Annotated in this window: 54 protein-coding genes (1 of these 54 running past the window's edge); 10 read left to right on the forward strand and 44 right to left on the reverse strand. The window is 51.3% G+C overall.

The window, feature by feature from the left end:
* Positions 1-144 precede the first annotated feature (144 nt).
* From WG68_RS13915 to WG68_RS13965, 11 genes are all read right to left on the reverse strand, one after another.
* Positions 145-423: a hypothetical protein gene (locus WG68_RS13915; RefSeq protein ID WP_152663119.1), complete on the reverse strand. Its 279-nt coding sequence runs from the start codon at positions 421-423 to the stop codon at positions 145-147.
* 234 nt (positions 424-657) lie between these two features.
* On the reverse strand, positions 658-1,059 hold the full coding sequence (locus WG68_RS13920; RefSeq protein ID WP_046558325.1) for a hypothetical protein: 402 nt from the start codon (positions 1,057-1,059) through the stop codon (positions 658-660).
* Positions 1,060-1,086: 27 nt separating this feature from the next.
* Positions 1,087-1,794, reverse strand: coding sequence for a DUF3379 family protein (locus tag WG68_RS13925; protein WP_046558326.1), 708 nt, complete (start codon positions 1,792-1,794; stop codon positions 1,087-1,089).
* A 4-nt stretch (positions 1,795-1,798) separates the two neighbouring features.
* Entirely contained in the window at positions 1,799-2,413 is a 615-nt protein-coding gene (locus WG68_RS13930) for a sigma-70 family RNA polymerase sigma factor (protein ID WP_200897602.1), read from the reverse strand.
* A 29-nt stretch (positions 2,414-2,442) separates the two neighbouring features.
* Positions 2,443-3,093, reverse strand: a complete 651-nt coding sequence (locus WG68_RS13935; RefSeq protein ID WP_046558327.1) for an HvfX family Cu-binding RiPP maturation protein — start codon at positions 3,091-3,093, stop codon at positions 2,443-2,445.
* A 115-nt stretch (positions 3,094-3,208) separates the two neighbouring features.
* The gene (locus tag WG68_RS19185) at positions 3,209-4,105 is read right to left on the reverse strand and encodes a GNAT family N-acetyltransferase (RefSeq protein WP_083981897.1); all 897 of its coding nucleotides are present in this window, start codon (positions 4,103-4,105) and stop codon (positions 3,209-3,211) included.
* Positions 4,062-5,672, reverse strand: a complete 1,611-nt coding sequence (locus WG68_RS19190; protein ID WP_052749108.1) for an NRDE family protein — start codon at positions 5,670-5,672, stop codon at positions 4,062-4,064. The genes WG68_RS19185 and WG68_RS19190 overlap by 44 nt, the downstream gene beginning before the upstream one ends.
* Complete coding sequence (locus tag WG68_RS19195; protein ID WP_052749109.1) at positions 5,660-6,151, reverse strand: DinB family protein; 492 nt, start codon at positions 6,149-6,151, stop codon at positions 5,660-5,662. Before WG68_RS19195 ends, WG68_RS19190 begins: the two co-directional genes overlap by 13 nt.
* Positions 6,138-6,386, reverse strand: a complete 249-nt coding sequence (gene nrtS, locus WG68_RS13955; RefSeq protein WP_046558328.1) for a nitrate/nitrite transporter NrtS — start codon at positions 6,384-6,386, stop codon at positions 6,138-6,140. Before nrtS ends, WG68_RS19195 begins: the two co-directional genes overlap by 14 nt.
* The gene (locus tag WG68_RS13960) at positions 6,383-7,306 is read right to left on the reverse strand and encodes an HD-GYP domain-containing protein (RefSeq protein ID WP_083981899.1); all 924 of its coding nucleotides are present in this window, start codon (positions 7,304-7,306) and stop codon (positions 6,383-6,385) included. The genes nrtS and WG68_RS13960 overlap by 4 nt, the downstream gene beginning before the upstream one ends.
* A gap of 18 nt (positions 7,307-7,324) precedes the next feature.
* Positions 7,325-7,777 (reverse strand): hypothetical protein, encoded by a 453-nt coding sequence (locus WG68_RS13965; protein ID WP_046558329.1) that lies wholly within the window; start codon positions 7,775-7,777, stop codon positions 7,325-7,327.
* Positions 7,778-7,871: 94 nt separating this feature from the next.
* Between WG68_RS13965 and WG68_RS13970 the strand changes: the two genes are divergently transcribed.
* Entirely contained in the window at positions 7,872-8,792 is a 921-nt protein-coding gene (locus WG68_RS13970) for an AraC family transcriptional regulator (protein WP_046558330.1), read from the forward strand.
* Between the two features lie 226 nt (positions 8,793-9,018).
* On the opposite strand, the gene WG68_RS13975 is transcribed toward WG68_RS13970, so the two are convergent.
* The 13 genes from WG68_RS13975 to WG68_RS19585 all read right to left on the reverse strand — a co-directional run bounded on the left by WG68_RS13975 (position 9,019) and on the right by WG68_RS19585 (position 21,377).
* A complete protein-coding gene (locus WG68_RS13975) occupies positions 9,019-9,873 on the reverse strand; it encodes a sterol desaturase family protein (RefSeq protein WP_046558331.1) in 855 nt (284 codons plus the stop codon).
* 76 nt (positions 9,874-9,949) lie between these two features.
* Entirely contained in the window at positions 9,950-10,702 is a 753-nt protein-coding gene (locus tag WG68_RS13980) for a helix-turn-helix domain-containing protein (protein WP_046558332.1), read from the reverse strand.
* A gap of 114 nt (positions 10,703-10,816) precedes the next feature.
* The gene (locus WG68_RS13985) at positions 10,817-11,089 is read right to left on the reverse strand and encodes a DUF2933 domain-containing protein (RefSeq protein ID WP_046558333.1); all 273 of its coding nucleotides are present in this window, start codon (positions 11,087-11,089) and stop codon (positions 10,817-10,819) included.
* 36 nt (positions 11,090-11,125) lie between these two features.
* Positions 11,126-13,417 (reverse strand): heavy metal translocating P-type ATPase, encoded by a 2,292-nt coding sequence (locus WG68_RS13990; RefSeq protein WP_046558334.1) that lies wholly within the window; start codon positions 13,415-13,417, stop codon positions 11,126-11,128.
* Between the two features lie 20 nt (positions 13,418-13,437).
* On the reverse strand, positions 13,438-13,989 hold the full coding sequence (locus WG68_RS13995) for a DUF2231 domain-containing protein (protein ID WP_046558335.1): 552 nt from the start codon (positions 13,987-13,989) through the stop codon (positions 13,438-13,440).
* Entirely contained in the window at positions 13,989-15,416 is a 1,428-nt protein-coding gene (locus tag WG68_RS14000) for an ethylbenzene dehydrogenase-related protein (RefSeq protein WP_052749110.1), read from the reverse strand. Before WG68_RS14000 ends, WG68_RS13995 begins: the two co-directional genes overlap by 1 nt.
* A gap of 236 nt (positions 15,417-15,652) precedes the next feature.
* Positions 15,653-16,516: a CopD family protein gene (locus WG68_RS14005; RefSeq protein ID WP_046558336.1), complete on the reverse strand. Its 864-nt coding sequence runs from the start codon at positions 16,514-16,516 to the stop codon at positions 15,653-15,655.
* Between the two features lie 47 nt (positions 16,517-16,563).
* Positions 16,564-17,358, reverse strand: a complete 795-nt coding sequence (locus tag WG68_RS19200; RefSeq protein ID WP_052749111.1) for a copper resistance protein CopC — start codon at positions 17,356-17,358, stop codon at positions 16,564-16,566.
* A 33-nt stretch (positions 17,359-17,391) separates the two neighbouring features.
* Positions 17,392-17,739, reverse strand: a complete 348-nt coding sequence (locus WG68_RS14015; RefSeq protein WP_046558337.1) for a copper-binding protein — start codon at positions 17,737-17,739, stop codon at positions 17,392-17,394.
* 14 nt (positions 17,740-17,753) lie between these two features.
* Positions 17,754-19,169, reverse strand: a complete 1,416-nt coding sequence (locus tag WG68_RS14020) for a multicopper oxidase family protein (RefSeq protein ID WP_046558338.1) — start codon at positions 19,167-19,169, stop codon at positions 17,754-17,756.
* 10 nt (positions 19,170-19,179) lie between these two features.
* Positions 19,180-20,604 carry a TolC family protein gene (locus WG68_RS14025; RefSeq protein WP_046558339.1) on the reverse strand — a complete coding sequence of 475 codons (1,425 nt, stop codon included), beginning with the start codon at positions 20,602-20,604 and terminating at the stop codon, positions 19,180-19,182.
* On the reverse strand, positions 20,604-20,945 hold the full coding sequence (locus WG68_RS14030; RefSeq protein WP_046558340.1) for a hypothetical protein: 342 nt from the start codon (positions 20,943-20,945) through the stop codon (positions 20,604-20,606). Before WG68_RS14030 ends, WG68_RS14025 begins: the two co-directional genes overlap by 1 nt.
* Before the next feature lie 102 nt (positions 20,946-21,047).
* Entirely contained in the window at positions 21,048-21,377 is a 330-nt protein-coding gene (locus tag WG68_RS19585) for a hypothetical protein (protein WP_152663120.1), read from the reverse strand.
* Between the two features lie 346 nt (positions 21,378-21,723).
* On the opposite strand from WG68_RS19585, the gene WG68_RS14035 reads away from it, so the two are divergent.
* Both WG68_RS14035 and WG68_RS14040 read left to right on the forward strand, forming a co-directional pair.
* On the forward strand, positions 21,724-22,155 hold the full coding sequence (locus WG68_RS14035) for a thioredoxin family protein (protein ID WP_046558341.1): 432 nt from the start codon (positions 21,724-21,726) through the stop codon (positions 22,153-22,155).
* 2 nt (positions 22,156-22,157) lie between these two features.
* Positions 22,158-22,859, forward strand: coding sequence for a cytochrome c biogenesis CcdA family protein (locus WG68_RS14040; RefSeq protein ID WP_046558342.1), 702 nt, complete (start codon positions 22,158-22,160; stop codon positions 22,857-22,859).
* An 83-nt stretch (positions 22,860-22,942) separates the two neighbouring features.
* Here the strand turns inward: WG68_RS14040 and WG68_RS14045 are convergent, their stop codons facing one another.
* From WG68_RS14045 to WG68_RS14060, 4 genes are all read right to left on the reverse strand, one after another.
* Entirely contained in the window at positions 22,943-23,719 is a 777-nt protein-coding gene (locus WG68_RS14045; protein ID WP_046558343.1) for an HvfC family RiPP maturation protein, read from the reverse strand.
* Entirely contained in the window at positions 23,716-24,558 is an 843-nt protein-coding gene (locus WG68_RS14050) for an HvfB family MNIO-type RiPP peptide maturase (protein ID WP_046558344.1), read from the reverse strand. The genes WG68_RS14045 and WG68_RS14050 overlap by 4 nt, the downstream gene beginning before the upstream one ends.
* A 15-nt stretch (positions 24,559-24,573) precedes the next feature.
* Positions 24,574-24,987, reverse strand: a complete 414-nt coding sequence (locus WG68_RS14055; RefSeq protein ID WP_046558345.1) for an HvfA family oxazolone/thioamide-modified RiPP metallophore — start codon at positions 24,985-24,987, stop codon at positions 24,574-24,576.
* A gap of 78 nt (positions 24,988-25,065) precedes the next feature.
* Entirely contained in the window at positions 25,066-25,341 is a 276-nt protein-coding gene (locus WG68_RS14060) for a hypothetical protein (protein WP_046558346.1), read from the reverse strand.
* A gap of 168 nt (positions 25,342-25,509) precedes the next feature.
* Here WG68_RS14060 and WG68_RS14065 point away from each other — a divergent pair, with 168 nt between their 5' ends.
* Positions 25,510-27,900: a Lon protease family protein gene (locus WG68_RS14065; protein ID WP_046558430.1), complete on the forward strand. Its 2,391-nt coding sequence runs from the start codon at positions 25,510-25,512 to the stop codon at positions 27,898-27,900.
* A complete protein-coding gene (locus tag WG68_RS14070; RefSeq protein WP_046558347.1) occupies positions 27,893-29,806 on the forward strand; it encodes a TIGR00341 family protein in 1,914 nt (637 codons plus the stop codon). The genes WG68_RS14065 and WG68_RS14070 overlap by 8 nt, the downstream gene beginning before the upstream one ends.
* Before the next feature lie 52 nt (positions 29,807-29,858).
* On the opposite strand, the gene WG68_RS14075 is transcribed toward WG68_RS14070, so the two are convergent.
* From WG68_RS14075 to WG68_RS14135, 13 genes are all read right to left on the reverse strand, one after another.
* A complete protein-coding gene (locus WG68_RS14075) occupies positions 29,859-31,523 on the reverse strand; it encodes a S8 family serine peptidase (RefSeq protein ID WP_046558348.1) in 1,665 nt (554 codons plus the stop codon).
* A gap of 235 nt (positions 31,524-31,758) precedes the next feature.
* A complete protein-coding gene (locus WG68_RS19205; RefSeq protein WP_052749114.1) occupies positions 31,759-33,375 on the reverse strand; it encodes a GGDEF domain-containing protein in 1,617 nt (538 codons plus the stop codon).
* A complete protein-coding gene (locus WG68_RS14085) occupies positions 33,372-34,862 on the reverse strand; it encodes a bifunctional metallophosphatase/5'-nucleotidase (protein ID WP_052749115.1) in 1,491 nt (496 codons plus the stop codon). Before WG68_RS14085 ends, WG68_RS19205 begins: the two co-directional genes overlap by 4 nt.
* Before the next feature lie 77 nt (positions 34,863-34,939).
* Positions 34,940-36,463, reverse strand: coding sequence for an apolipoprotein N-acyltransferase (gene lnt / locus WG68_RS14090; protein ID WP_046558349.1), 1,524 nt, complete (start codon positions 36,461-36,463; stop codon positions 34,940-34,942).
* 23 nt (positions 36,464-36,486) lie between these two features.
* Entirely contained in the window at positions 36,487-37,365 is an 879-nt protein-coding gene (locus tag WG68_RS14095) for an HlyC/CorC family transporter (protein WP_046558350.1), read from the reverse strand.
* 32 nt (positions 37,366-37,397) lie between these two features.
* Entirely contained in the window at positions 37,398-37,859 is a 462-nt protein-coding gene (ybeY, locus tag WG68_RS14100) for an rRNA maturation RNase YbeY (protein ID WP_046558351.1), read from the reverse strand.
* Entirely contained in the window at positions 37,859-38,863 is a 1,005-nt protein-coding gene (locus WG68_RS14105; protein ID WP_046558352.1) for a PhoH family protein, read from the reverse strand. Before WG68_RS14105 ends, ybeY begins: the two co-directional genes overlap by 1 nt.
* A 25-nt stretch (positions 38,864-38,888) precedes the next feature.
* Positions 38,889-40,313, reverse strand: coding sequence for a tRNA (N6-isopentenyl adenosine(37)-C2)-methylthiotransferase MiaB (gene miaB / locus WG68_RS14110; protein ID WP_046558353.1), 1,425 nt, complete (start codon positions 40,311-40,313; stop codon positions 38,889-38,891).
* 110 nt (positions 40,314-40,423) lie between these two features.
* The gene (locus tag WG68_RS14115; RefSeq protein ID WP_046558354.1) at positions 40,424-41,272 is read right to left on the reverse strand and encodes a DMT family transporter; all 849 of its coding nucleotides are present in this window, start codon (positions 41,270-41,272) and stop codon (positions 40,424-40,426) included.
* A gap of 104 nt (positions 41,273-41,376) precedes the next feature.
* Positions 41,377-45,942, reverse strand: a complete 4,566-nt coding sequence (locus WG68_RS14120; RefSeq protein ID WP_235357742.1) for an EAL domain-containing protein — start codon at positions 45,940-45,942, stop codon at positions 41,377-41,379.
* Between the two features lie 107 nt (positions 45,943-46,049).
* Positions 46,050-47,012, reverse strand: coding sequence for a cobalamin biosynthesis protein CobD/CbiB (locus WG68_RS14125; RefSeq protein ID WP_046558355.1), 963 nt, complete (start codon positions 47,010-47,012; stop codon positions 46,050-46,052).
* Positions 47,013-47,014: 2 nt separating this feature from the next.
* Positions 47,015-47,725, reverse strand: coding sequence for a 5'-methylthioadenosine/S-adenosylhomocysteine nucleosidase (mtnN, locus tag WG68_RS14130; RefSeq protein ID WP_046558356.1), 711 nt, complete (start codon positions 47,723-47,725; stop codon positions 47,015-47,017).
* A gap of 68 nt (positions 47,726-47,793) precedes the next feature.
* A complete protein-coding gene (locus tag WG68_RS14135) occupies positions 47,794-48,690 on the reverse strand; it encodes a pirin family protein (protein ID WP_046558357.1) in 897 nt (298 codons plus the stop codon).
* A gap of 204 nt (positions 48,691-48,894) precedes the next feature.
* Between WG68_RS14135 and WG68_RS14140 the strand changes: the two genes are divergently transcribed.
* Positions 48,895-49,431: a membrane protein gene (locus WG68_RS14140; RefSeq protein WP_046558358.1), complete on the forward strand. Its 537-nt coding sequence runs from the start codon at positions 48,895-48,897 to the stop codon at positions 49,429-49,431.
* A 69-nt stretch (positions 49,432-49,500) separates the two neighbouring features.
* On the opposite strand, the gene WG68_RS14145 is transcribed toward WG68_RS14140, so the two are convergent.
* Together WG68_RS14145 and WG68_RS14150 are read right to left on the reverse strand one after the other, a co-directional pair.
* Positions 49,501-49,965 carry a methylated-DNA--[protein]-cysteine S-methyltransferase gene (locus WG68_RS14145; RefSeq protein ID WP_046558359.1) on the reverse strand — a complete coding sequence of 155 codons (465 nt, stop codon included), beginning with the start codon at positions 49,963-49,965 and terminating at the stop codon, positions 49,501-49,503.
* 1 nt (position 49,966) lies between these two features.
* Positions 49,967-51,340, reverse strand: a complete 1,374-nt coding sequence (locus WG68_RS14150) for an AlkA N-terminal domain-containing protein (RefSeq protein WP_052749117.1) — start codon at positions 51,338-51,340, stop codon at positions 49,967-49,969.
* A gap of 201 nt (positions 51,341-51,541) precedes the next feature.
* Between WG68_RS14150 and WG68_RS14155 the strand changes: the two genes are divergently transcribed.
* Positions 51,542-51,883, forward strand: coding sequence for a HopJ type III effector protein (locus WG68_RS14155; RefSeq protein WP_046558361.1), 342 nt, complete (start codon positions 51,542-51,544; stop codon positions 51,881-51,883).
* Positions 51,884-51,937: 54 nt separating this feature from the next.
* Here WG68_RS14155 and WG68_RS14160 read toward each other — a convergent pair whose 3' ends face one another.
* A complete protein-coding gene (locus WG68_RS14160) occupies positions 51,938-54,043 on the reverse strand; it encodes a S9 family peptidase (protein WP_200897603.1) in 2,106 nt (701 codons plus the stop codon).
* 253 nt (positions 54,044-54,296) lie between these two features.
* On the opposite strand from WG68_RS14160, the gene WG68_RS14165 reads away from it, so the two are divergent.
* The 3 genes in view from WG68_RS14165 to WG68_RS14175 are tightly spaced (at most 56 nt apart) and all read left to right on the forward strand, a layout consistent with a single transcriptional unit that may run on beyond the window.
* Entirely contained in the window at positions 54,297-55,535 is a 1,239-nt protein-coding gene (locus WG68_RS14165; RefSeq protein WP_046558362.1) for a DUF819 family protein, read from the forward strand.
* 41 nt (positions 55,536-55,576) lie between these two features.
* A complete protein-coding gene (locus WG68_RS14170; protein WP_046558363.1) occupies positions 55,577-56,662 on the forward strand; it encodes an AI-2E family transporter in 1,086 nt (361 codons plus the stop codon).
* 56 nt (positions 56,663-56,718) lie between these two features.
* A protein-coding gene (locus WG68_RS14175) for an efflux RND transporter periplasmic adaptor subunit (RefSeq protein ID WP_052749118.1) crosses the window boundary here: on the forward strand, positions 56,719-57,671 show its 5' portion. The gene runs 91 nt beyond the window's last position; the window shows 953 of its 1,044 coding nt (coding positions 1-953); it begins with the start codon at positions 56,719-56,721; its stop codon lies beyond the right edge, outside the window.

Below are 57,671 nucleotides of genomic sequence, written 5' to 3' on the forward strand. Positions count from 1 at the left end.
TGGAATGTGTGGTTGGGGTTACGCTTACGCTACTCGTAACTAGAATACGACATGATTTTAGCGCTAACGCCCGCCACAAACACGAGCAACGTGTTGCGAGTCGAGCGCCCAAAGGGCGCGTTTGTGCTGGCGATTGCTATACATTTAGATTAATGCACCAAAAATTAATGTCCAAATGCCAAACAACACTGCGATAACAACAAGAATCTTCTTCGCCCAATCATTTACGATTGGGCTAATATAATTGAGTTCTGTTTTATATAAACCAAAGATCAAAAACATTGCCGCATAAATCAAAAACACTATTTCACTTAGTGGCACTTTATTCAATACTGGAATGAAGGCAGCTAATACTAAGAAAAAAGATATAGCAAAAAACAATATCGCTGACGGATTATTTTTAGACGCAGACTCTGTGTTCAAACTTTACGCTCCGAATGCATAACACTTATTGGGCGGAAAAATTCGTATTGAAACACGGACTCTTCTGCCTTTGTAAATTTTATGTTGATGACATTACATCGGATTTAGCTTATTTACAATAACTTATGGGCACAGCTAAGTTTACCAGAGGATAGAATCTCTTTAGAGGGAGTCGGGGAGTGTCACTCGCTTTCGCTCGCTCAGACACTCTGTGTCGACCAGAACGGGGTTCTGCTACCACCAAAGCCGTAGCAGGCTGGCGGCAATTAATGCCAGGTAGGTTATCGCGACAGTGGGTTTTAGCGCTTGTTTGGCGTAGCTCAGTATTAGCTGCAGCGGATTCTGGCGCTGGTAACGCCACTGGCTATGCCACTGACAGCCGATATCCTGCGCTTGCAATATAGCCTGCTCAAGTTGCAGCAGGCGGTTGGCGGCGCGCTGCTGCCAGGTTTTAAGTAGGGCTTCGTGCAGCCAGAATAAGCCAATAACACCCACTTGCAGCTCAATACCGGCGGCGTTTTTTAATAGCCACAGCCACACCAGAATGGTCACCACTTTCAGCCATAGCGCTTGCTGTTCTTGTTTGTCGTAACTTTGTTGCACTAGTAGCCATTCGGCCTGATTTCTGTCGGTCATGATGCGTCCCTGCTGATTGACGGTAGCTTAAATAAACTTAAGTTGCTGCTTCAGTTTAGCCGGTAATTGCTGTAAGTCAGCATCATTTTCACTTACTACCACTATATCGGCGGTTTTTAACGCCAGGCTGCGGCCGCGATAGGTTTCATCTGCAAAATGGTGTTCAAATTTTAGCTTGTTGCCCGCCGGCACAATAAATACCGTGGCCAGACCATGCTCGGTTTGCAGCACCAGATGTAATGATCGTGTGCCACGAAAGTCACAGAAATTGGCAAACAGAATACTGTGCTGCCAGTCGCTCAGCTCAGCGCCTAAGCTGGCAAGTTTAAGATTAACCTGATGCAGCGGTTGTGGCGCCAGCATCTGCTCCATATAAGGTGCTTCATGGTAAACATGGGCCAATGCGTGTTGGCCCAGGGTCATTTGTGGGTAACCATAGTTAAACCAGTTCAGGGTCAGGCCTGCCACAAACGCGATTGATGCTGCCAGGGCAATAGCGCCGGCAAAGCGTTTTTGCTGGGTTTGTTGGCTTAATACCATTTGCTGGCGCAATAATTTCAGCGGCAGCGTTTCTGGCACCTTAAATTCCAGTGCTTGCTTAATGCTTAGTTGATCCAGCAATAGCTGGCGCTGCAGCTGCTGCAGTTCATGATCTGCGGCAAGGGCCCGGGCCAATTCAGGGTTACGTGCCTGCGGATCGGCAATCAGCGCCTGTTTTAATGTTAAATCAGCCATCTGCTTACCCCTTATCCTGCGCGTTCTGCTGCGCGACCAGACGTTGTTTCAATAGTTGGCGGGCCCGGAATAAACGGGTATTCACGGTATTCACATTTAAACTTAATAGTTTACCAATTTCTTCACTGTTAAAACCGGCCAATGCCTGTAACAACAAAGGTTCGCCATACTCCGGTGGCAGCAGCAGTAGCTGACGCTGCAGCAGCGCGTTGTCGTATTGCTGCTCCAGTGCCGGGTTAATCTCATCGGTCAGGCTGTCTTGTTCAATATCGCTGTAATCAAATTGTTTGCGCTCAAACCGCCGGGCATTTTCCCGGCGTAAAATGGTAATAAGCCAGCTTTTGGCGGCGTTATCATCCAATAAAGCATCCAGCGCTTTCCAGGCTCGTAAAAAGGTGTCTTGCACTATATCTTCTGCAATATGCTGGTCGCGACACAACCAGAAGGCATAACGATACAAATCAGCATGATATAGCCGCACCAGCTGCTCATAGCGCTGGCTGTTACTCTGAGCTTTGCGTTTAAATAAAGAGACCGGCAAACTGAACAGGCTATTTCGTGATTGCGGCATGGCGGCAGGCTTTTGTGCAGTGGCAAGAGTGCTAAGACTAATAGACATCGTCTGATCCTGTAAAGGGGGCATTTAACTTAAACCCGCTGCTTAGGTGCATCGCTTTGTGTCGCTGCGCTGCTGAGACAATGCTGCAGCCAGTAATCCGCACTGACATAACGACCCGCGCCACTAAATAGCAGGCTTAGCAGCATGGCAAAATAAAGTGCCGCAAACTCAATACCATTGTTTAAGATCACCAGCCTGCCACTGGCGCTTAGCCAGTCGTAGTTACCATGTTGCTGCAACAGGCCGCGGGCAGCTGCAATTTTATCGCTGCTGGCCATTACCCGTTCATTGAGCAAAATGGTGCCATCAGCCAGCCAGCTGCTGCTATCGGAAATGGCGGGCCAGCCATTAGGTAGATGCACCGCAAAAATGGCAACCAGCATGGTAACCAGCAAGGGTATTGCCACCAGCCGGGTAAATAAGCCCAGTAACAGCAAAACACCGCCCAGCAACTCTGCTGCAATGGCCAGGCTGGCTAACAATGCCGGCAGCGGCAAACCCAGGCCCCAGTCGCTGTTACCAAACCAGGCGACAGTATCGCTAAAGTGACTGAACTTATTCCAGCCAGCCTGAATAAGCACCGGCGCCAGGATCAGTCGCAGTAGCAGTGGTGCCAGGCCATCTAATGGCGTCAGGAGTTGAAGTGACTTTACATAACTTTGCTGGATGGATTGAAACATTGCGCTAACCTGCCTAAATGAGTGTATTAGTTATAAGACAGAATCAGGAGCAGAAATCTTTCGGAAACCTTTATAAATAAAAATGAAAGTGCAGGGTGTGCAACATTACTAATAGTTAATCAATAAAACGCTGACGTATGCCACCACTGACAGCGGTCAGCGGCACTATAATGCTCAGTTCATAAGCCTGGCCAAAGTCAGCATCCAGTGCTACATCGTCAAACCAGATGGCGTTGCCGACACTGAGATAAGACTGCAAAACTGGTGGTAGGCGGCAGTCAAGCGGTTTAAGGTGTTGCTGCAATTGCCGGATACGGCTGCTTGCGTCGAGCTGTTGCCAGCTAGTAAAGTCGGGCGCGAATGACGCCTGATATTCTAAACCGGCTTTTGCCATTAGCATGGGCTTGGGTGGGCGGTAAAGTTGCTGACAGTATTGCACCATGCCAGCTATCGCCTCATCACCAAGGCTTTGATACAACGACACATTACCAAAAAAATACTGCAACCCCGGATACAACTGCGACAATGCTCCTAAGCCGGCCCACAGTGCGTAAAAACCGAGTAATGCTGCTTTGGCATTGGGGTTTACCACCGAGCGGCCTAACTCAATGCTGTAGGGCAACACTTGCTGTTTAAAGGTTGTGCTGTAGTCAAACAGCTGGCTGGTACGCAAAATGGCATTACCAAAATGGGCAGCTTGCCAGCCTAACTGATAGCGATACATCGCCACCAGCTCTGTTCTTTTTGGGTCCCACACCAGCAACTGGTAATAGGCGGCTTCACCATAGTCTAACGCATCCAGATCGCGCTCCAGGTTACGCCCGGCACCAGCCTGGCGAAATATCAGCTCGCGCAGCCGACCTATTTCCAGCATGGTGACTGGTATAGCAGCGGCCTGCGCACTGAAAACCTGTAAGCCTCTTACGCTGGCAATAGGTGTGAGGGTGGCTAGCTCTTGCGCAATAAGCTCAGCCGGCTCGGCGGCTGCAACTGGGTTTAACAGCGGCATCATGCTCCTCCCGGTAAATAGTCGGTAATTGATAGCAACGGCGTTTCAGCCAGGCCATGCGCTGCCGGTCGTTATCGGCCAGAGCATCAAGCTCAACGGCATGCATAGGGATGTCCACATAAAGCCTTGGTACACGCAGGGCTGGGTTGAGCATTTGCCGCACCAGCAATAGCATCTCCAGATTGGCGCTGATGCCAAACTTCTGACGTAGCCAGGCCAGCGCATAAAACCCGCGGGAGTTATAACTGTGTAAATGCAGTACGGTAAGACTGCGCTGCTCGCGCCGGGCCAGGGTGACGGCCAGCTTAGACCAGTCACCATCATCCAGGGCACCGTTGGCGGTTTTTCTGGCGGTGCGGCCAGCCGGAAAAATCACTAACGGGCTATTACCGGCAAAAGCGGCCTGCACTGCAGCCAGCGCTGCTTGCGGCCGGCCAAACACCGGTATTGGCACTATGCGCCCGGCCAGTTGCTGCACCTCAGCCAGCGCCTCGTTGGCCAGCACCTGGATATCGGGGTAACGTTTTTGCAGCACACTCAGTAGCAACAAGCCATCAATACCGCCGGTAGGATGATTACAGACAAACACCGGTCTGCTGGCAGCACTGGGCCAGCGACAGGCGATAATCTCAGGCGTAAGCTGCAAGCGCTGCAGCGCGGCATCACAAAAGAGATCTGCCGGCAGCCGGTTTAGTGGCTGCAGCTTCTGATTAAATGCTTTTTCTGCTAACAACCAGCGCAATAAGCGCCACTGCCAGCCGGTTAGCCGGTTAGCCAGCGTAGGGTTGTAACGGCGAAATAATGCCTGCCCCTCCAAGCGGCTGCTAAAATCACCTGCTGTCACTACAGTGTGTTGCAGCGGTAACGCCAAACGGTCAGTGGCATCCTGTTGCTGCGATGACGGGTAACCATCCCAGTACTGCATGTCAATACGGTCAGTGTCGATAGTCAATTGGGTGATGCTGACGGTTTGCACCTGACTGCGCTGCATGGCAATACCGCTAAAGGCGCAGAATGGCTTAGCCTGACGATGTAATTGCTGCAGAGTACTCAGTGACGGCGAGCGGGCCATGGCCCGTTGCCAGTGCCAGACTCTTAGTGTCGGAATAAGCCGCGGCCAGGCGCTGGAGCTGGATACCGGCGAGGTCAGCGCCAGCTGCTGGCGCAGCTTGCTGCCATCCCAATGCCACAGTAGCGGCTGTTGCAAGCCGACAAAGACTAGCAGGCGAAATGGTGCATAGCAGCGCAGTTGCTCTGGCTGCAACAGGGTATCCACTGCCTGCCAATCGGGGCTTAATGCCAGCGCCCGCAGCAGCAGGCCCCGACTGCGCCGGATGGCAGCGTCAGGCTGATAGGCCGCGGTATAGTCGTTTAACAGACACAACACCAGGCCTTTACTATTGGCCGCGACCCAGCTGCCACCACCTGCCGGGTCTATCGGCATAATGGCATCCACGCCCTGCTGACTAAGCCGTACCGGTAGTTGCGCGCTGGCGCGGCCTTTTTGCTCATCCCGGTTAAAGACAATGTGCATTTGTTCATCTTGATACCACCAGCTTAAGGTGCACATTGTTGCTGATACTCCTGCGTTGAACTGTGCACACCGGCGCTGTCTGGCCAGGCATAATCCCATTGCTCCAGCATCGCATGAATAAGCGCAAGATGATGCACACTATGGCTGGCCACAAAGTCCAGCTCACGTTCCACGCTGGTATAGGTTTGCCCTTCGGCAAACTGATAGGTTAACTGGCTATCCAGATCAGCAGCGTTCAAACTGGCAAGCCACGGCTTCAGTTGGCCAATCCAAAACAACGCTTTTGCCTGGTCCGTTTCTGCCCCTTCATCGCGCAGACGCAGCCGGTAATCGAGCCGACCGCTGGCAACGGCCAGCCGCAGCTGCTGATAGTGGTCCAGCACATGGCGCACATGTTTACCGACCGAAGGTTGGCCGGGCCAGTCTTTAATGCAACGATAATGCTCAGGCTGCAGCTGAAGCAATACAGTGCTCAGTAATTGAAGTTGCTGCAGGTTGTGTTCAATTACCGTCATGCCGCTCTGCCCTATTTTTGGTTAAATCATTCAGTCGCTGTTTTGCAGCACTGTAACTGGCGACCGAGAAAGGTACCAGGTAATTAAGCAGCGCCATGCCCCAGCGCCACTCTTGCTGACCGAGCAAGGCATACCACTGATTGATCAGGTTTAGTAAAGTCCCCACCACCAGCGCCACCTTTAAGGCATTGCTGATAAGCGATGGCTGACGCAGTTGTCGTAACAAGGCTTTCATCCGCGGGCAAACCTTATCAACTGCTCCAGCGGAATATGCGTAATAGACTCTTCGATCATGCGCTTAATTAACAGATTATCGGCTTTGGGTTGCCATGCCGCCACAGGGGCTTTTTTGCCGGTGGGTTTTACCCGCAACTGATGATCTTCTTCACATAACCTCATTTCACTATGACACACACTACAAGCCAACAGGTCGCCTGGTTTGTCATCGCTTTGCTGCAACACAGTGGGGCCACAATGCGGGCAAGTATGCAAGGGAATACCATTATCGCTGTGTCCCATAATGGCATCCAGCACACCCTCTTCCGCCAGCGCCAATAAATGATTGCACCAAAACTGGCTGAACTGCCGGCCTGATTCAGCGCGCAGGATGTTCAAGACCTTATCCAGTGGCATCGGCTTGCGGTAAGCCCGAAGACTGGTCATGGCGTCAAAGGCATCACAAACACCGATAATGGCAGCATCGGTTGGGATCATGCTGGCGGTAAGTCCATAAGGATAACCGCGCCCATCCGGCCGCTCATGGTGCAATTCGACAGCTGCAGCCACCAGATGCCCCAGCGGATGCCCTGCCAGCATGCGGCCACCCGCTGCAGGGTGCGTTTGGATCAGGGTAAACTCGTTGTCATCCAGCTTGCCGGCTTTATTTAGAATAGCATCGGGAATGGCCACTTTACCCAGATCATGCAGAAAACCACCGAGCGTCACCCGGGCAATATCAGCATCTGGCAAACCACCAGCCCGGGCCACTAAATTGGCATAGCGCGATACTCGCCACAAATGCCCGCCGGTATAAGGATCTTTGGCTTCAACAAACCAGGCCATTACCATCAGGCTGGCAAGCAAGTCTTTGCTCAGCTGGCCAGCATCGGCAGGCAAAGCCTGATCTTTGTGGAACTGCTGAAACCACCTGAACATAAAAACCTCTAATTTTAGTTAATGTTTTGCATGCAACTTCAATAGCTTAGAAAAAGCATCTCGTTTGATAGCATCTGCCAGATCATCTTTGCAAAAATACAATGCGGTGGCTGGCTGGCCAGGATGCGCTGCACCTACCATTTGTCCTGCTGCAGCAATGGCTGCCTGCTGATGATGCGCCTGCATTAAGCGCAGAATACTATTTTGTACCCGTTCAAGTGGCAGTAAACTGGCAAAAACGATTGGCATGGACGGTTTTATATGGCGAATTGCGGCCAATAACTCCTCTGCAGATTGCGGCAGGGGGGATGTTATGGCAAGGGAAATGACTGCAGCATCGGCCTTAGCCAATTCATCATTTAGGGCATCCAGATTTAGCAAACGGTTAAATCTAAAGCCTTGCTCTTGTAGAAAAGGCGCCATTTCACTGACGATAAAAGGGTGCGGTCTGGCTAATAATATATGTGGCATGCTTTTTCCTAACGTTGATTTCTAGTTGCAATGTGCCGCAAACTGCTTAGACTAAATTATTCATTAAGCTTAGGAAGTTCCGCTACTTATCACAATGACCAAAACACCGGCCCTATCCACCGAAACACCCGAACCGCTGGAACAGCTATTAGCCCAGCTGGCATTTGGCTCAGAACTGCATTTCGAATCTGGTTTTTGTGATCATTGGAACTTGCTGACCAGCAAATCGAATAAGGCGGCGTTGCATGTAGTAACGGCAGGTACCTTATGGATGGCAATACCCGGTCGTTTGCATGAGCAGCTGCAGTTGCAAGCCGGTGATGCGATTTTCTTCAGCCACAGTTTCCGGCATTGGCTTAGCGATAAGCCGGTGGATGAACACACCACTGAAGTCGATTTTGCTAATTTTTGTGTACCCGACCACTTAGAGCGCGGGCTGGTGTGTTACGACATTGCGGTCGAATCGCCGTTAACGGCTAATTTGTTTCAGGTGATGCCCGACTACATTCATTTGCCGGCCAGCCAGCAGTCCGGCCGGTTAAGCCCGTTAATTCAGCTGATCCGCGAAGAGGCGCAGGCGCGCCAGCCAGGTTATCAGGCGGCCATTAGCCGCTTAAGCGACGTGGTAGTGTTGCACTTATTACGTCAGGTGCTGAGTGACGACAGCATGCAACAGGGTTTGTTGGCCGCGCTGAAAGAGCCGGCACTGCGCCGGGTAGTGTTGGCTATTATGGATGAACCGGGCGCGGACTGGACAGTAGACAACATGGCGGCACTGGCGTTTTTATCAAAAAGCGCCTTTGCCGAGCGCTGCCATAAAATAATGGATATGACGGCCAAATCGCTGCTGGACGAACTGCGACTGCAACGCGCCCGTTTCTTACTTATCCACTCCGAACTGAGCCTGGAGCTGATTGCCGAACAAGTCGGTTACCAATCCGCCACGGCCTTTATCCGCTTTTTTAAACAACGCGAGCAGTTATCGCCCGGTGAGTTCAGAAGTTTGCACGCCTGAATCCAGACGGTCCCCGCTCAGCAAAGCGGCGGGGCCATGAACATTGCCGCCTTGGTGCCAACAAAGGAACAACCTGTCTATCAAGCACACGGGACAAATACGCCTTTGTCTACTGCAGTGAGCACGGTTTTGTGATAATCGGCTCCAACAGTCCATTGCCTGGCGTTTAGCGGACGGTTAGAGATACCCTGGAGTCCAGCTATGCAGACATTCACAGGTTACATTGTTATATCCTCCGAAATGGATGCAGTAGTTGAGATAAGTAGCGAGTAGGATAATCGGGCTCTGTCGCAATACCCAGGTCATCAACCCCTATCACCCGCTCAAAATCAAAATAGGCGGTACCCAGCACACGATCTGTCAAGGTTGTAAATAATCCAAAATTTACATTACCTTCAGCAGATGTACGAAGGTGATGAAAGCGGTGCACTGAATTTATGGCGAGTATATATTTAAAGGGTCCTGCAAAATAGGCAACATTCGAGTGCTGTAGCAACAACTGTATGATTACGGCTGTGGTCAGCAAAATTAACACATCCTGAGGGATACCGACAATGAGCAGCGGCGTTATACCTGCGATCGTTTCCAGCAATTGATGTAGCGGGTGTTTCATAAGACCATTGAATCCGTACATACGCTTCACACTGTGATGAACAGCATGTAGTTTCCAGAGAAGCGTCAGCCGGTGGCTGGCGTAATGAGCCAGAGTAATGCCGATGTCTGCTACTATCACCGCTAGCAGTAGCTGAACAGCGAGTGGCCACTCCAGCGGCCACCAGTTAACCACGGTCAGAGCACCAGCGATAAACGGCAGCAAGCTTAAACCTATCAGATTCATAAGCTCGTTGTTCAGCGCATGCAGTACGTCACGTGCAGTGTCCTGTTGCGGGATGTTAAAGGTCTGATTATATGCCACCCATCTTTCGGCAAGAAATGACACTCCGATCAACAATAATAATAATGGGATCAGCCAAATTTTGGGATAGCCGGCTGCGACGATATAGATCGCAATACCATTACCGCCAATCAACAAGGCTGGTAAGTATAAAACTTTCACTGCTACAGTGGTCAGATGCTTCATAAACTGAAACTCCTCAATGGTTTGAAGGAGTCAGTTTGCCTTTGAAAGGTTGCTCAGAATTGAACATAAGTGCTATCTATGCAGAAAGAAGTTGTTTAATGGTAGCTGGACTGACACCAAATCCCTGCTTAACCGCACGGCAGAAATGTGCCTGATCTGAAAAGCCCGCTGCTAAGGCTGCATCAGTCAGTGACATTGTTCTTGATAATTCAAAACCGACAATTAGCTTCAGCCATTTTTTGTAGCTGCGTAGGGGTAAGCCTGTTTGTTTCGAGAACCAGTGCGAAAATCGGCTGGGAGAGAGATGCACCTGTTTTGCTAATGTAGCACGCGATGTATCCATGCCACAGGCAATGTCGTGTTTTAGGGTGTCCAAAATGTACTGCAGTCTGTTATGCATCTGTGACTGGTCAAGGTTGCCGTATATCTGGCAAAACCGCTGAACCGAAACGTGTAAGTCGCCAATTCCGTTAAAAATTGTCATGCAACCCTCGACAAGTTGGTCACTCAAAGGGGAAAGCCTATCCTTTGGGGAGGCAAAATCTTGCAGCAACCCCGGACAACCAATGTGGAGTGGATCGATGTATATACATAGAACGTCAGCAGGATCTAACTGATGTGCCACCCCCGCAGGGATCAGAACGCCTTTATGATGAGCAGAGTAATCGCCTGAGCGTACACAGATGTCGTTATAAAAGCCAATGACGAGTTGATGTGCCCAATGCTTATGGGGCGTGTTATCACCTGAAAGACCAACGAACACACCTATGCCAGCAGTTATCGCAGCAGAACCATGCCAACGTCTATTCAGTTGCGGTGTCTTATACACTGTTATAACTCCCTGGCTCCCATGATTTGCGTTTCCTTTTATATTTAGAGTGACTTACTAGTAAATATAGTTAACGCGAGGCTGGCTCTTGCTTACGGCGGTGTAGCTCAAAAACTAAGGACGTTTAGTGGATTCTTTACGCCCCTCTTCCAATCCCCGGCGATAAGCTTCCTCTTCACCAGGATGCTTGTCTGCGTCGTGACTGTGCCCGCCATGCCCCTTATGCATAAAGATGTGCATCAGTGGGCACAACAGAATAATCAAAAAGGGCAGATACGGCAGGACGTGTTCAGCGTGCTCCACAAAAATGAAATAGAGCGCGGCGCCGATAAGTGTAAGCGTGGCCAGTCCGTGCAGGCTGGTCCAGTATCCGGATTTATTTACCATGATGACTTCTCCTTCTTCAACTCTGCGAATCGATGTTTAATTGCTGGGGGGCTTGCTTGCATTCAGCTTTACCCGCTTAAGTAACAGTGAATTACCAATCACTGACAGTGAGCTTGCGGTCATCGCCACCACACCGATCATCGGGTGCAGCAAACCGATAGCGGCGATGGGTATGGCGGCCATGTTGTAGGCGCTGGCCCAGATCAGGTTTTGCACAATTTTGCTGAAGGTGGCGCGAGAGAGGTACATGGCTTCCACCACACCGGTCAGTTCGCCGCGAACCAGCGTCACATCGGCCGCCTCAATGGCGACATCGGCACCAGCGCCGATAGCAATGCCGACATTAGCCTGTTTCAGCGCTGGCGCATCATTGATGCCATCGCCCACCATGGCCACATGGTTACCGTGCTTTTTCTGCAGTGCACGGATTGCATCCACCTTGCCTTCCGGCAGCACACCGGCCTGCACTTCGTCGATGCCCACTTCCTCGGCAACGGCGCGCGCCGCGCGTTCGTTGTCGCCGGTAATCATCACCACATGCAGGCCCAACTCGTGCATGCCGCGAATGGCTGCGACCGATCCTGCCTTGATGGTATCGGCCACTGCGACAATGCCACATGCTTTGCCATCTACAGCGACCAATACGGCGGTGCGACCACGTCCCTCCAGATCATCCAGCTCCTTGTCCAGGGCCTCCAGCGCTGTTACCCCTTCTTCGCTCAGTAACTTGCGGTTGCCAATCAGTACCAACGCTCCATCGACCTTGCCGGACACACCACGCGCGCCGGTAGAGCGAAATTCAGTTACCTCACCAGGTGTCACATTGCGCTCGCCGGCACCCTCAACAATGGCGCGGGCAATCGGGTGCTCGGAGGCATTTTCCACCGTGGCGGCCCATTGCAATAATTGTTGTTCGGTCACGCCGTCAGCCGTGACCACTTCGGTCAGTTTTGGCTCGCCGCGGGTAATGGTGCCGGTTTTATCGAGCACCATTACCTTGATGTCTTTAAAGGTTTGAATGGCCTCGCCGGAGCGGATCAATATGCCTCGCTCGGCACCGATACCCGATCCCACCATCAGTGCGGTTGGCGTCGCCAGGCCCAGGGCACAGGGGCAGGCGATAACCAGCACCGCGATAGCGGCGAGAATGGCCAGCACCGGGGTGCTTGCTGTGGGGTTGACCCAGGGTAGGGTTCCTGCGGCCCATTCCAATATTGGACGCAGACTGTCGGCGGCGACAAACCATACCACAAAGCTCGCCAGAGCAATCAGGATGACGATAGGCACAAAACGTCCGGTCATGCGATCGGCGAACTCCTGAATGGGTACCCGTGATCCTTGCGCCTGTTCAACCAGCTTGATCACCTGCGACAAAAAGGTATCGCCACCCACCTTAGTGGCCCTCACCCGCAATCGCCCCTCTTTATTGATGGTTGCGCCAATGACGGTATCGCCCGACGATTTATACACCGGCACCGATTCGCCGGTGGCAATGGATTCATCCAGATGGCTTTCACCTTCGACCACCTCGCCGTCTGTGGGCACCTTGTCACCAGGGCGGATCACCATAATGTCGCCTGGCTGCAGTTCCTTGACGGCAACGTCCTGCTCCTGACCATCGCGTTCGACCCGGGCGGTTTTAGCACCCAGCGTCAGCAACTTGCGGATGGCCTGGGAAGCTCGGCCCTTGGCCTTGGTCTCAAGATAGCGCCCCAATAGATGGAAGGTCATGATGGTGGCGGCCATTTCCATAAACGACGTCATGCTGACAAAAAAGCCTGCCAGTCCAATCAAATAGGGTGGAATACTGCCCATGGAGATCAGCACATCCATATTGAAGGTGCGGTTGGTCAGCGAGCGCCAGGTGGACTTGTGAGTGGCTGCGCCGCCGTAAAGAAAAACCACGGGAAACGCCAGCAGTGTTACGATCAACAGATAGCCGGGAATGGGCTGCCAGAACATGTGGGGGATCATCAATAACATGATCAGGGTGGTGGGTATGCCGGCTATCCAGAGGCGCTGCAGGGCCTGGCTCAGGTAGGCGCTTTCAATATCAGCATCCTTTTCGGCAGCGTTATCGTCTGAGTCGGAACAGATCTGAGCGACATCGTAACCGGCTTTTTCTACGGCAGCGCGGATCTCAGCCAGGTTTAACTTGCCGGGATCATAGCTAGCCTCAACACGGTGAGCTGCGATATTGGTTGTGATCTCACCCATGCCATCCAAGCGCTTTAGCGAGGTTTTTACAATACCCGCGCAGTGGTCTGATCCCATTCCTGGCAAAGTCAGTCTTGCCAGGGCTGTGATATGTTTTGTTTCAGCGCTCATTTTTTCTCCCAGATGTCTAATCAGCCAGGCTGTCGACGGCCGTGAATCGCGATTGCCAGCAAAGCAAGCACCGCCGCACCAATAATGACCAGCATTGTCGTCGGTAAATAAAAGGTGGTATACACTTCCCAGCCCAGCAAACGCAGCACGTCTGAAACCATCGTAGGGTTGCCGATCAGATGGCCGCCCAGTGCGCCGGTGATGGCAAGTAAGTCGGCGCCCAGGATACCTAAACCAAGTATGATCCAGCGCGATACCCCGTGCCATAGCGTCTCGCCGTGCCGCCATGCAATAAACAGCAACATCGTCCAATAGCCCAGCGACCAGCTTGCCATCAGCAAGTGATTACGACCCAGTGGTGAGGCTGATAGCGCTTCGTACGGCCATACCAGAAAACCCAGCGCAAAGGTGATAGCGCCTGTCACAGCACCCAGTGCCAGTAGCGGCACCAAAACTCGGCCTAAATTGCGCGCCAACTGGCGATCTGAAAAAACACGGATAACAATAACCAGCGTTGCCGTCAGCCACAGCGCCACCGGAAAGTGCGACATTACAGCATGATAAGGCCCCATTACCGCTCCCCTTGTTTGGATAACAGATTATTGAGAGCGAGTGCAAATGCAGCGATTAGCAGCAAGCCGGCGAACAGGGTCAGCAACCACTGCAATTTAATTTCTGCCAGAAACTCGGCTTCGACGCCGTAATAAGCCAGTTGTTTTGCACTGTGGCGAACCCGTACCGGTACGCCCGCCCGCATATGCGCTGCACCAGCATGTTGCTTGCTTAATAAAGTAGTCCAGTTCACCTGGCCCGGATAAAACAATTCCAGGGTATGGCTGTCGACCTGCGTCCAGTCGGGTTGGCTGCCACTGAATTTGTGGGCGCGGATTTCAGCATCGCGGCCAAGCCCCATTTCCAGTGGTATGGACACATAATGCCAGCGGCTGCCCATTGCATTGCGGTGCACGGCGATGGCGATGTCATACAGTCCTTGTTCTTTAAAAACTTTGTCCTGCAATGGATCCCCGGTGTCTTTAGCGCGAACCAGCGTCACGCGCCAATAGCCGTCCTGCCAGCGGGCCTGGCCATCTACCCGGATGTCGCCACGGGATCCTGAGGGCAAGCGCAGCACCCGGCGGGGCAGGGTGTCACCTTCCTGCCAAGCAAGGCTATTGTCAAATGGCAGCGCCATCGATTCACTTAAATAGTAGATCGCATCGAAGTCTGGGCGTCCGGTAGTCACCTCAGTCCAGTTCAGGGCGTGAAAGCCGGTTTTTGCCGGGTTGAACATCAGGCTGGGATGGTTGGCGCCACTGTCCCAGTTGGTATAGAAGGGGCCGATGCCACTATCACTGTGCCGGAACTCGGCCACAAACTCATCGTCTGACACATTAAGCGGGTTGGAACGATGGGCCCGCCAATGCCACAGATCAAGAAAATAGCCAACCTGACGTTGCTGAGTCAGAGCTGCATCGTCTACCACTGTGCGCCAGTCATTGATATCAGTACGGGTGGCCGGCAGGCTCTTGCGTACGTCAGTGGCGCCAAGTTGTTGCCCCAGGTAAGCATGCTCCCTCACCTCAGTGGCGCTGGCCTCCCGGCTCATAAAACGGTGGTTTTCGCCAACCGTAATGTAGCCACCATAGCGCTTAAATTCCGGTACGCCACCATCGTCTACCAGCATGCTGACGCGATCTTCATAGACGCCATCAGGCTGCTCACCAACGGGGCTGCTGCCATGCCGGATCCATTCGCCGCCGGTATAGCGCAGCATGTCCAGGTAGACGTGCGGCCGCTCGGTTGGCCATTGGTAGCGGAAGTAGATGTCATGCTCGTTGTAAGCCACCTGCAGTTGCAGTGGCATGATGAGCGTTTTGGGAATAAAAATATTGCGCGCGGTATCGTTATGAATAACCCCCCGGCCATGCATCAACCAAGAGGCTGTCAATACGCTGATAAAAATAGCAATAGCAATGTACAGCAGGTGAGCCCGGGACATGAAATTTGATTTCCTTATTTATAAGGTCTGCACTTTGGATTTTCCTCAGTTGAGTTTTTAGTGCCTGATCGTCAGGCCCCTGTGGTGAGGAATGGGTATCTATCGAAAACAGAATAAGGGAGCTAAGCTAGCATACTCTGTTTAGTCTCCCGGAAGTGAACTACGTATAGGTATAGGACAAATACTCCAATATGTATAGATAGTGGCTTGATGCCACCCTGCTAGTGCTTTGCCGCTTAAGACAGAGTTAAGCCAATCACCACCGTGGCCCAGGCCGTTAGCCCCAGCACCAACGCAGCAGCTATCATCTCAATACAAATAACGGTTCTGAGCCGCTTGATCACACCGGGCATGGCCACCCTTGGTACCAGCAACAACTTATTGGTCGCGCCAAGCCCCAGTAGTAATAACACCAGGCATAACTTAGCTAACAACGTCAGGCCATAAGCCGTTTGCCACAGCAGGCTTACATCGCCCAGCAACACTTGCAGCATTAGCACACCCATCAGCAGCAACAGGCTGACAAAAATCAAGGCTGCTTTGCCAAAATCCGTCATTACCCGGGCGACTAGCTCAGGGTTGTCTATATGGCTGATCCGCCACAGCGGCAGCAAGGAGCCGATCCAGCAAGATACCCCAAGCAGGTGCAACATTAATGCCAGCTGGCCATACCAGGGCGTGCGGATCAAGTGACCGGTAAAAATATAAGACAACAGAATACAGGCAGCCACTATTAGCATAAGCACAGGCAAACACTTACCGCGCCAGTAAAATGTAGCGGCAAGCCAGCAACTGACAAAACCTGCTACTGCCAGGCCCCAGCTTAACCCCATATTGCCGTCCAGCAACATAAGGTACATTTCCCAGTCATAAAAACTGGCAAGGCCCTGGCCACTGAACAGCAGCAACTGCACCCCAAATGCCAGTACCACACTTACAACGCCGAGCAGGGCTGAGCCGATACAATAAGCACCTAACCAGGGCAGTATTGATTCATCCCGGGCGCTGAGCCAGCGGATAAAATAGCCGCCTATCACGCCTGTGGTGGCAAGGTATAGCAGCACTTTTGCCAGCCAGGTCAGTAGCAAGTACAGGTCCATGCGTTATTCCTTTGTTGCAGGGAGAGCAAGCCTCCCCCTTGAGTATATTATTTTGACCAATGAATATGGGTGATCTGCCAATTACCGCCGCGCAGTTGCAGGGTCATGGTTTCCATGCCGGTGTGATCTATTGATTTGTCCTTGAACTGGCCGCTAACCTTCGAGCGAGCCAGCGACACTGCGCTATCGCCTTGTACCCGCACGTGGTGCTCTATGGTTGCCACAGACAGGTCTTTTAGAAACGCCATATCGGCGGCCATATGATGGCTTTCATATTCCGCTCTGGAGCGTTCAACACTACCGCCTTCAAAAATGATCACATCCTCGGCCAGCAGGCGCTTGACTGCTGAGGCGTCTGCGGCTTTAAGGGCGGCATGAAACTCCGTCACCGCCTTGGCCGCAGGGTGTTCCAGACCGCTAAAGTGCAGCGCTGTCTTTGCAGAGTGCGCTTTGGCGTCAGTGGCTGCTGCATTGGGGTCAACGACAAAACTAAAGGCCCCTTCCATTCGGTGGCCATCTTCTCCCATCCCCATCCATGCTGCCTGATACGCGCCCGCCGGCAGCGGCACAGCAATCAACACCTCAAACCGGCTTTGCGCGGCACTGCTACGTTTAAAGTTCAGGGCAATGTCCTTGCCGGACGCATCGGTTAGTGTCAGGCTCATCAAGCGCAGTGGCCCGCTAAACTGCAGGCTTAACTGGCTGGCAGCCACTACCGTCTGCTTATCTGCCGGAACAGAAGAGCTTAAGCTGGTATGGGCCAGAACAGTAAGCGGGCTCAATACTAGCAGCAGCAAAGCTAACCGCTTTGCCGCTGCGTGAAGCCGTAGGGTATTTTTCATCAGTTGCATTCCTTAGTGTCAGTTGTGTGCACGTTAAAGGTGCGGTATTTTTTCAATGGCGGTAACGACCAGTGCGCTGCCGACTTTCTCAACTTTAACGCGCACACTATCGCCCGGCGCTAAACCGTCAAATAAGGCTTTGTCCTGTATCTGAAATACCATAGTCATTGCTGGCATACCGAGACTGGCTATGGGTTCATGCTTCAGGGTGATTTTGCCGTACTCTACATCGAGTTTGCGCACTACTGCTGCGGTCATATCATCAGTAACGGCTGCGGTATCACTTTGAGGGTGATGTTGGGCATGATCCTGCTGTGCCAGCGCAGACGGCAGCGCTAAAGCTACCGATAACGCTAATAAACTCATTGCTATTGATTTCATAAATTCACCTGTTACTAGTTATGCCCACTATGGGCTTTGGGTTTACGTACTGTGACTTCCACTTCTGCTGCCACCGGCTGTTCTGTCGCCATTAGTTGGCCGCCGTGTTGTGCTGAGCGTTTTGCCGCCGGCATGTCGCCGGTCCATTCGCTGGCCACTGTGCCTGCGGGATGCTTAAACCAACCCGGATCGGTATAGTCATTCGGCGCTTGATCTGCTCTGACTTTAAGCACACTAAACATGCCGCCCATTTCTACCGAGCCAAAAGGTCCTTCGCCGGTCATCATCGGCAGGGTGTTATCTGGTAGTGGCATGGGCATTTCCGCCATATCGGCCATGCCGCGCTCGCCCATCACCATATAGTCAGGTACTAAGGTTTGAATTTTTTTCGTCATACCACTGTGATCCACCCCGATCATGGTTGGAATATCATGGCCCATCGCATTCATTGTGTGATGTGATTTATGGCAGTGAAACGCCCAGTCACCTTCCTCATCTGCGATAAACTCAAGCTGACGCATCTGGCCCACCGCAATATCAGTAGTCACTTCAGGCCAGCGACTGCCCGGAGGCGTTGGGCCACCATCTGTGCCGGTAACGGTAAATTCATGGCCATGCAGGTGAATGGGATGGTTGGTCATGGTTAGGTTGCCGACGCGTATGCGTACCTTGTCATTTTTACGCACCACCAGCGGATCAATTCCGGGAAAAGCGCGGCTGTTAAAGGTCCAGAGGTTAAAATCCAGCATGGTCATAATTTTCGGTGTATAAGCACCAGGTTCAATGTCGTAAGCATTCAACAGAAACACAAAATCACGGTCTACTTGCTCAATATAAGGGTGTGCATCTTTTGGATGAGTTACCCAAAAACCCATCATGCCCATGGCCATTTGCACCATTTCATCCGCATGCGGATGGTACATAAAGGTACCCGGGCGCCTGGCAACAAACTCATAAACATAGGTTTTACCCACCGGAATAGCAGGTTGATTCAGCCCCGCCACGCCATCCATGCCATTAGGTAAACGCTGGCCGTGCCAGTGAATGGAAGTATGCTCAGGCAGCTTATTGGTGACAAAAATCCTCACTCTATCACCTTCGACCACTTCAATAGTTGGCCCCGGTGACTGGCCGTTATAGCCCCATAGGTGCGCTTTCATCCCCGGCGCAATTTCTCTGATCACCGGTTCTGCTACCAGGTGAAACTCCTTTACACCCTGGTTCATCCGCCAGGGCAGCGTCCAGCCATTTAACGTCACTACCGGATTATAGGGCCGGCCAGATGTCGGCAGTAAAGGGGCCATAGTGTCAGCAGAGGTTTGACTCACCACTTCCGGCAGCCCCGCCATGGCTACACGGCTGACCGCCGTTACCCCAACCCCGGCGGTAATGGCGCCGATCCCTTTTAGTAAATCACGACGTGAAAACATAACATGCTCCTTAATGGCCGGCTGCCGTATTGGTGTTAATTAATGGCGTTTCGCTGGTATTGGCTGCCGTTACAGGCACGCCCATCATGGCGAAATCCAGCTGCGACCTGGCCAGCCAGAAATCACGGTTGGCATTAACATAACCGGTTACGGCATTAATTTGGTTACGAGCGTCGGCAATAAGCTCAAACACGCTGATAAACATACCGTTGTAACGCAGCTGATTCTCTTCTGCAATTTGCTGCTGTATTGGCAGCATGGCATTTTTGTAGTGCTGTGCTAATTCATACCTGGACTGGTAGTTAAAGTAACTTTGCCTTAACTCAGAGCGTGCCGACACCCCTATGGCAAAAGCGTGATTAAAAGCTTGTTGATATTGATATTCAGCTTTTTTAAGCCGATAGCTGCCCCAGTCAAATAGCGGCAACTCCAACACGGCTTTGTAGCTGCGTTCTGAGCGGTCTTGCATATTGGCGCCCACTTCTACTTCAAAAGCATTGATAAAACGAGTGGCCCGCGTTAAGCCTGCGCCTTGGGCAATGTGCTCCAGCTTTAGTTTTGCCAGCTTTACGTCCAGCCGCTGCTCAAGCCCACCTTGCACGACGTAGCTCCAGTCTGTCAGTTGTGTTGGGATCTCCGGTAAGCGATCCGGCAATATTAACTGCTCGGAATCCTGCCATAACCCCAACTGGCGTTGTAGCGCTTGTTGGCTGCTGTAGGCTGACTGCCTGGCTTTGACTAAATTAAGCGTAACCTCGGTGAGCAGGCTCTGCTCGCGCAAGAATTCTAATTTGCTGAAGTTACCGGCCTGCAACATCCGTTTCGCCAGCTCGGCACCGGCGGCGGTGGTGGCGTAAACCTGCTCGGTGTAATGCAATAACTCCTGCGCCGCCACGGCATTCCAGTATGCATGATGCGTGTCAGCAATGATGCCGGCAATCCGCTGCGCGACCTGCAGTTTCACTTGCTCAAACTGATTGATTTCCAGCTGACGGACTTTAGGCAAGGTCAGTAATGACAGCAGATTAAAGCCAAATTCCAGCTCAGTAGTATAATGGCCATCAGATACCTTGCGAGTCAGGCTGATAGACGGGTTAGGCAGTTGTGATGCTTGCTGCAACTGGGCAGCCGATATACCCAGTGTCAGCAGCTCGCCTTGGACTGCCCTGTTATTCAGTACCGCTATTGCCACAGCGTTATCCAGCGTTAAAGGTGTCTTTAATAGCTGTTGAATACGCTGATCAGCCTGTTGCTGTTGCTGCTCAGTGTCAATTTGCTGTAATGGCGTCGGGTTAATCGCGGCAATTTCAGCCTGTACCTCACTCAGTGGCTGGCCCGGATTGACTGCGCATCCAGCCAGGGTACTGACTATCGCCAGCAGTGCCGTCAGTTTTAATGTCTGACGTTTGCTGCCTGTTGCTTTAGAACATGCCATTACTGATGCCCCTTATGGTTATGCGGCTGCTGTTCCGGCTTGGGTTTTGGCTGCTCCGGCTGCTCAGCGTGCTCTGATTGCTCCGCTGCGCCCTCTGCGGCATAAAACATCCAGCCACCGATCTGACTGACCCGCTGATTAACCTCAAGCCAGTTGCTAACAGCGGGTATCCTGGCCGCTGGTGTGGTTACCGGCTTGTAAGGTGGCGCGGTCAGCACTGTGTCACGCTGCAATGAGGCGGGCAGGGGTAATTCTTTTGCTGACAAAGCCGTGGCAAAAGTAAGGCTGAGCAGCCAAAGCCCGGCAACAGCCCGCTGTTTTATGGTGCTACTGCAGTGCATAAAAAATCCTCAATATAATAAATAGCAAAATGCTTTAGCGCATAACACCAGTGATAATGCACGGGCGCTAGTTAACGCAATGATCGTTAGAACCTATTGGGATTAAACAGACTTTGGAGGGCGTTCTTGCGGTACAACCACACTACTGGTATGGAAGTAAGTACGTTGTAATACCTTGTCGTGGTATTCACTGGCTGCGGCTGTGAATAATGCCGACGGTGAAGCGCAATGTATCGAACAACAATGGTCGCATGCTTCACAAGGTTCAACCATGGTATGGCTTACATCTGATTCTGCAATGGTTTCAGTGTCAGAAGTGCTGGCCGCCGCATGCTGATGATGACCGGTGTGAATAGCCGGATCAACAGTAGCATGCAGATCCGAGGATGTAGTGGTGTCGAGATGGTGTGGCATGGTCTGGCAATGTACCATAGCATAGACGCCCGTTGCCTTTAAAAGGAACAGAAAGCACAATGCGATGATATACCAATTGCCTGAACGCATACATTATCCAGAGTAAAAACTGATACATAATAGACCTGGCCGATTGAGAGTTCAATACCTTGGTCCTCTTAGTTAAACATCCTGACAGTCTAGATGGCGTGAGTAACATCAGCATTAACCAAAACACCGGTGTAATCGACTTAAGCACTTTGAAAATCGGGTAGTAAAATACACCGGTGTTTTGGTTGATTGCACCGTTGCTTTGGCTGATGTTCAGGCTGTTATTCCTCTTTACACTGGCACAGTCATTTGACTTAGCTTAAGAGGAATACTGATGAAAACCCTTATTACTGTAGTGATTGCTGCTGTGGTGCTGTTAGCTGCTGCCTTATTTATTTTTAATCCAGCCAATGCCAGCAACGAGCATTTAGAAAAGCATAAACACGCCTTTACCGCAGAATTGTATCAACAGGCAAAAGCTGAAAACCGTCTGGTGCTGATTGATGTGTATGCGCCCTGGTGCCCAACCTGCCGTCGCCAGCACGGCGTACTGAACGACTACTTTGCGGCCAACCCCAACAGTGACATTCAGGTGTTGCAGGTAGATTTTGACAGCCAGAAAGACTGGGTTACCCATTTTAAAGCACCACGCCAATCTACGCTGGCGCTGTACCGTGGTTACGAGCAGCTGTGGTTTAGTGTGGCGCAAACCAAGCAAAAAACGATTTTTGCTGAGCTGCAAAAACACGACACTGGCGCGAACTGATTATGGAATTTACCGCCATTCCACTGGCGTTATTAGCAGGCTTACTTAGCCTGCTGTCGCCTTGCGTGTTACCGATGATCCCGGCTGTTACAGCCTCAGCGATGCGGGCTTCTAAAACCGGCGTCTGGTTTTTAGCCGCAGGCCTGGCCCTGACCTTTGCCCTGGGCGGCTCCTTACTCACTTACCTGTTACTTAGCGCCGGTTTATCTCCCGATGTGATGCGCACCTTCGCCGCAGGCTTTATGCTGCTGATGGGTATGGTGTTAGTAGTGCCCTGGCTAAATCAGCAGTTTACGCTACTGCTGTCACGGCTCACCAGCCGCTTACCTTCGGGCGGCCAGGTAGCAGACTCTTCCGACAGCCCTGCCTTTCAGTTTGTGATTGGTGGCTCACTGGGCCTGGTGTGGCTGCCTTGTGTTGGCCCGACACTCGGTGCTGCCATAGCACTGGCCTCTACCGGTGATAGCATGCTGATGTCGTTTACGGTAATGCTGGCCTTTGGTTTAGGCACGGCCCTGCCTTTAGTGGCCTTAGGTTATGCTGCAGGAGCTAAGCTAAATACCTTACGTGCCTCCGGTAAAATAGGCCGCCTGCTGCTAGGCTATGCATTGTTGCTGATTGCACTGATGATATTCAGCGGCTTTGATAAGGTGCTGGAAATCTGGGCTATTGAGTTTTTGCCGGATTGGGTAACAGTGATTTAATTTGCTGAGCTGTTCAGGCGGCAATAGTTGTCGCCTGGCACGGCAAACGTTTAACAAAGCCTAGATGGCGTGCAGCCAAGTCTTCAGTTTGATTCTGAACAACCGCAGATAGCACCTTTATTGGCGAGATCCTGCAGCAGGGGCAGGGCGCCCTGCTGTAACTGTTGCTCAGTTAAACCCGGCAATTGTTTGCTAATAGCGCGAATAAGTTGAGGCAAGGTCAGGCCTGGCTGTTCAGCCAGGTGGTTTAGTAGTAATAAGGTCGCCTGGCTAAGTTGTACAAATTTTACCTCGTCATCGATGTTGCGATATAACAGAAAAAACACCGGTTGCGCAGGCTCAGTCGGCTGAAAATCAACCCTAATTTGTTGTACCGGGTACTGATAAGCACAGAGCATGGCCAGTTCAGACAGCTTTAGCCTGGTGCTATCCAGCGCTGCGCCGGTTAGCTGCACAGGCGCAAGCGATGGCGCCTGACTGGGCACCAGCGTCGCAATATACAACTCGGCCCATTCATAATGGGCCAGCTCAGCTAAAAAAGCCGGGTCGTCGGCTGTTGGCTGGTAGTCTTGTAAAAAGGCCACAAACTGTTCGGCTATGTGCAGAAAGTAGGGGCTATGGCAGGCGTAGCGGCTGAAAAATTGCTGGGCCAGGGCGGTCCAGTTGCGGTCGCTGTACAGGGTTTTTAATACCGGAAAAGCGGTGTCGAGAAAGCCTTTTACATTATTAAAGAACAGCTCACGATAGACGTTTAGCCGGCGTGGTTCGATACCCGGCGGCGGTGCATTATGTTGCGGGTTACGAATATAAGCGGCAAATTGCTGCTGTAGCTGCTGAAAGTCAGCGCTCTGCTGCTTCATAGCACAGGCCTGTTGCCAGCCTTGGCGTTTTGCGCTTGCTGCTGCAGCGTTCTGATAGTGGCCAGCTCGTGTTGCAGGCTGCTTAGCGATGGTATATTGAAATCCCGCTCATACAGGGTAGGCTTTACTCCATGCTGCTGGTAAGCCTGTTGCAGTAACTGCCACACCGGGCTTGGAATATCGGCGCCATGGGTGTCGATTAATAAGTCTGGTGCTTGCTGGTAGTGGCCGGCCACATGGTAATAAGCGATGCGCTCGGTTGGCAGTGCCTGCAAAAAAGCCAGGGCGTTATAACCATGATTTATGGAATTAACATAGACATTGTTGACGTCGAGTAACAGCTGGCAATTGGCTTGCTCAAGCACGGCGCAGATAAAGTCCAGCTCACTCATTTGCTGGCCGGGCGCAGCATAATACGACACGTTTTCCAGCACCAGTGGCTGCTCCAGAATGTCTTGTACGGTGCGTACTCTGGCTGCCACGTAGTTAACGGCTTCTTCAGTAAAGGGGATCGGCATTAAATCGTATAAATGGCCGCCAGCAGAGCAATAGCTAAGATGCTCACTGTATAGCTTGATCTGGTGCTGTTTGAAAAACGGCTTTAACTGTTTTACAAAATCGATATCCAGTGGGTCCGGGCTGCCGATAGATAGCGATAAGCCATGGCAGGCAAAGGCGTGACGCTCGGTTAGCGCCTGAAACTGGCTGGCCAGTTTGCCGCCATAAGGCAGCCAGTTTTCCGGTGCCACCTCAAAAAAATCAATGGCCAGATTTGTGCTGGCCAGCAGCTCTGGCAGCATTTCCCGGCGCAGGCCAAGGCCGGCACCGGTTAATGTCATTGCTGGTGTCACAGCTTAAGCCGCACCACACTTGCCTTCACCGCACTTCATTTCTTTGGCTTTGTCTTCTGCTTTGGCTTTGGCATCGTCTTTCATTTTGCTGGCTTTATCGGCACCGCATTTGCCCTCGCCACACTTCATTTCTTTGGCTTTGTCGCTGGCTTTCGCCTTATCAGCACCGCACTTTCCTTCACCGCACTTCATTTCTTTGGCTTTGTCTGCTGCCTTATCTTTAGCTTTATCTTTTGCCTTGTCAGCGCCACACTTACCTTCACCACATTTACCTTCAGTGGCAGTAAGCTGATACGCCATACTCAGTTCAGCAGCAGCAAAAGGGTTGGTATCGGCCTGGACAGCGCCAGAGGCTACAGAGCCTAATGCCATAGCGCCAAGGGCGAAAGAAAGTTGGGTTTTGTTCAGAGTTTTCATGGTGTGTTACCTTTGTGGTTGTCAGAGTCAGTTATAAGACCTGCCCACCAGCAAAGGTATTTCAAAATTGTGCTGATTTCAATGCACCCGGTAAAAACGACAGAAAAAATCGATAACGCTGTCTGGATCAAGCTGGCTGAAGCGCACCTTGCGATTGGCTACTATCGCCTCGCCAAGGGCTCGCAATGTATGATCGAGTGGGGCACCTGCCGGGCGCTGCGCACCATGGTCGGCGAATAAGAAATTAAGGGCCGTGGCAGCGTAGGATTTACCCGGCTCCAGTTGCACTAATTCCAGTTCCTGTAAACGAACACCGAGGTTACGGATTTTCTGCAGACAATTTTGTTCGTTCATACTGGCCTCGACTGATGTTGATTTCTGTTGCTAAGCTTGTATCGGCGCCATTGCCGGATTCTTTAACCGGCGTGCTGAAATAATAAAATAGCCAGCACAGTACGCTGGGTTTTTGGTAGTATGGCAGGCATTGCGTTTGCGTTAATTATTCTTCAAATAAGGGATTACATGACCCACACCCCTATGCCGTTAGCCTTGACTCCTGCTCAGTTGGGCCCTGTTTTACACAATGACCAGATAGATCAGGCACTGGCCACCCCAGAGCTTATTCCAGGCTTTATTGGCCAGGAGCGGGCGAAGTCGGCACTGGCATTTGCTATTGGCATGGATATGCCGGGCTACAACTTGTATGTGATGGGTGAGCCGGCGTTAGGCCGCTTTACGCTGGTGCAGGATATTTTGCAGCATGCTGCTGCCGAAAAAGCCACGCCAATGGAGTGGTGTTACCTGAATAATTTTGACGATGAACGGGTACCGAATACGCTGCGTTTGCTACCCGGCGATGGCCGCCTGCTGGTGAAAAAGCTTGAGGCCTTAATTGACGAATTACTGGATACCTTTCCGGCAGCCTTTGATAACCCGGGTTACCAGCGTAAGAAAAAGGCCATTGCCCGCCAGTTCGACGATCGTTACGAGCAGGCAATCGAGCGGGTGGAAAAAACCGCGCTGGAAAAACAAGTGGTATTGTACGAAGACAACGGCGTAGTGAGTTTTTCGCCAATAATTGACGGAAAACCACTGGATGACAGCGAGTTCAGCAACATGACTGACGAGCAGCGCCAGTATTTCTATACGCTGGTGTCCGAGCTGGAAACGGTGCTGAATGATGCGTTGCTGGAGCTGCCGCGCTGGAAGCGGGAGTTATCAGAGAATTTACGAAGCTTGCGAAAAGAAACAATAGAGCAAGCTATTAAGCCGATGCTGAAACAGATGGAGCATGATTACAGCACGGAGCTGGGGATACTGAAGTACCTGAAAGAAATGCGACCGCATTTGGTTAAGGCGGTGCTGGAATTGCTGCCTGATGAGTCAGACGGTGAAAAGCAGGAAGAAATCGACAACAGGGAGATTTTTGTCGAAGAATTTGTACCCAATGTACTGGTGCACCATGAAACCATGTCGGGCGCGCCGATTATCTTTGAACCGAACCCCAGTTACGGCAACTTATTTGGCCGGGTAGAGTATAACTCGTCCAGTGGCGCACTTTACACCAATTACCGGATGATTCGCCCCGGGGCGCTGCACAAGGCCAATGGTGGTTATTTAATTCTGGATGCTGACCGCTTGCTGTCGCAAGCCTCGGTGTGGGATGCGCTGAAACTGGCGCTGAAAGGCGGCGAAGTGGTGATTGACACCCTGAGCGAACACGCGGTCACTAACTCCACCATTATTACCCCAAGGGCCATTCCGTTAAACGTCAAGGTTGTGTTGCTGGGCTCGCGTGACTTGTACTATCTGGTGCAGGAGGTAGACGAAGAGTTTAACGAGTTGTTTCGGGTGCTGGCTGATTTTGAACATTACCTGCCCTATAACGAGCAAACCCTCAGCTATATGTCACGCCAGATCCAGTTGCAAATGCAGCAGCTGAATATTAATCAGCTGACTAAGTGCGGCTTGCGCCAGTTATTACAGTTTAGTTTTCGCCAGGCGGAGCATCAACGTAAATTGTCGGCTCGTTTTGCCGACGTGCTGGAGCTGGTGCGCGAGGCCTGTTATTACGCCACTCAGGCACAGAGCGATATCTTAAATGCAAGCCATGTGCAGCAGGCGTTGCAGGGTAAACAGCACCGCACTGGCCGCATTAGTGAGGGTTTTTTAGAAGATATTCAGGAAGGGCAGATTCTAATTGATACCGATGGCCTGGCGGTGGGTAAAATTAATGGCTTAACCGTGCTGGAAATCGGCGATACCGCCTTTGGTACCCCCGCGCGGGTTAGTGCAACCGTGTTTGCCGGCTCCAGTGGTGTGATTGATATTGAGCGCGAAGTAGAGCTTGGTAAAGCCATTCACTCTAAAGGCGTGCTGCTGCTCACCGGTTATCTGGGCGCAAAATTTGCCCGTAAGTTTCCATTGACTTTAAGTGCCAATATCGCGATGGAGCAGTCATACGGCCATATCGATGGTGACAGCGCCTCTCTAGCCGAAGTATGTGCGCTGATTTCGGCTATCACTGATATTCCCATTAAGCAAAACCTGGCGGTAACCGGCTCGATTAACCAGCATGGCCAGGTGCAGGCCATTGGTGGCGTGAATGAAAAAATTGAAGGTTTTTTCCGGTTGTGTCAGTCACGCGGCCTGACTGGCGAGCAAGGCGTGATTATTCCGGCCAGTAATCAGCTGAATCTGGTGCTGCGGGATGAAGTCATCGCGGCAGTAGCCGAGCAAAAGTTTCATATTTATGTGGTAAAAACCGTAGATGAAGCACTTGGCCTGTTAACCGGCGAAGAAACCGGCGAACTGAACCGGCGCGGCCAGTATCCAAAAAAATCGGTAAATGGCCGGGCCATGCAACGTTTGGCAGAAATTGCCGAACTGGTAAATGGAAGTCTGGATGAATAACCTGCTGCCGGATGGCGAACCACTGATTTTGCTCTATACCGATATCGATCAGCAGCGGGTTCAGCAGCAGATATTACCGCTGCTGAGCAGTCGGTTAGGTGAGAGGTTTAGCGCCTTAACATTGCAGGTATTTAACGCTGAGCAACCGGAGCCGTTCAACCCGGGCAGCAGGCTGCTGTGTTATTTAAGCGATGAGCAATTACGTGAGTTAGTGTTGCAAATCCAAAACCAGCCGCTGACTCTGGCTTTATTACCTCACCCGGAGATGAAGCATGCCCGTTACGGCTTTGGCATTGCCGGTAAACTGGAAGATGCGCTGAGTGATGCCTTGAGTAATGATGCGGTTGAAGCCGATTTATTGCTGTGCAACGAAGTGCCGGTATTTAATTCGGTGGTGATTGGTGATGCGTTAACCCTGACCCCCGGCGAAGCGCTGGCCGAGCCATTGACGCTGCGGATAAAACGGTTTGTGCGGCTGGTGAAAGGTATTGGCGATGTGACCTTTAATGCTTTTAAAATTGCTACCCATAAAGAAAAGCTAGTGGATACCGCCGCCCTTGGCATCGTCGTGGTAGAGCATGGCCGCAGCTCGGTGTTGTCGCGCCGGCTGGTGGCAGATTCCAGCGTCAATGACGGCATGTTACATGCGCTGGTGCTGGCACCGCGCAGTGTGTTTGAAATGTTACGGTTTTTATTTGCCTCGCTGTTTTTACGTGACTACTGGAATAATAACAGCCCGTCTTTTGTCGGCCATATTAAAAGTCGCAGCCTGAGTATCAGCAGCCCGAAGCTGATTAGCTATACCCATGATGGTTTGATTGAAAAAAGCAATACGCTGCAACTGAAAGTAGAGCCCCGGGTATTGCAACTGGCACCGGGCCGTTATCTGGCGCTGGAAGACACTGAGGTAGAGAGTAAAGAAGTGGTACGAACCCAGGCGCTGCCAGCGGGCAAAGCCAAAACAGAATTGGTGACCTATCCGCTGCCCTGGATCCACCATGCCGCCACCGACGAGTTTAAAGAACTGTTTCTGGCGCTACGCGAAAGCGCTAAGGCGTCGCCGTCTTATTTAACCCTGATGGTGCTGGCGACGTTATTGGCAGTGTTTGGCTTGTTTGCCAATTCTACCCCGGTAATTATCGGGGCGATGATTTTAGCACCGCTAATGGGGCCAATTATCTCGATGGCACTGGGTACTTTGCGCCAGGATGAAAGCCTGATGTTAGTTAGCAGCCGTAGTATAGCGGTTGGTACCGGCCTGGCAATGGGCTGTGCTATGGTTGCCACCTGGTTTATTCCGCTAACCACCATTAACAGTGAAATCGCCGCCCGGATCAGCCCGACCCTGCTCGATTTAGGCGTGGCCGTTATTTCCGGCATAGCCGGTGCTTACGCCCATGCCCGGGCTGAGGTAGCGAAAAGCTTAGCCGGCGTGGCCATCGCTGTTGCACTGGTACCGCCGCTGGCCGTCGCCGGTATAGGTTTAGGCTGGCTGGACTTTACCGTGTTCTGGGGCGCGTTTTTACTGTTTCTGACTAACCTGGTGGGCATTATTCTGGCTGCGGTGATTACCTTTATGTTTTTGGGTTATAGCCCCTTTCATCGGGCCAGACGTGGCCTGGCGCTAACACTAATTTTGGCTGCGATTTTATGTATTCCGCTGGCTATTAGTTTTAGCCATATGGTGGCGGAGCACAGTATTGTGCAGCAGCTGGATGGGATTGAGCTGGATGAGGTGAAGTTGCGTGATGTTAGTGTGCGGCCTGGTAAGCCACTGCGGATAAGCCTGACGTTAGTCTCAGGCAGCGCGGTAGATGATGCCACTATGGATAGTGTAAAACAACGCATTGAGCAGAAGTTGCAACAACCGGTAGAGCTGGAAATCGGTGTGAAGATTATCCGTTGATCACAATAAAAAAGCCGGTGCTTTGCACCGGCTTGCTGTCAATGTCTAGTGGTTAACCACACTTTTTCGGGCCGCCTTTACATGGAGCAGGTTCGGTACCGTCATCGCCGCCGTCATCGCCACCGCCAGTATCACCACCCGCACAGCCATTGGCCAGCAGATAATCGTAAGCTGCTTTAGCTTTAACAATACCCTTACCAAATTTCACCGGGTCGCCATTAGCTGGCAATACTGCGGTTGATTTTAGCGCGTTACGAATTTCGGTGCCTGTACATTGCGGGAAGTTAGACCAGACTAACGCAGCAACACCGGATACCCCAGGCGTAGCCATAGAGGTGCCGCTCATGTAACCATAATCGCTAGCTGACGCTGAGATAGTAATGTTAGCAGCGCCCACGATGTCGCTACGTGATTCAAAAGCTGCACCGTATGACGGAATATTAGCTGAGCCAGAAACGTCCATATAAACCGGGCCGTCGCCAGCAACGTTATTAATTACTACAGCGCCGATACCACCGGAGTTTGCACAGTTATTGATTTTGTCAGCAAAAGAAATGCTACCACGGTCAATAGTACAGATTTTACCGTTGGCAGCGCTATCAATCGCTGAAGCTAACCCCATATGGTAAGTCGCGCCGTTCAGGTTGCCGGTGTTATCGGAAGGCGCTGCGCTAAAACCAGTACCGTCAGCGGTTGCTGTAACCAGTGCAGTACCGCCTGCCGGGTAGGTTGATAAGGTATCAACGCCGCCTGCTGTTACTTCAACACAAATGGTTTCATCAGTGGTGGCACTTTTGCCTCTGCCAGTAGTACAGCTGGGGAACTGAGAGAAATTAGCAATGGCGTTGTTAGCGTCGTTGGCACCAATCATCATTACTGAAGAGTAACCAGCAGGGTAAGAGCGGGTAGTATTACCATCGTTACCAGCGGCCGCTAAGACTAAACCACCATTATTGGTAAAGTTGATAAAGGCATTTTCTTCGGTACTGTTAGCGCGGCCACCGCCTAAACTCATGCTGATAATTTGTGAACCGTTCTGGGCGCACAGGTTGGCAGCATGAGCTAAGTCTGACGAGTAACCCCAGCCAGCATCGTTAAATACTTTGATAATATGCAGTGGGTTGCCCGGCGCCATCCCAACTACACCAAAGCCGTTGTCGGCTGCTGCAATGGTACCGGCTACATGGGTGCCGTGCGGGCCGCCGTCACGGAACCAGTCACCGGTGCCTGAGTTGCTGGTACCGGTAATGTTTGACCAGTTAAAATCGTTATTACCGCCACCGGTTTCACCGGTATCGCGGGCAATACCAGAGTCAATAACACAAACCCGTTTAGCATTACCCATATTCAGGCTAACCTGATTAGCTTGTGACTGATAAATAGCGTAAGGGGTTAACTGCTGGGTTTCCGGATTGCCGGCATCATCATTAAACAGCGCCATTGGATAACGCTTAACATCGGCTTCAATCAATTTGATATGTGGGTTGTTCAGTAAACCTTTTACTGAGCTAAGATCCTGACCGCTGAAGGTTGCGGCAATAAAGCCATCAGAATCAACTTCAATCTGGCCGCCCATGCGCACCGTCAAGGCTTTAATCAGGCCTTTGTGGTTGTTGTCTACCTGGATAACATAACGATCTGACGCCTGTGCCTGCACTGTTAGGCCTAAGGCAAGTAAGGTGGCGACAGTAACAGGAGTAATCTTCGAAAATTTCATGTAGTACTTCCTTCCAAAGTGTTGCAATCATTGACTCTTAAGAGTTCTTTAATGGTATTTATCGTGGATAAAATGCGTTTTGGCGCAATAGTGGTTGCGCACTGAACAAATTTAATCTGACTTTATTCAGGGGGAAATGCAAGTAATTTTTTAGAGTTACCTAAAGCAACAACAAAATTGTAATGATTTGTAATAAAAAAATGAAAGGGAAAGGTTAAGTTTTTTTTGCGCTTTGTTAAAGCATGACACTGCAATTTCTACCCTGTCGTTTGGCCTGGTACAGCGCTTTATCGGCCTGGTTCAGCAATACTTTGTCGCTGATGTCCTGGCCAACATGCAGGCAAGCAACGCCAAGACTGATAGTAATGATATGCGCGGTTGGGCTGGCCTGATGCGGTAGCATCAGCGCCATAATCTCCAGCCGTAATTGTTCGGCCATGGCCATGGCTTGCTGCTGACTGGTATTGGGCAGGATGCAGGCAAACTCCTCACCGCCGTAACGCGCCACTAAATCGACCTGGCGCTGCAAAGTGTTTGCCAGGGTATTGGCAATGGCTTTTAAGGTATCATCACCGGCCAGATGACCATAACTGTCGTTGTAGGCTTTAAAGTGATCAACATCGAGCAATATCACGGCCAGTGGCTGCTGCATCCGTTTCGCCATGGCGACCGCGCTATGTAACTGGCTGTCAAAATGCCGGCGATTGGCAATGCTGGTCAGGCCATCAGTTAAAGACTGGCGTTCCAGCGCGGTTTGCTGGGCGGCAACAGTGGCACTGTACTGGGTAAATGAGCGGGCGATATCGGCAATTTCGTCATTGCTGGCAAATAAGCGATCGTCATCATCAAAGCCACTGCCAGCCTGTACTTTGTCGTTCAGTATTTTCAGCCGTTTAATCACACGCTTCTGGGTGTAGGCCATAATCGCCAGTAGTAACAGGATAGCGGCTAAAGCCAGGCTGATACTGAACTGATTTTGTCTGGCCAGCGCCTGAGAAGATTGTTTGCTAAGCTGCATCAGTGATGCCGCCGACTGGTAGGCATTTAATTCGGTTTCACTGGCATAGTCGGTAACCAGACTGCGTAAAAAGTTGGCTTTACCCGTTGCTTTGGCAATGTTGGTGAGCTCAGCCTGACGCAATGCCAGAATACCGCGTTCTGAGCGCAACGCTGTATCAAGTTGTGTTGCTAAGGCTGTGGCGGCAACCTGTGCCGGGCCACTAAGCTGATTAAGTAATTGTTGGTTGGCCAGCCATCGTGATTCCAGCTCAGTCCGGCTTTGCCGCAAGTTGTACAGCCGGTCAATGCTATACAGCGCCGTGACATCCCGTAGCAGGCCAGAGTAATGCAACAGCCATGGCTGGCTGGTACTGCTGTTGGCCAACTGCTGGCTTTGTTGTTGCAGCTGCTGCAGCGTCTCCAGCCACTGCTGACTAAGTTGTTGTAACACCAGTCGTTCGGTAATGAGTTTATTCAGGCTGAGAGCTTCATCAGCGATCAACTGCAAGCGTTGTTGCTGATACTGGTGCTGCACATACTGTTGATGGTCCAGCGTGCTCATCTGCACAATGATCTGGCTTATCTGCTGGTAGGCCCTGGCTCTTGCAGCCTGGCTGATGGCCTGACGCAGCAGTTCAGATTGCAGGTTTAGTTCTTTCACTTTGTTGTGCACCCTGCTGGCTTCCAGCACGGCAGGCACGGCTTGCTCAGCCACGTTATTAACGATTTGCTGTGCTTGCTGCAGGCGGTGATAAAACAGCAAACTAAGTAGGATAAAAAGTAACAAAATCAGTAATAACGAGGTAAACAATAGCCTGGCGCTGGAGTAATAACGCTTGCTGAGCAAACTCATGGTTGGCTCCGCTGGCTAACGTCCTGCAGCCTATTATCGGTTTGCAGGGTAATGTGTTGCTGGTTTTTGATGGCTGCTGCGACAATATCGGCAATATTGCGATCATTAGGGTTAAAAAAGTTCAGCTTGCTGCGCTGATTTAAAATGGCAAAACCATCGCCGCCATCTGCCAGGTATTGCAGGGTAGCAACTTCATACATGCGTTCGCCGACCACAGGTTTGCCGTTGACCAGCAGTTGCACAATTCTGTTACCCGCAGCTGCGCGGCTGTCAAATTGCAGGGTGAAACCGGAACTGTGCAGGAAAAAACCACGCTGATTATCCAGCCCGGTTAAGCCGTGTTCGAAAATATTGATCAGATCCTGGCCACTCAGTTCCAGCAGCACCGGTGTATTGCGAAATGGTAATTCGGCCAGGATGTCGCCACGGGTCAGGATAGTGCCTGCCGGGTAATCTCTGACACCACGAATGGTGCCGCTATTTATAAAGGCTAATTTGGCACCAGTATAATTTTTCAGGGTATCGGTGACAAAATTAGCAAAGGCATTTTCACGATTACGCACTTCGTCGCGACGCGTTGTAAAGCTAACCACACTTTTGCCCAGCGGTTCGCGCAATAATAATTGCAGCCGGTTGCTATGGTTCTGAATTTGCCGGGTTACTGCAGGGTCGGGCGATAGCTGGGCAAGATCAACATAGCGGGTGTTAAGCGCACTGATATGGTGGTCTGTGCTCAGGCTGACATTAACCACCACAGCCTGATGCAACTGTTGTTGCAAAATAATTTCTGGCTGGTCAGGCAAAAGCTGCTGGCTATCATAGTTGTTACGAAATGCCAGCTGGATCACGCCCTCTGCCAGCAAACCGGGTAAAAAATCATGCTCGGTGGTGTGCATCAGCACCACTACATCTGCCCCCTGAGCTTTTAATTTGCGGGCCTGGCGCACAACTGCCTGCTCTGCCGGCTGGATCTGCAGTCGGTCCAGCGAATATTGTTGCACAACATAGGGCGCGACCAGCGCAATTATCCCCAGTTTACGCTCGCCTCGCTGCACCAGGATACTGTTTACCAGGCCATCCAGGTTGCCCTCGGTCATCGGATCGTACAGGTTACTCAGTACCAGTGGAAAAGCCGCTTCATAAGCGCGTTGTGATAATTCTTCAGAAAAGTAGGCAAAGTCGCGGTGTGATACCGACATTGCATCCGGGGAAAGCGCATTGAGAATATCAATAACATGGGCACCACGGTCGAAAAAGCCCAGCGGGCTGGGGCCAATACTGCCGCCGCCAAACAAAAAAAACGTCGGCGTATTTGTCTTGCGATACTGGGCCAGTAATGTTGCCAACTGAGCATAGTTGGCAACAGGATGATCGGCTTCGGCCATTTCGGCGGCATAAATAATAGTGAAGTCAGCTTCTGCCTGGCTGTGAAATGCCACACTGTTTAACAGCAATGCCAGCAGCGCTAACCGGAAAAACACAACCATGCGCGTTACTTATGCCTGAAAAGTAATCATAAAACGCCAGTTTAGAGGATCTGTCGCTGATGCGCAAAGTAAAGTATTCAGTGTTTGCGTTGCAACCCTGCCAAAACCAGCAGCCCCAGGCAGCCCAGATACAAGGGCCAGTCTCCCAGCCGGCTATACCAGGTTTGGCCACTGCTCATCGGTACCCTATCCTGCAGCACCGCTTGTTCGAACTGCGGTAAACGCTGGCGAATGCTGCCATCGGCACTAATAGTGGCGGTAATACCATTATTGGTGGCGCGTAGTACGGGTTTGCCAAATTCACGGGCGCGCATCTGGGCAATTTGCAAATGCTGGTGCGGCCCGATACTGTCGCCGAACCAGGCATCGTTACTGACGGTCAGAATAACGTCAGTAGCCGCTGTCAGATTGGCGCGAATTTGGCGCGGGAAGGCAATTTCGAAACAGATGGCACTAAGCAGCTGATAACCATTGGCCAGCAGGTTAGGCTGCACATAGCTGCCCCGGCTAAAAGAACTCATCGGCAAGTCAAAAATGGGGGCCAGCGCCCGCAGCCAGTTTTCAAAGGGTACAAATTCACCAATAGGCAACAGGTGATGTTTACTGAAACGATTGCTATGGCCGTAAAAGTAGTGGCCGGCGTTGGCTTCAGGCGTATCTTTACCCAACACTATTAAATTGTTCCAGGCTTGCTCTGTTTGAAAGTGGTAATCCAGAATACCGGTCACCAGTGCTGTGTCGCTATAAAATGCGGCCCGGTTCAGATTGTCCAGAAATGCTTCGGCCAGGGGTTCCAGTTGTGGAATGGCCGCTTCGGGCCAGATCACAATATCAGCGTGGGCAAAGTGCGGCCGGGTCAGATCCAGATAGGTCAGCATGGTTGGCCATTCCTGCTCCGGTTGCCAGCGCAGGTCTTGTTTAATATTGCCTTGCACCATCACCACATGCATGTACTGGCCACTATATTGCCAACCTTTCAGTTGCCAAAGCAAAGGTGCACAGCTAAGTAACAGCGCAGCTACTGCCACGGGAGCGACCCGCGCTACCAGCGGGCCGTGCTGGTACAATTGTGCTAAAGCGGTCGCACTGGCGACCAGCATAAAAGTAATACCGGTTTCGCCAACAAGCGGCGCATAGTGGGCTAAGCCGGCTGAGGTTTGACTGTACCCTAAAGATAACCAAGGAAAGCCGGTAAGTAAGTAACTGCGCAGCCATTCGCTGAGCACCCAGGCGGCGGCAAGCGTTAAGATAGCTGAGTAGGGCGCAGGCTTACTGCGCTGGAAACGCAGCCCGTAACTAAGCACGGTGGCTAGCGCAGGAAACAACGCCAGATAGGCAACCAGCAACGCCATCAGTGCCAGACTGGCGATCAGCGGTAAGCCACCAAACTGGTCAATACTGACATGCACCCAGCTAATACCTACGCCAAACCAGCCCAGACCATAGCTAAAACCAGCCAGCGCCGCCTGGCGCCAGCTGGTGGCTTTGTTCAGTACACCAGCTAGCAGCGCCAGGGTAAAAAACGGTAGCCACCATAGCGTAAAAGGGGCAAAAGCCAGGGTATTTAAGGCGCCGGCGCCGATCAGTAGTAGTGCCGTCACTGCGGCCTTAACAGTAACAGCAGCTATGATCCGACATCCTCTGTTAACGCACTTTCTTTCGCCCTAATTACCTGTAATTGCAGCAGGCGACGGCTATTGGCTTTACTGACTTTAAAGGTTAAGTCGCCCAATTGAATGCTCTCGCCGCGTTCTGGCATATGGCCAAACGCATGCAGCACTATGCCACCTATGGTATCGGCATCTTCTTCATCAAACTGGGTATTAAAGCTTTCATTAAACTCGTCCAGCGGAGTCAGCGCACTGACCTGAAACACCCGCGAGGCCATTTTTTTAATGTCGTTATCTTCTTCATCGTCGTGCTCATCTTCGATTTCGCCGACAATTTGTTCCAGAATATCTTCAATGGTTACCAGACCTGACACCCCACCATATTCATCAACCACTATCGCCATATGGTAACGTTTCTGCCGGAATTCTTTTAACAGCGCATCAACCCGTTTACTTTCCGGGATAATCACCGCCGGGCGCAGAAAATCTTTGATATGCCAGTCAGTCTGATTCGGGTCCAGTGCAAATTGCAGTAAGTCTTTTACCAGCAAGATACCTTCAACGTGGTCTTTGTCTTCATTGACCACCGGATAACGGCTGTGGTTATTTTCCAGCAGAATAGGTAAAAAAGCGCTGACCGGCTGCTCGATGTCGATGGTTGCCATTTGCGAGCGTGGCACCATAATGTCGCGGGCCCGCATTTTTGATACATCTAATACGCCCTGCAGCATACTTTTGGTATCACTATCAATAAGTTCGCGGCTGGCCGCTTCACTTATGATGTCTTCCAAATCTGAAATATCTTGTGGTTCTGCGCTAAATATACTGGCAATTCGCTCTAACCAGGTTTTGCCGGCAGAACCGCGGCTAGAGTGGGGGTTGTCGTCACTCATTCGTGAACTTATGCTCCGTTAGTTATAAAAACCTAGTTATCATCCAATAAATAGGGGTTGTTGATGCCAAGACTGGCCAGGATCTGAATTTCTTCGGCTTCCATCTCTGTTGCATCGTCGTCATTTATATGGTCAAAACCTAACAAATGCAAGCAGCCATGCACCACCATATGCGCCCAATGGTCATTTAGCGCTTTGTGTTGTTGTTCAGCTTCTGCCTGAACCACCGGCGCGCAAATAACCAAATCGCCTAATAACGATAGCTCAATACCGGGGGGCGCCTGAAAGGGGAAACTTAGCACATTGGTTGGTTTATCTTTACCTCGATATTGCAGATTAAGCTGCTGGCTCTCGCTGTTATCGACAATACGTACGGTGACTTCCGCATCGGTTTGAAAAGGTTGTATTGCTGCCACAAGCCAGCACTGAATAGCGTTGGCGGAAGGCAGCATAGCCTCGCTGGTAGCCAGCTGTAAATCAAGCACTATGCTCATTAGTCAGCTTTGCCCTGCAGTTTTTCGGCTTCGTGCGCCTCGTAGGCCTGCACGATGCGTTGCACTATGGGGTGGCGCACCACGTCTTTGGCATTAAAAAAGTTAAAGCTGATTTCATTAACGTCGCTCAGCACGTCAATGGCATGTTTTAAGCCGGAGTATTGGCCGCGCGGTAAGTCAACCTGAGTAATATCGCCGGTGATCACTGCTTTGGCACTAAAGCCAATACGGGTTAAAAACATTTTCATTTGTTCAGTAGTAGTATTCTGACTTTCGTCCAGAATAATAAAAGCATCGTTCAGGGTGCGACCACGCATGTAAGCCAGTGGTGCAATTTCAATCACACCGCGCTCCAGATACTTTTCGACCTTTTCAAAGCCCAGCATTTCAAACAGTGCGTCGTATAACGGGCGCAAATAGGGGTCGACTTTCTGAGCCAAATCACCGGGTAAAAAGCCCAGCTTTTCGCCGGCTTCTACTGCCGGCCGTGTCAGCACGATACGTTTTACCTGGCCGCTTTCCAGCGCATCGACGGCGCAAGCCACCGCCAGGTAGGTTTTGCCGGTACCGGCCGGGCCCACCCCAAAACACACATCGTGGCGTAATACGTTGGCCACATAACTGGCCTGATTAGGATTACGGGCTTTAATTAAGCCTTTCTTGGTTTTCAGGCTGAAATCGCCGGTACTGACGTTGTCATCCTGATACTGAATATCAAAATTTTCACTGATGGTCAGATGCACTTGCTCAGGAGTAATAGCGGCAGCTTGCTGCCGCCCGCCGCCAGTTAGCTGAAAAAGCTGGCGCAAGATATCACTGGCTGCCGCCACATTGACGTCAGGGCCGGCCACTTTAAACAGATTTTGCCGATAGCTGATATCAACCAGCAAGCGCCGCTCAATATGCTTTAAATTATCGTCGTAAGGGCCGCAAAGCAGATTTAATCTGTTGTTGTCGGCCGGTTCCAGCACCAGCTCTGCTACATTCAGGTTGTCAGTATTCAATAGTATACTCGTGGTTAAGGCCTGCTCAGGGTGTAAACGTGGTCACACCCAGAGGATCAAGTTTCGGTTGCCTGGCTAAAATCTGCGCCGGCGCTACTTCACGACGCAAGCCCATTTCTGCTTCAGTGCGGATCAGATCACCGCGCAATGAGTTACTGAACACATCAGTAATTTTAACGTCGACAAACTGGCCAATCATGTCAGGTGTGCCTTCAAAATTCACCACCCGGTTGTTCTCCGTGCGGCCAGTCAGCTCCATAATATTCTTTTTTGACGGGCCTTCAACCAGAATTCGCTGTTCACTGCCCAGCATATTACGGGCTATTTTCAGTGCTTGCTGGTTAATCCGGTCTTGCAGAATGTACAGTCGTTGCTTTTTAGCGTCCTCGCTGACATCATCCGGCAAATCGGCCGCCGGCGTGCCGGGGCGGGCGCTGTAAATAAAGCTGAAGCTCATATCAAAGTCGATGGTCTGAATTAAATCCATGGTAGCCTGAAAATCGGTATCGTCTTCACCGGGAAAACCGATAATGAAATCTGATGACATGCTTAAATTCGGCCGTATTTTTTTTAGCTTGCGGATTTGTGCTTTGTATTCCAGAGCCGTATGGCCGCGCTTCATCAGATTTAATATCCGATCTGAACCAGATTGTACCGGCAGGTGTAAGTGATCAACCAGTTCTGGTACATCACGATACACTTCAATAATATCGTCAGTAAACTCAATGGGGTGCGACGTGGTGTAGCGAATGCGGTCTATGCCATCAATGGCTGCCACTAAGCGTAGCAGCTCAGAGAAGTGGCAAATATTGCCATCAAAGGTATCACCACGATAGCCGTTAACGTTCTGGCCAAGCAGGTTAACCTCACGTACGCCCTGTGCTGCCAGCTGGGCTACTTCCACCAGTACGTCGTCTAATGGCCGGCTGACTTCTTCGCCACGGGTGTAAGGTACCACACAGAAAGTACAGTATTTAGAGCAGCCTTCCATAATGGAAACGAAGGCGGTCGGACCCTCGGCTTTCGGTTCTGGCAGACGGTCAAACTTTTCTATTTCAGGGAAGGATACATCCACCACCGGTGAATTGGAACCGCGTACCGCGTTAATCATTTCTGGCAGGCGGTGCAGGGTTTGCGGGCCAAATACTATATCAACGAAAGGCGCGCGCTCGCGAATGGCCTTGCCTTCCTGTGAGGCGACACAACCACCGACGCCAATAATAAGATCCGGATTCTTTTCTTTTAAAGGACGCCAGCGACCGAGTTGGTGAAACACTTTCTCCTGCGCTTTTTCCCGGATCGAACAGGTGTTCAGCAGAATCACATCTGCCTCTTCTGCTTCTTCGGTCAGGGTATAGCCATGTGTTGCATCCAGTAGATCTGCCATTTTTGACGAGTCATACTCGTTCATCTGGCAGCCCCAGGTTTTAATGTGCAGTTTTTTGCCCATCGTTGGTCGTTACCTGTGTTGTCGCGTCTAAAAAAGGGAGCGTATTTTAGCCTGTTCGGCGCCGCAGTACCAGCGTCGTTGGCAAAAGCTTTGTTGCCAATGTTGTGCGGCTAAAACAGGCGCTGGCGGGTAGTGACATAACCGGCATAAAAAATAACCATTACCCCCGCCAGCCAGCCCCAGGTTACCGGCTCCTGCCAGAACAGATAACCAAAGGCACCGGCAAACAGTACACTGCTGTAAGTCCACATACCGATATCGCTGGCCGGCGCAATAGCGAAGGCACGGGTCATCGCCAGCTGGCCTATTGCCGCCAGAATACCCATAGCAACAAACGCCAGCCAAACCTGGCTGCTTAACGGCTGCCAGTAAAAGGGCACCGGTATGGCTGAAAGCACGGCAGTCAGCAGTGAAAAGTAAAACACAATACGTACCGCCGACTCGGTACTGGCCATCGCCCGGATGGTAGTTTTGGTAATAGCCACCAGAAACGCCGAAAATAACGCCAGCAACAGTACCAGGTTCAGGCCCGGATCGGGGCTTGGCAGCGCCAGTACCACACCAATAAAGCCCAGGACGATGCCAAACCGGGTAGCACGGCTGGGGCGTTCATTCAGCCAGAACCTGGCTAGAATGGGCACGATAAAGGGTGATAACATAATCACCATCATGGCCTGAGCTAATGGCAGTTGTGATAACACATAAAAAAAGCAATACATTGAAATCAGGCCCGACAAGGCCCGGCTTAAATGCAGATGCCAGCGTTGGGTTTTTAACATAGCAAAGCCGTGCCGGTACAAAAATGGCAGCATTAATACCAGTGCAAACAGGTTCCGGAAAAACACAATTTGCGCTTCGCTGGCCAGATCGCTACTGTACTTTACCACGGCGCCAATACCGGCAAAGCAGGCTTCTGCCAGCAGCAATAACAGCGCGCCTTTTAACAAATGAGGTTGCATTGCAGTCCTGGCCACAGAATATTCAAGCTGCGCAGTATAGCAGGGCAGCGCAGTTTATCGTGCCGGGTTGCCACATTTTAGTCGCACAGACGGCGCGGGCTGTCCTATTCGCTTTTGGCCGCCAGCTGCTGTTGCCAGAATTCAGGAATTTGCTCGCCGGCAAGGGGTTTAGAGAATAAAAAGCCCTGAATCAGCACACATTGGCGCTCGGTGAAAAATGCCAGTTGTTCTTCGGTTTCAACGCCTTCGGCTATGCAATACATGCCCAGACTGTTAGCCATGCTTAGCATGGCGTCAATAATGGCTTCATCGCTTTGATCGATACCAATATCACTGACAAAACTACGGTCAATTTTTATCGCATCTATCGGTAGCTGTTTCAGGTATTTTAAACTGGAGTAGCCGGTGCCAAAGTCATCCAGCGCTAACTGGATCCCCAGTGCGTTCAACGCCAGCATGGTTTCAATGGCACCTTGCTGATCATTCATCAACGCACTTTCCGTGACTTCAAAACGCAGGCAGCTGGCAGGTAGCTGATATTTGTGCAGTAACGCCGCGGTATGGCTGGCCAGGTTGCTTTGTTCCAGATGCTGGGTCGCCAGATTTACCGACAAATAAATATCGATGCCTGCACTGCGCCATTGGCATAAATCGGCCAGGGCGCGTTCCAGCAACTGCTGGGTCATGCTGATGATCAGCCGCAGCTCTTCGGCCAGCGGAATAAATTCAACCGGTGACACTATGCCATCAACACTTTGCCAGCGCATTAATACCTCAACCCCTACCATTTTTTGTTGCCGGCTATCGATAATAGGTTGGTATACGTTAAAAAACTCTTTGTTTTTATGCGCTTTTCTAAGCCGGGTTTCTCTGGCCAGTTGCATGTGAGCTTTTTCGTTCATTTCCTGGGTAAAAAACTGAAAGTTATTGCGGCCGGCTTCCTTGGCATGGTACATGGCAACATCGGCATGCTTCAGTAATTCCTGAGCGGTCAGGGCATCATCCGGATACAAAGCAATGCCGATACTGGGTGATACGCCAACGGTGTGGGGTCCTAACTGCATGGGTTCACTTACCACTGATAACATTTTGCGGGCCACCATACTGACATTTTCACCACGGCGATAACCTTCCAGCAATACCACAAACTCGTCACCACCCAGTCGGGCGACAGTGTCACGCTCGCGCAGCGACAAGCCCAGGCGGCGTGCTACTTCTTTTAGCAGCAAATCGCCAATATCATGACCCAGCGAGTCATTCACCTGTTTAAACTTGTCTAAGTCGATAAAACACAATGCTAATGACTTTTTCTCACGGCGTGATTGTTCCATGGCGTGCAGAATACGGTCCATCAGCAGTGCCCGGTTTGGCAAGCCGGTAAGCGCATCGTAGTTAGCCAGATAGCGCAGCTCTTCTTCAGCCAGCTTTTGCGCGGTAATATCAGTAAACACCAATACATAAAACGCGACCTGTTGCGCCTCACCAATAGCGCTGATATTTATAAGAGTAGGGCGTTCCCGGCCATCAGGGGTAATCACTGATTCTTCACCCTGCCAGTGAGCGCCACTGGCCAACTCGTGCAGTAATTTAGTATAGAAGCGTCGCCTGACCAGACTGATACCCAAATGGTGGGTACGTGGATTATCCAGGTATTGCTCCACACTGCCAAAAGCCGTTGAGAATGACTGATTAGCAGCAATAACCCGTTGCTTACTATCCAGAATGACCACCCAGTCGCGGGTTTGCTGGAATGCTTCACCAAACAGTTTGGCTTTTTCCATATTGGCCCGTGTTTCGGTGATGTTGCTGTAAGTACCGGTAACTTTGATTACCTGCTCGCTATTGTCTAATGCGGTGGCCCGGCCCTGATCGCGAAACCACAGCCAATGGCCATCTTTATGTTTTAAGCGATAAGTAATATCGAAGCTGCTGGTGGGGTGTTGCAAAAAGCGTTGCCATTGTTGCTCATAGCCGGCGCGGTCTTCCGGATGAATAAGCGACAGATGCTGTTGCAGGGTGATATGGTTCATTAAATCACCATAGCCAAGCATTAGCTGCATTCTGGAACTGTACAAGGTGTTTTTATCCGCCCGCCATTCAAAGGCGCCACTGTCTACCGAGGCCAGTGCCTGTTTCAGACGCTGCTCGCTGGTGGCCACTTCCTGGTGTGCTTCATTAATCAGCAACTGTTGTTCCCGGCGTAAGCGGTATAAATAATAAAGCAGCCACAGACCCAGCAAGGTATAGAGCAGCAATGCCCAGTTTGAACGCCAGGGTGCGGGTGCGATGTGCAGGCTGATGGAGCTGACTTCACTTTCCTGCCCGGTATGCGGCGCAATGGCCACCACATTAAACTTATAGCTACCGCTTCTCAGCCTCGGGAACACGACGTTATTAGCCCGTTGTTCGGGGTACTCAAGCTTATCGCGACCTTCCAGCCAGATTCGATAGCGCATTTTATGGTTGTCTCTGAAATGCATGGCACTGAACTGCAATTGAATACCTAAGTCTTCATGGCTCAGCTGCAATTGCTTATTATTAAGAATGCCGCTACGTGCGGTAAAATCACCTGCTAATACACTGATATCTGTAATGTTAACCTTGGGGCGCGGTTCTGAATTGTTCAGCAGCTCCGGGTTCACCAGGGTAACGCCGCGCATACTGCCAAAGGCAATCCGGCCATCCGCTAATACCGTTGACGCTGTACCATTGTATTCATGCACTCTTAAACCATCGGCTTTGCTAAAGTGTTCAATTTGCAAGGTGTCCGGTTGTAGTCTGCTCAGGCCGCTATGCGATGAAAACCAGATATTACCAAGTTTATCTTTTTGCAGCGCATAGGATTGTTCGGCAATCAGTTTATCGGCGGTGCTAAATTGATGTTTTAATTCCAGTGATTCGTTATCAAAACCCAATAAGCCTATGCCATTAATCCCGATCCAGAGCACGCCATAATCATCCAGCACCATTTTGTCAGCGTGGCGTTGCAACATAGGTTGGTAAGGGGTTGCCTGAAAAATCAGACTGATTTTGTCTAATGCGCTGTGATACAACCAAAGCTGATCAGAGGTGGCAACTAAAACCTGCTCAGGCCGGCCGGGCAATGAGCCGACAATACCTGAGTAATAATGAATAGGTAGTTGCTGAAAAATCGTCAGCTCAGTTATCACACCGCTGGCCGGCGTATAGCGATAGACTTTGCCGTCGTGATAAAAATACAGCTGGGTATTGCCCTGAAGTTTTGCCACATGAAAGTAATAGCTGGTTTGCAGTAATTGCAGGTCTGCTTCGTTTGCCACCGGCAACGGCAACAGCATTTCGCTTTTAGTATCAAACAGGTTAAGGCCGGTAGAGGCGGTAAACCATAGCAAGGTGGGGTTATCCAGATCGAAAAATAACTGCTGGATTGAACCCGCGTGCCAGTTAGCTTTTAAATCAGCAGATACAAAGAAACTGCTGCTGGCACCGGTGCTGACATTGAGTTTATTCAGGCCATTATTGGTAGCAATCCATAAATTTTGCTCTGGGTCTGAGGCCAGCTGGAAAACTTTATCGTTACTTAGCTGTTTGCCAAGCGTGGTTTGGCGACTGACATGTTCAAACGCCAGCGAGCGCGGGTGCCAGTAAAATGCACCGTCATCACGAGAACCCAGCCAGTAGCCACCAAATTCATCGGCAGCCAGAACGATAATGTTGTTGTCATACAGCCCAAGCTCGCTGTCGCTAAAACGCAGCAATAGCTGCAGGGTATTGTGCTCGCTGTCAAAGTTAAATAGTCCTTGCTCGGTGGCAACCAGCGCCTCTGTGCCGCGCCAATGCAATTGCCAGATGTTGTAATCGGTAATATGCAAGCGGGTTTGCTGTGGCGCTTCGGCAAGGTCGGCTGCAAGTTCCAGCTCAGTTAAACTCAGACTATACAGGCCTTCTACTGTGCCAATATATAAGCGCTCTGCTGCTACGCTAAGGTGTTTGACATTAAGTTGATCTTCGGCAGCGCTTAGCCGGTCGATATATTGCACAAATTGATGCCTGCCCGTTGCCAGCTCGTATTGCAGCAAACCATTCACGGCGCCCAGGTACAAGTAATCGCCATGCAAAAACAGAGTTCTTAACCAGCCATCAGTGACATCATATTCTTTAAGGCTGAATAACCGCATGGTTTGACCGCTCTTTTTATGTAAGCGGTGTAGCTCATCGTTAATGAGCAGCAATAAATGTTCGGCATCTTGTTCTATTACATCATTAATAGATTGATATTTCTCGATTTCACTGAGCGGGGGGATGGCCATAAAGAGATCAAAAGTGCCTTTATCCGGCTGATATAAATATAAGCCGATATGTTGAGCCGCTGCCCATATTTGCCCTTGCTGATCTTCAAGCACCTTAACAAATGCGATGTCGTCAAAGCCGTGTTCAGCGCCAGCCATCCTGCTCACTTTATTGGCGTCAAAGCGATTTAGACCACCCGCGGTCGCAACCCATAAGAAACCGTTGGCGTCGATCATCAGATCATAGACTGAACCTTGCGATAAGCCCTGATCCGGCGTCAGTGGCTGCAACAGAGGTATTTGTGCCAGGCTGGCACCAGATACGATCAACAACAGGCTAAACAGCGCAGCTCTGGCAATTAACCAGGCTTGTTCAGGCAATAGATCAACTCTGAATATCACGTAATGTTCCCGCCCCGGCAGCTTTATTTTATTGTTAGTGCTACAGCATAGTAGATGCGGTAGACCTTATACTGAGTGTCACGGCAATGTCCAGTGCTCTGTGCAGCTTAATTTTGCAGCAAGCTGCTGGCAACATATAGCGCTACTATGCTGCTAAGTAACAGAATTAACGCAGTTTGTTGGGCTTTGATCAATACTATAGCCCGCAGCAGTACCTTTGCATCTGGATCCTGGCCACGGCCAATACGCGGGCGGGCTGTTTTAAACTTGCCGTAGTACGCCGGGCCGCCCAAAGTGGTATGAAGGGCGCTGGCTGCGGTTGCCAGTAACAGCCGTGTCGGCCAGCTAAAAAACTGCTGGTCAGTGGCACGAAAAGTGCGCCATGCCGCAAGCATGCCATCTTGTACCGCCAGCAGCAGGGCTGAAATGAGTACCCCGGGCAGCAATACCAGCTGGTATGCCAGCGCAGCCGCCCGGCCAAAATAACGGTAGTGCGGCAATTTGCTGTTCCACTGCCTGGCAGCAGTCTGCAGCAGGGTATAGGCCAGTGCCAGCACGCCGCCGCCTAACAGAAACCAGCAGAGTACCGCCACCTGATTTGCCGCCTGTTGCAGCAGCAGGCTTTCGGTGCAGGCTTTGCTCAGGCCCATGGCTGATAAATTCTGACGATCACGCAGCAGTAAAGATTTTGCCTGAGATCTGGCCAGGCTAAGTTGCTGGCGGTTAAGACTGCCAGCGATATTTCTGGCTGGCTGAAACAGTTGTTGACCACCCAGGCAGAAATACAAAAGCACGGCGTCCAGGATAAGTGGCAGCTCGGAGATTAAGTACAGCCCGATCACCATGGCCAGCACAACCACTAATACCAGCAGCAATGCCAGGCCGCCTGATAATTGCTGCTGAAAGGCACTGCGTTGAATGTCCGGATGCACTTGGGTTGCCAGGCGTTGCAGCAGCACAGCGACAGCAGCAAGTGGCGCCCTGGCACCTGGTAACGTTAGTAACCGGTTTGCCAGCAACAGCAACAATGCCAGGGTTGGCCAGGCAGGCAGGGTTTCAAGCCAGTGCATGGTTACAGGCTTACATCGCCCAGTTGCCCCAGTAAGGCAACCACCATGGCAGAGCTGTTTTTTGAGGCCACTTCAAGATAGGCATCAAAAGACACCGGTGATTCTTTGCCGGCGATATCGCTAAGGCTGCGGATCACCACAAAAGGGGTATGCAGCATATGGCATACCTGGGCAATAGCGGCCCCTTCCATTTCTACCGCCAGCATGGTGGGGAAGCGTTCGCGGGTTTGGGCAATCCGCTGTGGGTCACACATAAAACTGTCACCGGTGGTAATCAGGCCGGTTTTGGTTTGGCAAAAACCCAGGCTGGCAATGGTTTGTTCGGCTGCGTTAATCAGTGCCGGATGGGCTAAATAGGCTGCCGGCATTTGTGGCACCTGGCCATATTCATAACCAAAGGCGGTAACGTCAACGTCGTGGTGCCGCACCTCGGTACTGATCGCAATATCGCCGACATTAAGCTGTGGGTCGAAGCCACCGGCTGAGCCGGTGTTAATGATACAAGCTGGTTTAAAGTGGTCAATTAATAAGGTAGTGGCGACGGCGGCGGCAACTTTGCCAATACCAGATTGCACTATAACCACATCCTGGCCGGCCAGCTTGCCGCAAAAAAACTGATAACTGCCGATTTGTTCGCTGCTGGCTGAGCTCAGTTGCTGCTTTAATAAGGCAACTTCTGGTTCCATTGCACCGATAATACCAAATAAACTCATAACAGGGCCTCTTTACTGAAAACAGTAGTATAAAGACCCTGTGCCAGAAAATCCTCTGTTAATAGCAGTTATGCTGGCGTATTCAGCTCAATTTGCGCCGCCGGGCCACCGGCGGTCAGTTTGCCTTGCTGATAATCCCGAATGGCCAGCTCAATTTCGGCATTGGTATTCATCACAAAGGGACCATATTGCGCTACAGGTTCGGCAATCGGCTTACCTGCCAGTAAAATTAAACTGGCATCGACCGCCGCGCTTAAGATGACATGGTCGCCATCTGTTAACAGGCCGGCATGATGCTCATTAACATGCTGCAGGGTGTCTTGATCTTTAACCGCAACCTTACCGGCAAACGGATAAAGCAGCGCATGGTGTCCTGCTGGCAGCTGGACTGTCAGTTCGCTGCCCGCTGATAAGCGGATATCATAAAATTGTGGTTCAGTACTTAAGCCAAAAATTGGCCCTTGCACTTCGTTACCAGCAAAATGAAAACTACCGGCAATAACTTTAACCCTGGCCCCTGCTGCTGGCAGACATTCAGGGATTTGCTCTGGCGGAATATCAGCGTAGGCTGCCGGTTTCATTTTTTCTGCCGCCGGCAAGTTGATCCAAAGCTGAAAACCTCGCATCAGGCCGTGTTCCTGCTGCGGCATTTCTGAGTGAATAATACCGCGACCAGCCGTCATCCACTGCACACCGCCACTTTTTAAATGGCCCTTATTGCCCAAATGGTCTTCATGCAGCATGTGGCCATCAAGCATATAGGTCACGGTTTCAAAGCCACGATGCGGGTGTGGCGGAAAACCTTTAATGTAATCATCAGCTTGCTCAGAACCAAAACAATCAAGCATTAAAAAGGGGTCAAAGCGCAGTTGCGCATTCAGGCCCAGGCTACGTTTAATCTTAACCCCGGCACCATCTGATACGGCAACGGCCGGAATAATCTGTTTTACACTACGGCTGCTCATGCTTTGCTCCTGTCAACGGTTTTAACTATTAAAGCGCAATTAAACTGAATTAAAAATGCCATTTTTGGCCTGTATTCGTTCGATAAAACTGAAAGATTAGGGCAAAGCACGCTAAGTTCAGCAGCTGTTAAGTCTCAGAGCGTAATATAACGGACATATTGCGACACTGACTTGTAGACTTGAAAAAGTAATGGAGTAACAAAGATGAAAAAATTATTAGTAGCATCAGCCCTGATGGCAATGGCAGTTAGCGCAAACAGCATAGCAAACCCGGTGTGGGATTATGTGGGCGCCGGTTATACCGATGCTGCCGGCGATGGCCCTTACATTGAAGGCTCGTTCCGGTTGAATCGTAACTGGGTGGCTGATGCCAGCTATACCCGTTTATCAATGGGTCGGTTCGACGCTAATCAGCTGAAAGCTGGTTTAAATTATATCATGGGTACTACCCTGGATTTTTCACCTAAAACGCAAACGTACCTGTTAGGTGGTATTGAAAACTGGTCGGGTGATGCAGATGAAACTGGCGCCTATGCCGGTGTGGGTATTCGTCATCCATTAACACCACAGGTTGAATTATATAGCGAAGCCACTTACCACACCGTGTATAACGACCACGGCAGTCTGGCTGGCGGTATTGCTTATTTTTTAAGCCCGGATTGGGCCATTCGCGGTAATCTGGCATTGAACAGTGGCAATACTAAAAACGAGTTCCGTTTAGGCGTGTCATACCAGTTCTAATTGCAGTTTTTGCTTGCAGGTTTGCCGGGCTTAGCCCGGCTTTTTTATGGCTGTTCATTGGCACTGGTGTCAGCTTCTGGCCGCGAACTTTCGTTCATGCGCCAGCAACCAGGCTTTATTATCCAGGCCACCGGCATAGCCGGTAAGGGAACCATTGGCGCCGATAACCCGGTGGCAGGGTACCACTATGGCAATGGGGTTTTTGCTGTTGGCTGCGCCAACCGCTCTGACCGCTTTGGGGTTGGCAATTTGCCTGGCTATGTTGGCATAACTGCATGTGTGGCCAAATGGCAGCAGGCTAAGCGCCTGCCATACCTGGTGCTGAAATACCGTACCGCTGGCGGCAAGTGGCAAGCTAAAATGGGTTAACTGACCAGCGAAATAATGGTGTAACTGGCTGGCTGCCAGTTGGGTCAGTGCCGATGATAAGTCAGGCCCGTCGCGCTGCATCCCAAGTGTGATCTGGCTGATCCCCTGCGCGTTAGCGCAAATCTGCACCGGCCCCAGCGGGCTGTCGATAGTTTGCTGATACATATTAGTCTCCTGTCTGACACCAAAGCTGAAAGGTCGCATAACTACGCCAGGGCGCTAAGGTATCGGTATCTGTTGTGCAACTTCCTGTTCTGGCCAGGGCTTTTTGCACGCCTAAATCGCCAGCCAGCCAGATATCACTGTGGCCAAGGCCACGCATTTGCGCGTAGTTAACGGTCCAGGGGCCAATGCCTTTAATGTTAAGCCATTGTTCTGGTGTGGCATCAGGCTCAGCCAACAACAGTGTCGCTAAATGCTGCAGCGTTTGCCGACGCAGCGCCGGTACTTTAATCATCTGTAAGTCGCTTGCTAATACAGCCTGAGGCGTCGGAAACAGCCGTTTGTCTGTGCCAACGAGGGCGCCTAACGCCTGTACCAGGCGGTTTAGCTGGCTGCGGGCGCCGGCAACGCTAACCTGCTGGCCAAGTATGGCTCTAACCCCTGCCTCCCAGCTGTTCCACAGCCCCGGAATTCGCAGGCCACTTAGCAGAGCGCGGCTAAACAGCGGATGACGGCTTAGCTGCTGTTCAATTTGCAGCATATTGGCATCTAAATCCAGTAAACGGCGCAGGTGTTGCACCAGGCCTGCCAGCCCTTGCTGGCCAGGCCAATGCAGCGTTAATGTCAGGCTGCTGCTGGTTTTGGGGCATACTTCAAACCAGCCCGGCTGTTCTAAATAGTCGAAGGTTCGGCCATAACGCTGGTCCGCCACCCAATCTATACCATCCAGCGTCCGCGCTTGCCAGAAGCTAAGCATCTCATTCCAGGCCAGCGGCGGCCGGTAACTCAGCTCCAGCTCAATGCCGTTACCGTTAACCGGCTGGCGCTGGCGGCGAATAGCAGAGGGGCTGAGTTGCAATTGTTTGCCAAAGGCGTCATTAAAACGCCGGACGCTGTTAAAACCCGCCTGATAAGCAATGCTGGTAATGGACAGCTGGGTTTCATGTAATAATTTTTTGGCAAACAACACCTGGCTATGCAGTGCATATTGGGTAGGGGTGAGTCCCAGTTGCTGACGAAACAGTTTTCGCAGGTAGCGATCACTGATCCCCAGCCGCTCTGCCAGTTGTTGTTGGTTCTGCTGTTGCAATCCACCTTCGGCAATTAAACGTAATGCTCTGTACAAGGTGGTGTGAGTACCATGCCAGGCGGCTGAACCCGGAGCGCTGTCAGGCCGGCACCGCAGGCAGGGCCGGTAGCCGGCACGGCTGGCTTCTGCTGCCGAGAAAAAGTAGCTGACGTGCTGCTCAGCCGGGGCTTTGGCCGGGCAAATGGGCCGGCAGTAAATGCCGGTGCTATTAACCGCCGTAAAAAATAGGCCATCAAAGCGTGGGTCGCGGGCTAGCCTGGCTTGCTGACAAACGGTATGGCTTAACATAGGGCTGACGGGTTGGTGTTTAATGGCCTGAGTATACCAACAGTGCTGCTAAAAACTGGCCGGATCCGGCACTAAAAGGTAAATTATTGTTACTGCTGCTTTAGTCGTATTGCAGTTCGGGGCGCTGCGGCTTAGTATCAGCTAAAACAGTGTCGGCAGGATAGCAGCGGCCAGCGAGGCCGGAAAAACGCAGGAGTTGCAATGTTAGAGAGCTTTTTTATTCAATTAAGTACTGAGCCGGAAACCATTAGTTTTCAGCAAAGTATTAACATCATTGACCAGATGTACCATTTTCAGCCCTGTGCATTTAGTAACGGTTCGCTGCACAATCAGGCTGGTGAAAATATCGGGTCTTGTAAAATTCTGGCGTTTGGCTTGTTACACCAGTTATCTGAGCCGCAAACGCTGCATTTATTTGGTGACTATTACCGGGCGGTGCTAAATAACGCCAAAGGTGATGACCATGCCAATATTCGTAATTTTATGCGCAGTGGCTGGGATGGCATTAAGTTCAGCGAACAACCGCTGCGTTTAAAAGAATAAAGCACCTGCGCAGCGCAGGTGCTTTAGCCGGGGTTACTGCTGCCGGCCCTGCCTTTAAGCGGCGTCTTTGTTGTCGTTTACGGCGTTATTTTCTGCGGCATCTTTGAGCACGTTAATATTGTCGCTGTGTGGCAACTGATGCGGTGGCAGCGTGGTTGCGCCGTGCTTTAAGAAATGGTCCATCCAGCGGATTAACCGCATGCCATAATCCAGCTGGGCAGCCGCTTTCTGGTTACCATGGCCTTCACCCGGGTACAGTACTAAGCGTACCGGCACCTTGCCGTGGGTTTTCAGATAACGGTATAACTCCATCGACTGGCTTGGGTGCACCCGGGTATCGTCTTTACCGTGCATGATCAGAATAGGTGTTCTGGCCTGCTCCGCATAATAAATGGGGCTGCGCTCTAAATACCACTGCCATTTTTGCCACGGATAACTGCGGGCATGCACCAGATGCATTTCGTTGGCAATATCGGTTGTGCCAAATTTCGACAGGTTGTTACTGATACCAACAAACATCACACTGGCAGCAAAATGTTCAGTTTGCTTAGTGGCCGCCCAGGCAGAGGCATAACCGCCGTAAGAGCCGCCGGTCATTCCTACTTTGCTGGCATCGACTAAGCCTTGATCGACCAAATGTTGCTTGGCATCGACTAAATCATCAAACTCTTTACCGGCATAATCGTTCTGTCCCAGTTTGGAGAAGGCGACACCGCGGCCGGTGCTGCCCCGGTAGTTAGGGAAAAACTGCATATAGCCCTCGGCCGCCATCAACTTGACCGGGCTGGCGTAACGATCAAGCCAGCCATTTGAAATATGGGCCTCCGGGCCGCCATGCACTACCATCACCAGCGGGTATTGTTTGCCTTTTACATAATGCAGTGGATAAATCAGGATCCCCTCTAACTCCAGGCCATCACGTGCCTGATGGCGAATGGTTTGCTGTTTTGGCATGCTGATACCGGCCAGCCAGGGGTTAGAATCTGTTAACCGGTGCAGGGCGCCGCGATTATGCAGGGCATACACTTCTGTTGGGTGCTCTGGCTTATTCAACAGCACTCTGGCCTGTGGGCTGTTGGTGGCAACCTCTAACCGGGTAATGATCCCGTTGCCCGCTTTTACCAGGCTGCTGCGTTTGGCATTACGCACATTAAGCCGGCCTATTTCAGCCTCGGTGCCAACATGACCCAGATAATCCAGTTCAGTATTGCTGCGCCAGGCAAAATCCTGCACATGGCCCATATAGTTGGGCAGGAGTTCGGTGATGTTACCACTGCCAACATCTGCCAGCAGCAGCCGCCCGGCTGACGGGTCATGGATATCTTCACTACCAATCAGCGCCACTTTGCTGCCATCCGGTGAAAAGGCCGCTTTATCCAGCTTGCCGGCGGTGGCAAAGTGCTGAACGGTTTTGCCGGACAGGTCGACCAGCTGGTACTGACTGGCCATATAATCATCGTCAATCAGCGCGGTGGGTGCTGTGCGGATCAGCAAATGTTTATTGTCCGGCGCAAAACTTAGCGACAACACATTGGCGTCAATACTGATCAGTTGCGGTTTTAGTTCTGCAGCAGTTAAATCGGTCAGCCACAATTGGCTTAGCTGCAAGTCTTCTTCATATACTTCGGCTTTAAAGCCCTTTTTGCTCAACTCGGCTTTGGCTTTAGGCTCGGCGGGCTTCGCCAGAAACGCCAGTTTACGGCCGTCCTGGCTGATATCATAGCGAGCAATGGCGCTGCTATGACTTAGTACCTGAACGGCTTCACCACCATTGACCGCAATTTTATATAAACTGGCAAATTTATCTTTAGCACGCTTACTGACAAAATACAGTTGGCGATTATCGGGGCTGAATTTAAGATTACCCAGCCGGATATCGCCAGTAATAAAGGGGGTTTGCTGGCCTTGCTCGTTAACCATAAATAATTCACGATAGCTGCTGCCATCATCTTCGCGGTAGGGGTTGCGTGGCCGGTTGCGGACAAAAGCAGTATGTTTGCCATCATTACTGATGGCCAGCTCAGTAACACTCTGCACTGAGACGGTTTGTTCCAGGCTGATAGGGTTAGCCAGCAGCGCGGTGCTGCACAGTGCTAAGCCAACTAGCACTACTTTGGCTCGCAGCAATTGGCTTAACAGATTTTTAACGGAACTATGCATTACTCCTCCGGGCGTTGTTATTATATGCGGGCGGATAAATAGCCGTCTTGTCGGGCTATTAACGACTTATGTGCAGTCTATCTGAGCATATAAATGCAGAAAGTACCAGTCACGCTAAGGCAGGGTGCTGTTGCTTGCGATACACTGCGGCACGACTTAAGCTTAGCGGCTATTTTCGCCAGTCAGGCCGCTGTGCTATGTTGGCGCCATATTGTTGAAGCAAAAATATATAATAAAATAAGCAGGAGCTGTTATGCCACAATCTACGCCTGTCTTTACCAATGATGCCGTGGTGCTGGGGTTGCTGGCGCTGATTCTTGGTCTGGTGTTTTACACCAGTCATAGCAACCATCGATTATGCAAAGGTTTTTACCGGTATGTCCCGGCTTTATTGCTCTGCTATTTTATCCCCTCTTTATTGAACAGTTTTAATATTATTGATGGTGAAATGTCATCGCTTTACAAGATGGCGTCACGGTACCTGTTGCCTGCCAGCCTGATTTTGCTCACCTTAAGTGTTGATTTCAAAGCTATCTTAGGGTTGGGCCCGAAAGCACTGATTATGTTTTTCACTGGTACCCTGGGCATTATTATTGGCGGGCCACTTGCGCTGGTCAGCGTGGGGTACTTCTTTCCCGAGCAGCTGGGTGGCGATGTCTGGCGCGGTATGACAACAGTGGCCGGCAGCTGGATAGGCGGAGGTGCCAACCAGGCCGCAATGAAAGAAGTATTTGCCGTTGAAGGTAATTTGTTTTCGGTAATGATTACCGTCGATGTACTGGTCGCCAACGTTTGGTTGGCCGTGCTGCTGTTTATGGCCAGCCGGGCCGCACAAATTGATAAAGCCAATGGTGCTGACACCCGGGCTATTGGCCATTTGCAGCAGAAAATAGAGCAATATCAAGCAGAAAACTCTCGCATTCCCACTATTCAGGATATCATGCTGATTGTGGCGGTGGCGTTTGGTGTCACTGGTCTGGCCCATGCGCTGGCTGATATCATTGCCCCCTGGATTGGCCAGGTGGCACCCCACTTAGCGAATTACAGCTTAACCAGTGGTTTTTTCTGGCTGGTGGTAATTGCCACCTCGGTTGGGTTGCTGTTGTCATTAACGCCAGCCAGGAAATTAGAGGGCGTCGGAGCCTCGAAAGTGGGTACCGCTTTTTTATATATCCTGGTGGCGACCATCGGTATGCAAATGGATGTCACCGCCATTTTCAGCAATAAACTGATGTTTCTGGTGGGTATAGTCTGGATGCTGGTGCACGCCAGCTTGTTGCTGCTGGTGGCCAAAGCGATAAAAGCGCCGTTGTTTTATCTGGCGGTAGGTAGTCAGGCCAATGTCGGTGGTGCTGCGTCAGCACCGGTGGTGGCAGCGGCATTTCATCCGTCGCTGGCGCCGGTGGGGGTGTTGCTGGCGGTGCTGGGTTATGGTTTAGGCACTTATGGCGCCTATATTTGTGGGTTAATTTTGCAACAGGTCGCGCCTTAGTGGGTAGCACAAATGGCCGCCAAATTTAAAGGGAGTTGCTGGTGAAAAGCCAATTTAAAGCCGAACCCGGGCACTGGGTACTGATTGGTGCGCTGGCGCTGGCATTGTATGCCAGTTATTTATTAGTGGCACCCTATGTGGGGGCTGTCGTGCTGGCCTTTGTATTATCGCTGTTATGTTTTCCGGTTCATCAGAAAATTGCCAGCAGAATTCCTGATAAGCCAAATTTGGTTGCAGCACTTACCTGCTCATTACTGGTAGTGGTGATTCTGGTACCCGCCATTCTGGTGTTTATTGCCATAGTGCAGCAAGGCATTGTTTTTACAAAGCAAAGTTATCAATGGATAGAGCAGGGCGGCGCAGAACAACTAATGCAGCAGCCCGTCGTCGAGCAAACACTGGCTAAATTCAACACGGTGTTGCCGCTGGGTCAGATTAATGGTGAGAACATTGTCGAGCGTCTGGCTGAGTTTGCCTCGGGCTTTGGCAAAGAAATGCTGGATATCAGTACCCAAGTGCTGGCCAATATCACCGGCTTGCTGTTCGGTTTTGTACTGATGTTGTTTGTATTGTTTTTTCTGTTAAGGGATCACAGGAAAATCATTGAAAACCTGCATTGGATTATTCCCTTGTCACGCTCGCAGGAGGAAGAGTTGCTTAGCGAAGCCAGTACAGTGGCGCGCTCTGCCGTGCTGGGTTCGTTTTTAACGGCTATTGCGCAAGGGGCTGCCGGTGGTATTGCCATGGCTATTGTCGGTATGCCGGGGTTGTTCTGGGGTACTATGATGGCCTTTGCCTCTTTTATCCCTGCCATTGGCTGCGCTTTAATCTGGGTGCCAGCCAGTATTTATCTGTTGCTGACAGGTGACTGGCCCTGGGCGCTGTTTTTAACCTTGTGGGGGGTAATAGTGGTTGGCTCGATTGATAATATCTTACGCCCGATTCTGATGCAGGGTAGCTCCAGCATGAGTACTTTGCTTATATTCTTATCGTTACTTGGTGGATTACAGCTATTTGGGTTAATTGGCCTGATTTACGGGCCCATTATCTTTGCATTAACCCATGTCTTGATCAGACTATATACCATCGAGTTCAGAGACTTTCTGGAGAAACAAGACAAAAGCTGATGAGGCAAGTCGTTAAGAGCAGGCTGTCAGCTGTATTCTGTTATCGAGGTTTAAGGGTGTTAAAGACGTTAGCCGTTCCAGCTTTACTGCTGATATTGACCGCATGCGAGCCCGGCGGGCAGGCAACAGCGCCTGCGGCAAGTGTGCGGGAGTTGCCAATAGCGGCCGCCGAAGTAAAGCCCCGTGATTTATCGCGACGCTTAACCCTGTCGGCAGAGGTTAGAGCCCGGCAAACAGTCAGGCTAACTGCCCGTACCCGCGGCATGGTAGAGCAAATTCTGGTTGAAGAAGGTGATGCGGTGCAAGCTGGCCAGTTGTTGCTGGAACTGGAGCAATCTGAACAGAGGGCGGAGCTGGCACGCGCTACGGCACTGTTAAAACAAGCTGAACTCGCCTACCAGCGGCAGGCTGAATTATATCAGCGTAACCTGAGCAGTGCCGCCGAATATCAGGCACAGGCTGCTGCGTTGCGAGTGGCAGAGAGTGAGCAACAGCTCTGGCTTACCCGGGTAGCCTTTGGCCGGGTTTATGCGCCGCGCGCTGCGGTGGTTAGCCATCGGGCGGTAGAGTTGGGCGAGGCGGTGCGCGAGCAGGAACTGATGTTTGAGCTGGCCGGCATGGATGAGCTGGTCGTCAATTTTGGCGTCTCTGAACGAGATGTGGCGCAACTTGCGGTTGGTCAAGCACTGAGTTTGCAGTTGGATGCGATGCCCGCAGTGGAATGGGCTGGCCGTATTCGCCGGATTTTCCCGGCCGCAGATCTGGTAAGCCGATTTGTTACGGTGGAAGTGGCGTTGCCCACGGATGCATACAATAAAGGGGTAAAACCGGGGTTTCTGGCCCGGGTGAACCTGGTCATCGATGCCCGGCAGCAGGCGCTGGCAGTACCGGTTTCGGCGGTGTTGCTTGACGACAATCAGCACTATGTGTTGCTGGTGCAAGATAATCTGCTGGTCAGGCAAAGGGTTGAAGTTGGCGTGGAACGCGGCCAGTGGCAAGAGATTATAGC

Origin of the sequence: Arsukibacterium ikkense (genome assembly GCF_000987775.1) — a bacterium.
GTDB classification, from domain to species: Bacteria; Pseudomonadota; Gammaproteobacteria; order Enterobacterales; family Alteromonadaceae; genus Alishewanella; species Alishewanella ikkense.

Excerpts from the sequence above, each read along its gene's own strand:
- WG68_RS13975 (WP_046558331.1), bottom strand. The coding sequence starts at position 9,873 with ATGAAGCATCTGACCACTGTAGCAGTGAAAGTTTTATACTTACCAGCC.
- WG68_RS13920 (WP_046558325.1), bottom strand. The coding sequence starts at position 1,059 with ATGACCGACAGAAATCAGGCCGAATGGCTACTAGTGCAACAAAGTTAC.
- WG68_RS14055 (WP_046558345.1), bottom strand. The coding sequence starts at position 24,987 with ATGAAAACTCTGAACAAAACCCAACTTTCTTTCGCCCTTGGCGCTATG.
- WG68_RS14135 (WP_046558357.1), bottom strand. The coding sequence starts at position 48,690 with ATGAGCAGCCGTAGTGTAAAACAGATTATTCCGGCCGTTGCCGTATCA.
- WG68_RS19195 (WP_052749109.1), bottom strand. The coding sequence starts at position 6,151 with ATGACGGTAATTGAACACAACCTGCAGCAACTTCAATTACTGAGCACT.
- WG68_RS14060 (WP_046558346.1), bottom strand. The coding sequence starts at position 25,341 with ATGAACGAACAAAATTGTCTGCAGAAAATCCGTAACCTCGGTGTTCGT.
- WG68_RS14155 (WP_046558361.1), top strand. The coding sequence starts at position 51,542 with ATGTTAGAGAGCTTTTTTATTCAATTAAGTACTGAGCCGGAAACCATT.
- WG68_RS14140 (WP_046558358.1), top strand. The coding sequence starts at position 48,895 with ATGAAAAAATTATTAGTAGCATCAGCCCTGATGGCAATGGCAGTTAGC.
- WG68_RS14125 (WP_046558355.1), bottom strand. The coding sequence starts at position 47,012 with ATGCACTGGCTTGAAACCCTGCCTGCCTGGCCAACCCTGGCATTGTTG.
- WG68_RS14095 (WP_046558350.1), bottom strand. The coding sequence starts at position 37,365 with ATGAGTGACGACAACCCCCACTCTAGCCGCGGTTCTGCCGGCAAAACC.
- WG68_RS14025 (WP_046558339.1), bottom strand. The coding sequence starts at position 20,604 with ATGGCATGTTCTAAAGCAACAGGCAGCAAACGTCAGACATTAAAACTG.
- WG68_RS13960 (WP_083981899.1), bottom strand. The coding sequence starts at position 7,306 with ATGTTCAGGTGGTTTCAGCAGTTCCACAAAGATCAGGCTTTGCCTGCC.
- WG68_RS14050 (WP_046558344.1), bottom strand. The coding sequence starts at position 24,558 with ATGACATTAACCGGTGCCGGCCTTGGCCTGCGCCGGGAAATGCTGCCA.
- WG68_RS19185 (WP_083981897.1), bottom strand. The coding sequence starts at position 4,105 with ATGATGCCGCTGTTAAACCCAGTTGCAGCCGCCGAGCCGGCTGAGCTT.
- WG68_RS14150 (WP_052749117.1), bottom strand. The coding sequence starts at position 51,340 with ATGTTAAGCCATACCGTTTGTCAGCAAGCCAGGCTAGCCCGCGACCCA.
- miaB (WP_046558353.1), bottom strand. The coding sequence starts at position 40,313 with ATGGGCAAAAAACTGCACATTAAAACCTGGGGCTGCCAGATGAACGAG.
- WG68_RS14005 (WP_046558336.1), bottom strand. The coding sequence starts at position 16,516 with ATGGACCTGTACTTGCTACTGACCTGGCTGGCAAAAGTGCTGCTATAC.
- WG68_RS13965 (WP_046558329.1), bottom strand. The coding sequence starts at position 7,777 with ATGCCACATATATTATTAGCCAGACCGCACCCTTTTATCGTCAGTGAA.
- nrtS (WP_046558328.1), bottom strand. The coding sequence starts at position 6,386 with ATGAAAGCCTTGTTACGACAACTGCGTCAGCCATCGCTTATCAGCAAT.
- WG68_RS19200 (WP_052749111.1), bottom strand. The coding sequence starts at position 17,358 with ATGAAAAATACCCTACGGCTTCACGCAGCGGCAAAGCGGTTAGCTTTG.
- WG68_RS14115 (WP_046558354.1), bottom strand. The coding sequence starts at position 41,272 with ATGCAACCTCATTTGTTAAAAGGCGCGCTGTTATTGCTGCTGGCAGAA.
- WG68_RS14145 (WP_046558359.1), bottom strand. The coding sequence starts at position 49,965 with ATGTATCAGCAAACTATCGACAGCCCGCTGGGGCCGGTGCAGATTTGC.
- WG68_RS13990 (WP_046558334.1), bottom strand. The coding sequence starts at position 13,417 with ATGAGCGCTGAAACAAAACATATCACAGCCCTGGCAAGACTGACTTTG.
- WG68_RS14040 (WP_046558342.1), top strand. The coding sequence starts at position 22,158 with ATGGAATTTACCGCCATTCCACTGGCGTTATTAGCAGGCTTACTTAGC.
- WG68_RS13970 (WP_046558330.1), top strand. The coding sequence starts at position 7,872 with ATGACCAAAACACCGGCCCTATCCACCGAAACACCCGAACCGCTGGAA.
- WG68_RS19205 (WP_052749114.1), bottom strand. The coding sequence starts at position 33,375 with ATGAGTTTGCTCAGCAAGCGTTATTACTCCAGCGCCAGGCTATTGTTT.
- WG68_RS14030 (WP_046558340.1), bottom strand. The coding sequence starts at position 20,945 with ATGCACTGCAGTAGCACCATAAAACAGCGGGCTGTTGCCGGGCTTTGG.
- WG68_RS14085 (WP_052749115.1), bottom strand. The coding sequence starts at position 34,862 with ATGGTTGTGTTTTTCCGGTTAGCGCTGCTGGCATTGCTGTTAAACAGT.
- WG68_RS14160 (WP_200897603.1), bottom strand. The coding sequence starts at position 54,043 with ATGCATAGTTCCGTTAAAAATCTGTTAAGCCAATTGCTGCGAGCCAAA.
- WG68_RS13925 (WP_046558326.1), bottom strand. The coding sequence starts at position 1,794 with ATGGCTGATTTAACATTAAAACAGGCGCTGATTGCCGATCCGCAGGCA.
- WG68_RS19585 (WP_152663120.1), bottom strand. The coding sequence starts at position 21,377 with ATGGTACATTGCCAGACCATGCCACACCATCTCGACACCACTACATCC.
- WG68_RS13935 (WP_046558327.1), bottom strand. The coding sequence starts at position 3,093 with ATGTTTCAATCCATCCAGCAAAGTTATGTAAAGTCACTTCAACTCCTG.
- ybeY (WP_046558351.1), bottom strand. The coding sequence starts at position 37,859 with ATGAGCATAGTGCTTGATTTACAGCTGGCTACCAGCGAGGCTATGCTG.
- WG68_RS14020 (WP_046558338.1), bottom strand. The coding sequence starts at position 19,169 with ATGTTTTCACGTCGTGATTTACTAAAAGGGATCGGCGCCATTACCGCC.
- WG68_RS14035 (WP_046558341.1), top strand. The coding sequence starts at position 21,724 with ATGAAAACCCTTATTACTGTAGTGATTGCTGCTGTGGTGCTGTTAGCT.
- WG68_RS13930 (WP_200897602.1), bottom strand. The coding sequence starts at position 2,413 with ATGTCTATTAGTCTTAGCACTCTTGCCACTGCACAAAAGCCTGCCGCC.
- WG68_RS14070 (WP_046558347.1), top strand. The coding sequence starts at position 27,893 with ATGAATAACCTGCTGCCGGATGGCGAACCACTGATTTTGCTCTATACC.
- WG68_RS14165 (WP_046558362.1), top strand. The coding sequence starts at position 54,297 with ATGCCACAATCTACGCCTGTCTTTACCAATGATGCCGTGGTGCTGGGG.
- WG68_RS14015 (WP_046558337.1), bottom strand. The coding sequence starts at position 17,739 with ATGAAATCAATAGCAATGAGTTTATTAGCGTTATCGGTAGCTTTAGCG.
- WG68_RS14045 (WP_046558343.1), bottom strand. The coding sequence starts at position 23,719 with ATGAAGCAGCAGAGCGCTGACTTTCAGCAGCTACAGCAGCAATTTGCC.
- mtnN (WP_046558356.1), bottom strand. The coding sequence starts at position 47,725 with ATGAGTTTATTTGGTATTATCGGTGCAATGGAACCAGAAGTTGCCTTA.
- WG68_RS14000 (WP_052749110.1), bottom strand. The coding sequence starts at position 15,416 with ATGTCCCGGGCTCACCTGCTGTACATTGCTATTGCTATTTTTATCAGC.
- WG68_RS19190 (WP_052749108.1), bottom strand. The coding sequence starts at position 5,672 with ATGTGCACCTTAAGCTGGTGGTATCAAGATGAACAAATGCACATTGTC.
- WG68_RS14075 (WP_046558348.1), bottom strand. The coding sequence starts at position 31,523 with ATGAAATTTTCGAAGATTACTCCTGTTACTGTCGCCACCTTACTTGCC.
- WG68_RS13995 (WP_046558335.1), bottom strand. The coding sequence starts at position 13,989 with ATGGGGCCTTATCATGCTGTAATGTCGCACTTTCCGGTGGCGCTGTGG.
- WG68_RS14065 (WP_046558430.1), top strand. The coding sequence starts at position 25,510 with ATGACCCACACCCCTATGCCGTTAGCCTTGACTCCTGCTCAGTTGGGC.
- WG68_RS13985 (WP_046558333.1), bottom strand. The coding sequence starts at position 11,089 with ATGGTAAATAAATCCGGATACTGGACCAGCCTGCACGGACTGGCCACG.